Source organism: Pseudomonas putida (assembly GCF_005080685.1).
GTDB classification, from domain to species: Bacteria; Pseudomonadota; Gammaproteobacteria; order Pseudomonadales; family Pseudomonadaceae; genus Aquipseudomonas; species Aquipseudomonas putida_V.
In genome coordinates this window covers 2,125,778-2,183,448 of the sequence record NZ_CP039371.1, presented here as the reverse complement: position 1 = coordinate 2,183,448, position 57,671 = coordinate 2,125,778, and the positions used below count along the sequence as shown (strand labels likewise).

The following is a 57,671-nucleotide window of genomic DNA, read 5'->3' as shown; positions in this document are numbered from 1 at the left end:
CGTAGGCGCCGATGGCGCCGGCAGCCAAGCCTGGAGCCGCCAGGACGAACTGCTACCCGGGCTCACCGTGGGCGCGCCGCCCGACATTCTCAACCGCTCCGGACAGGACTGGGGCATCTGCGGATTCTCCCCCGAGGGGCTCAAGCGCAATGGTTACAGGGCCTTCATCGAGATGCTGCGGGCCAACCTGGCCCATGCTGGCGGCCTGCGCATCGACCACGTGATGGGCCTGCGCCGGCTGTGGGTGATCCCCCGCGGGGCCAAGCCCAACGAGGGCGCCTACCTTTATTACCCCTTCGACGACCTGCTGCGCCTGCTGGCGCTGGAGTCGACCCGGCACCAGGCGGTGATTCTCGGCGAGGACCTCGGCACGGTGCCCGCCGGGCTGCGCGAGGCGTTGGCCGACCAGCGCGTGCTGGGCATGCGCGTGCTGCCGTTCGAGCAATCGTCGCCCGGGCAGTTCACGCCCATTCTCGACTGGCCAGACAACGCCCTGGCCACTACCGGCACCCACGACCTCGCCCCCCTGGGCGGTTGGCTGGAAAGCCGCGATATCGACTGGAACCATCGCCTGCAACTGATCGATGCGGCCACCGAGCTGCACTGGCGCCACGAACGACACAAAGAACGCAGCGGGCTGCAACGCACCCTGGAAGCGAACTATGGCCCCCTCAAGGACAACGACGCCGTGATCGACGCCGCCATTCGTTATGTCGGCCACACCCGCGCCCCGCTGGTGCTGGTTCCCCTCGAAGACCTGCTGGGCTGCGACGAGCAGCCCAACCTGCCGGGCACCACTGCCGGCCACCCGAACTGGCGCCGGCGCTTCGCCGCGCCAGTGCGCGAACTGCTCGACGATGAAGACGCCGCGCGGCGCCTGGAGTTGTTGGCCCAAGCCCGCGAACAAGCCTGGGAGCGTGACCGATGAAAGCCCTCACCGCGACTCAGCGCCTGCAATTTCACAGCGACTTCACCCTCGACGATGCCGTGCCGCTGGTGCCCTACTTCGCCCAGCTCGGCATCAGCCACCTATACGCCTCGCCGATACTCAAGGCGCGCGCCGGTTCGCGCCACGGCTACGACGTCGTCGACCCGACCCAGGTTAACCCCGAGCTTGGCGGCGAAGCGGCGCTCGAGCGTCTGGTGGCTGCCCTGCGCCAGCACGGCATGGGGCTGATCGTCGATACCGTGTCCAACCACATGGCCGTAGGCGGCGCCGACAACCCCTGGTGGCAGAGCTTGCTGACCTGGGGGCGACGCAGCCCCTACGCCGAATTCTTCGACATCCAGTGGCACTCCAGCGACCCACTGCTGGCCGGCCAGCTGCTGCTGCCTTTCCTGGGCAACGACTACGGCCTGGCACTCAAGCAGGGCGAGTTGCCGCTGACCTTCGATGCCCAACTTGGCGTGCTGCAGGTCGAGCACTACGAGCACCGTTTCCCGATCTGCCCACTGGACTACGGCTGGATCCTGGCGCAAAGCCCCGAACCGCAGCTGCAAACGCTGGCCGTGCGCTTCACCGCGCTGCGCGACGCTGCCGACCCTCTGGCCGAAGCCCTGCCGCTGCACGCCGAACTCTCGCGCCTGGTACACGATGGCGCCGACTTGAAATCGGCCCTGTCGGCGTTCGATAGCCGCACCGAGGCTGGCTTCAAGCGCCTGCACTTGCTGCTCGAACGACAAACCTACCGCCTGGCCAGCTGGCGCACTGCAGCCGACGATATCAACTGGCGGCGCTTCTTCGACATCAACGAGCTGGGCGGTCTGCGCGTGGAGCGCGCCACCGTGTTCGAGGCTACCCATGCCAAGCTGTTCGAGTTGATCGAGCGTGGCCTGGTCGACGGCCTGCGCATCGACCATATCGACGGCCTGGCCGACCCACGCGCCTATTGCCGCAAGTTGCGCCGGCGCGTCAGCAGCCTGCTGGCCAAGCGGCCGTTGCAGGCAGCCGTGGAGCGATTCCCGATTTTCGTCGAGAAGATCCTCGGCCCTGGCGAGCATCTGCACCGGGACTGGCTCACTGACGGCACCACCGGCTACGAGTTCATGAACCAGGTGTCGCTGCTGCAGCACGACCCCGCAGGCGAAGCGCCCCTGACCGAGGCCTGGGCCACTATCAGCGAGCGGCCGGAGTTCCCCGAGGAAATCCGCCTGGCCCGCCACCTGGTGCTCAATGCAAGCCTCGCCGGCGACTGCGAATCGGTGGCCCAAGCCCTGCTGCAAGTGGCGCGGGACGACCTGATGACGCGCGACCTGACCCTCGGCGCAATCCGCCGTGCATTGCAGGCCGTGGTCGCCCATTACCCGGTCTACCGCACCTACTTCACGGCCTGTGGCCGCCCTGGCGAAGACGAAGCGTTTTTCCAGCAGGCGCTGACCGACGCCCGTCAGGACCTTTCCGAAGCCGACTGGCCGCTGCTCGAGCATCTTGAACGCTGGCTCGGTGGCCAACCCTGGCGCAGCCTGCCGCCCGGCCGCCCGCGCAAGCACCTGCGCCATGCCTGCGTGCGCTTCCAGCAGCTCACTGCGCCAAGCGCCGCCAAGGCCGTGGAAGACACGGCGTTCTACCGCTCGGCGCGCCTGCTGTCGCGCAACGATGTCGGCTTCGACGCCGAGCGTTTCAGCGCAGGCTCCGAGTACTTCCACAACGAAGCGCAACGGCGCCTGCGCGACTTTCCCGATAACCTGCTGGCCACCGCCACTCACGATCATAAGCGTGGTGAAGACACCCGCGCCCGCCTGGCGGTGCTGAGCGAGCGTGGCGCCTGGCTGGCCAGCCGCTTCGAGCACTGGCGCGAGCTGGCAGCGCCACTGCGCGTGCCGCTCGAAGACGGCCCGGCGCCCAGCCCCGGCGATGAACTGCTGCTGTACCAGACCCTGCTCGGCAGTTGGCCGCTGGGGCTGGACGCACACGATGACGCGGGCCTGCGCCAATACGCCGAACGCGTGCGCCAATGGCAACAGAAGGCCCTGCGCGAGGCCAAGTTGCGCAGCGCCTGGAGCGCCCCCAACGAGGCCTACGAGGCAGCCTGCGCGGCGATGGTCGACGGCCTGTTGCTGGACCCGGAGAATCAGCAACTGCGCCAGTCGTTGGCCGACGCAGCCCAGCTGATCGCTTGTCCCGGGGCGCTCAACGGCTTGGTCCAGGCGCTTTTGCGCATGACCGTTCCAGGCGTGCCGGACCTCTACCAGGGCAACGAGTACTGGGACTTCAGCCTGGTCGACCCGGACAACCGGCGCCCCGTGGACTACGCTTTGAGGCGTCGAACCCTGGACGATGGCTCCTCGCTGGCCGACCTGTTGCGACATTGGCAGGACGGGCGCGTCAAGCAGGCGCTGGTTGCCCGGGTGCTGGATTGCCGCCAGGCGCATGCCGAGCTGTTCCAGCGGGGTGCCTACCTGCCGTTGAACGTGCAGGGCCGGCACGCCGACAAAGTGCTGGCCTTCGCCCGCCTCGGCGAAGGCCAGCGCGCGATCATCGTCGCTCCGCGCCTGGCCAGCGGCCTGCTCGGGGCGCCGCATCACCGTTGATCCCGGCACAGAACTGGGACGACACCCGGCTGATACTGCCGTTTGCCTTGTCGCCTGCCACTTGGACTGGACTTTTCGGTGGCGCCGCTGTCAGCCCTTGTAGGGAGCTGATGTTGAGCGCCGTGCTGTCGGAGTTTCCGGTCAACCTGTTGATTGAGCATGCCTAACGTATTCAGGAGCGTCGTGATGAGTGTCGATGAAAAACGAATTCGCGAATTCGCCTACCAGATTTGGGAGTCGGAGGGTAAACCCCACGGGGAAGAGGATCGCCATTGGGATATGGCGCGCAAGCTGGCCGAAGCCGAGGCGCTAGCGCCCAAGGCCGCACCACGAAAGCGTGCACCGGCCAAGGCTAAGGCCGCCGAGGTCAAGCCTGGGGAGGCCAAGGCCGCAGCCAAGCCCAAGGCGGCCGCGCCGGCCAAGGCGGCGGCACCAAAGCCGGCTACGGTCAAGCCGGCTACGGTGAAAAAGCCAAAGGCAGCGAAAAAGCCCGCAGCCAGCTGAACCTGTTCCGGCGCTTCGCGGGCAAGCCCGCTCCCACACGGATCGTGAAGTCCCTGGGAACGGCGGCGCACCTGTAGGAGCGGGCTTGCCCGCGAAGAGGCCGCGACATATCCCCCGCTACACCCTTCCCCAGGCTAACCGAGGTACGCCATGAGTCCCCGCACCCCAAAGAAAACCCGCTCCGTCGCCCCTTCACGCATTCGTGAAGGCTCACCTTTCCCCCTGGGTGCCACCTGGGACGGCCTGGGCGTGAACTTCGCGCTGTTTTCCGCCAACGCCACCAAGGTCGAGCTGTGCCTGTTCGACTCCACTGGCGAGAAGGAACTGGAACGCATCGAATTGCCCGAATACACCGATGAGATCTATCACGGTTACCTCCCCGACGCTCATCCCGGCCAGGTCTACGGCTATCGCGTGTATGGCCCCTACGAACCGGAGAACGGCCATCGCTTCAACCCCAACAAACTGCTGATCGACCCCTATGCCAAGCAGCTGGTTGGCGACCTCAAGTGGTCGGAGGCGCTGTTCGGCTACACCATCGGCCACCCCGACGGCGACCTCAGCTTCGACGAGCGCGACAGTGCCCCGTTCGTGCCCAAGTGCAAAGTCATCGACCCGGCCTTCACCTGGGGCCGCGACCAACGGGTGCAAATACCGTGGGAGCGCACCATCATCTACGAAGCCCATACCAAGGGCATCAGCATGCGCCACCCGGCCGTGCCGGAATCACTGCGCGGCACCTTTGGTGGCCTGGCCAACGACGAGCTGCTCAAGCACATCAAGGACCTGGGCGTGACCAGCATCGAGCTGCTACCCATTCACGCCTTCGTCAATGACCAACACCTGCTGCAAAAGGGCCTGAACAATTACTGGGGCTACAACAGCATCGCGTTTTTCGCACCGCACCCGACCTACCTGGCCAGCGGCAAGATCGCCGAATTCAAGGAAATGGTCGCGCACCTGCACGATGCCGGCCTGGAGGTGATTCTCGACGTGGTCTACAACCACACCGCCGAGGGCAACGAACAGGGCCCTACCCTGTCCATGCGCGGCATCGACAACGCCTCGTACTACCGCCTGATGCCCGACGACAAGCGCTACTACATCAACGATTCCGGCACCGGCAATACCCTGGACCTCAGCCACCCTTGCGTGCTGCAACTGGTGACCGACTCGCTGCGCTACTGGGCCGGCGAAATGCACGTGGATGGCTTCCGCTTCGACCTGGCGACGATTCTCGGGCGCTACCACGATGGCTACAGCGAACGCCATGGCTTCCTCGTCGCCTGCCGCCAGGATCCCCTGCTGAGCCAGGTCAAGCTGATCGCCGAACCCTGGGACTGTGGCCCTGGCGGCTACCAGGTAGGTAACTTCGCGCCCGGCTGGGCGGAATGGAACGATCGTTTCCGCGATAACGTGCGCGCCTTCTGGAAAGGCGACGAAGGCCAGCTGGCCGAGTTCGCCGCACGCATGACCGCCTCCGGCGACATGTTCAACAACCGCGGCCGGCGCCCGTACTCGTCGGTCAACTTCATCACCGCCCACGATGGCTTCACCCTGCGCGACCTGGTGTCGTACAACCACAAGCACAACGAGGACAACGACGAGAACAACCAGGACGGCACCGACAACAACCTGTCATGGAACTGCGGCGCCGAAGGCCCCACCGAGGATGCCGAGATCAATGCGCTGCGCATGCGCCAGATGCGCAACTTCTTCGCCACCCTGCTGTTCGCCCAAGGCACGCCGATGATCGTTGCCGGCGATGAGTTCAGCCGCACCCAGCACGGCAACAACAACGCCTACTGCCAGGACAGCGAAATCGGCTGGATCAACTGGGAGCTGGACGAGGAAGGCGCCGACCTGCTGGCCTTCGTCAAGCGCCTGACTCGCCTGCGCCTGGCCTACCCGGTGCTGCGCCGCTCGCGTTTTCTGGTCGGCGACTACAACGAGGCGATCGGGGTCAAGGATGTGACCTGGCTCGCGCCCGATGCCAGCGAGATGAGCGTGGAGCAATGGGAAGATCCGCATGGTCGCTGCCTGGGCATGCTCATGGATGGCCGCGCCCAGGTCAGCGGCATCGCCAGGCCCGGCGCCGAGGCGACCATGCTGCTGATCGTCAATGCGCACCATGACACCGTGCCGTTCTTGCTGCCTGCGGTACCCGAGGGCGATTACTGGAGTTGCCTGGTGGATACCGACCGACCCGAACTGCGCAAGCCGCAGCATCTGGCTTTCGATACCACGTTCGAGGTGACCGGGCGCTCGTTGTTGCTGCTGGTGCTGCAACGCGATGAGGAGTGAGTGAACCTGGGTCGGCGCGGCAGGTCCGAGGTAATAGCCGGTGGTGTCTGCATCGGCCCTGTCGCCCCGAGGAGCCATCGTGAATTCCGAAGCTGGCCACCCAGGTTTGCTCAATGTCGATCATGCCCCGGCCGTGCACCGACTGCGGGTGTTGACGGTCAACACGCACAAGGGCTTCACCGCCTTCAATCGTCGTTTCATCCTGCCAGAGCTGCGCGAGGCGGTGCGCAGCACCCAGGCCGACGTGGTGTTCCTGCAGGAAGTGCTGGGTAGCCACGACCGCCATGCCGCCCGCTACCCCGGCTGGCCACAGACCTCACAGTACGAGTTTCTCGCCGACAGCATGTGGAGCGACTTCGCCTACGGCCGCAACGCGGTCTACCCCGATGGCCACCACGGCAACGCGCTGTTGTCGAAATACCCGATCCTTGAGTACCGCAACCTCGATGTGTCGATCACCGGGCCCGAGCGCCGTGGCTTGTTGCATTGCGTATTGGACGTACCGGGCGGGCGCCAGGTACACGCGGTGTGCGTGCATCTTTCACTGCTCGAAAGCCACCGGCAGAAGCAGCTGCAACTGCTGCGCACATTGCTCGACGGCCTGCCTGGCGACGCGCCGGTGATCGTCGCTGGCGACTTCAACGACTGGCAGCAACGCGGCAACCGGGCCTTGAGCCTGCATCCGGGCCTGCATGAAGCCTTCGAGCGCCACCATGGCCTGCTCGCGCGCACCTACCCGGCGCGCATGCCACTGCTGCGCCTGGACCGCATCTACCTGCGCAACGCGCACAGCCACGCACCGCGGATCCTCGGACACAAGCCCTGGACGCATCTGTCCGATCACCTGCCGCTGACCGTCGAAGTGCACCTCTAGCAATGATTCGGCATAGCCGACAGCAGGCAAATAGCGAAGCTCGCTATACCGGTTTCAATAGCCCGTAAAAACAACAGGTTGACTGAAATCACAGTGCTTGCACATGGCCTTCACGCTTTCTTGACGCAAGCGCCGACCTCTCCTTAGCTGAACAATACCGTATTGGTAAATACTCGTGCCGGGCCTCTAGCTCGCGCCTTAGCGCGCGTTGCAAAAAGCTGGCGCGCTGGTTTGGGTCGCCCCCTGTTTTTGTCGTACAGCTCGAGACATCAGGCCAGGTCATTGGGCTGTACAACATAAAAACAGGAGATCCGCCATGAAAAGCACCTCGACTCCCTTGCGTTTCGATCGCATTTTCTACGCGGTTTCCACGTCGCTGCTTCTGGCAACCCCGGTGGAAACCTTCGCGTTCGAATTGCAGGGAGACCCCGCCTCGCCCAACTTCCTAACGCAGACGGCGGTGCCGCAATTGTCGCTGGACCCGATCACCGCCAGCGGCCTGAGCCTTGGTACCTTGCAGGCATTCTCCGAACAGATGAGCGCACGTCACGGGCAGGCACCGATGGACCTGTTCGCCAGCCAGTGGACGCAGTTCTTCCCTGGTGCTGCGCGCCAAAGCGCGCAACCGCCCGAGCAACTCGAAGCCCCTAGCCAGCAACTGATGATCGGTCCAGATCTGTTCGTGCGCGAAAGCGCCGGCGGCAATGTGCACCGGGCGGGGATCTTCGTCGGCCACAACAACCTGCAGAGCAGTTTCAACGGCATGCGGCCGCTGCTCGGCGACAAGCAACGCAATGCGGTCAACCTCAGCGGCGAAAGCCTGGGCGTGTACTGGAGCATGACCCATGAGCGGGGCTGGCACGTGGATGCCGTGGCCATGGGCTCGCGCATCGACATCAACGGCCGTGGCGAGAGTGGTCAGCGGCTGGACGACAGTGGCCATGCGATGACCTTCTCGCTGGAGGGCGGTTACCCGATCGGCCTGGGTGGCGGCTGGGTGATCGAACCGCAGGCGCAGTTGATCAACCAGCAGTTCTTCCCAGGTAGCCGGGTCCAGGAGGAAACGCTGCAGGCGTTCGACAGCCAACCGAGCTGGAGCGGCCGGGTCGGTGCCAAGTTGTCCGGGCGCTACGAGGTACGCGGGATGCCCATCGAACCCTACGTGCGGACCAACGTCTGGTATGACTTCAGCGAGAGCGGCGAGGTGAAGCTGGACCAGGTCGACAAGATTTCCAGTTCGCGTTATTCGACCACGGTGGAATTGGGGTTGGGGCTGGTGGCGCGGGTGACGCCAAGCGTGGCGCTGTTCGTCAGTGCCGATTACAGCAGTGACGTGGATGACAATGATTTGAATGGGTTGATTGGCAGCCTTGGGGTGCGGATGCGGTGGTAGGCAGGCCAGGCCTGTTCGCGGGACAAGCCCGCTCCCACAGGTACACCACATGACTCAGGTCATAGGGTGCGCCTGTAGGAGCGGGCTCGCCCCGCGAACAGGCAGTAACAGACGAACGATCAGGCCGGCTTCATCACCAGCACCCCAAGCGGTGGCAGGTTCAGGCCCAGCGACATCGGCTGCCCGTGGCTACTGATCTGCTCGCTTTGCACCGCGCCGAGGTTCCCCACGTTGGAGCCGGCATACAGCTCGGCATCGCTGTTGAGCAGTTCCTGCCAACGCTCGCCGAACGGCACGCCAATCCTATACCCCTCGCGCGGCACCGGGGTGAAGTTGGCGACCACCAACAACGGCTCGCCGCTGCTGCTCCAGCGCAGCCAGGCGAACACGCTGTTCTGCGCGTCGTCGCCGATCAGCCATTGGAAGCCCTGCGGCTGGCAGTCCTGCTCGTGCAGCGCCGGCAGCTCGCGGTACAGGCGGTTGAGGTCGCCTACCAGGCGTTGCACGCCCTGGTGCTCGGGGTACTGCAACAGATACCAGTCCAGCTGCTGGTCGTGGTTCCACTCGCGCCACTGGCCGAACTCGCAGCCCATGAACAGCAGCTTCTTGCCCGGGTGGGTCCACATGAAGGCCAGGTAGGCGCGCAGGTTGGCGAACTTCTGCCAGCGGTCACCCGGCATCTTGTCGATCAGCGAATGCTTGCCATGCACCACTTCGTCATGGGAAATGGGCAGGATGAAGTGCTCGGAATAGGCATAGATCAGCCCGAAGCTCATCTCGTTGTGGTGATAGGTGCGGTGCACCGGATCGTTCTGGATGTAATGCAGAGTGTCGTGCATCCAGCCCATGTTCCACTTGTAGCCGAAACCCAGGCCGCCCTGCTGGATCGGCTGGCTGACGCCCGGCCAGGCGGTGGATTCCTCGGCGATGATCAAGGCGCCCGGCGCCTCGTGTTCCACCACCCCGTTGAGGTGACGGAGGAAGTCGATGGCCTCGAGGTTCTCCCGTCCACCATGGCGGTTGGGCACCCACTCGCCGGCCTTGCGCGAATAGTCGCGGTAGAGCATCGAAGCCACTGCATCGACGCGCAAACCGTCGATATGGAAGTGCTTCAGCCAGTGCAGCGCCGAGGCCAGCATGAAACCTCGCACCTCGTTACGCCCCAGGTTGTAGATCAGCGTGTTCCAGTCCTGGTGGAAACCTTCCAGCGGGTTGTCGTACTCGTACAACGCCGTACCGTCGAAGCGCGCCAGGCCGTGCTCGTCGGTGGGGAAATGCGCCGGTACCCAGTCGAGGATCACGCCAATGCCACCCTGGTGGCAGGCGTCGATGAAGGCGGCGAAATCTTCCGGGGTGCCATAGCGCGAGGTGGGCGCGAACAGCGACAGCGGCTGGTAGCCCCACGAACCGCCGAACGGATGCTCCATGATCGGCAGCAGTTCGATATGGGTGAAGCCCAGGTCCTGGACGTAGGGCACCAGGCGCTCGGCCAGTTCACGCCAGTTGTAGTAGCGCGCCACCTCGCCAAGGTCGTCGGTCTCGCAGCGCCATGAGCCGGCGTGCAGTTCGTAGATCGACAGCGGTGCGCTGTAGGCATGACGCTGGGCGCGCTGGGCCATCCAGTCGTGGTCCTGCCAGGTGTGGCTCAGCGCTGCGGCCACTTTCGATGCGGTGCTGGGCGGCGGTTCGGTGGCACGGGCCAGTGGGTCGGCCTTGAGCGGCAGCACGCCGTCCTTGCCCAACACTTCGAACTTGTAGGATTCGCCGCTACCCAGGCGCGGCACGAACAACTCCCAGACCCCGGCACTGTGACGCAGGCGCATGGGGTGGCGGCGGCCGTCCCAGTTGTTGAAGTCGCCCACCACCGACACGCGACGGGCATTCGGTGCCCATACCGAGAAGCACACCCCGGCAACGCCATCGATCTCCATCAATTGCGCGCCAAAGCGTCCGGACAGGTCACGGTGATTGCCCTCGGCGAACAGGTACAGGTCCATGTCACCCAGTTGCGGGCCAAAACCATAGGGGTCTTCGGTCACCTGCTCGCCACCGGCCCAGCCGATCTGCAGCAGGTAGGGCTGCGCCTGGTCGAGATGCGCAGTGAACAGCCCAGGCAGGCTGCCCTGCTGCATTTCGGCGAGCACGCGCCCGTCGTCGCGCGCCAACACTCGAACACTCAGGGCGTTGGGCAGGAAGGCCCGCACCCACGCCCCACCAGCCCTATCCTCATGCGGGCCCAGTACAGCGAATGGATCGGCGTGCTCGGCGCGGGCCAGGCTATCGATGTCCTGCTGCCGAAGGCCGCCGTTGTCACGCATGGTTGCGTTCATTTATGACTCTCCCCAGGTACTGATCAGTCCATGCAGGCCATGCAAAGGCACAGCCAACCAGCTTGGACGGTTTTCGGCTTCGTAAGTGATTTCGTAGGCTGCCTTTTCCAGGCAGAACAGCTCCAGTGCCGCGCGCTCCCCTTCGGCCTGCTGCCAGGCATGCGGCAGGGCTGCGGTTGCCAGCCCGTAGGCCTCGACGAAGGCATGCCGCGCTTGATGCAAATACTGCCGCGCCACCCGTTGCCGGGCTTGGCGCGCGGGGTCGGACAGGTCGACCGTAGAGGCGCTGCGCAGCACCATGGCAGCAGCATAGTCGAAGGATCGCAGTACACCGCTGACGTCCTTGTAAGGGCTGTGCCTGGCCCGACGTTCCTCCAGCGGACGCGAAGGTTCGCCCTCGAAATCGATCAGGTAGGCATCGCCCTGAACCACCAGCACCTGGCCCAAATGCAGGTCGCCATGCACACGCATCAGCAGCCCGCCCTGGGCCTGCTCGGCGAGGTTCTGGACGTGCGCGGCGAGGCCTTCGCGCTGTTGCTGCAGATCATCGACCAGGGCCTGGCTGTCGCGGTCGAGGCTTTCACGGTGTTGCGCGAGCAGGTCCAAGGCGTGGCTCAGTTCGGCGCCGATCTGCCGGCTCCAGCGGGCGCTGTCGTCGGCATCGCTGGCGCGGGCGCGAAGGCCGGGTCTTCGGTCGGCGCTCCCAGCAACAGGTGCATTTCGCCCAGGCGCTGGCCGAGCAATGCGGCGAAGCCGGCAAGCTCGGCCAGGGCGTTGGTATGCGCTTCGGGTTCGGCGCTGGTGGGCTCCATTTCGTCGCGAATCGCCCGCTCTAGGGTGTTCTGGGTCCAGGCCCAGGCATCGCCCTGGTTGTTCAGGTAGCCCTGGGCAATCATCAGCAGGTGCGGCGTGCCCTGGGCGTCCTCGCGGCTGACCCAGGCCAGCAGCGGCGAGATGTTGGCGAAACCGGCAGCGGTCAGGTACGCGCTCATCTCCAGCTCCGGGTGAACGCCGGGGTTGACCCGGCGAATCAGCTTGAGCACCACTCGATCGCCGATCACCACAGAGCTGTTGGACTGCTCTGCACTCAGGTAGCGCACGTCGCTCTGTTCGTCGAGTTCGAGCGCAGCCAGGGCGTCGTTGCTGTGGAAACGCAGCTCACCCAGGCCCTCGCCACAGGAGCGTCGATCCCCGGCTTGGCAGGCCTGCAATACCGCGCGAATGAAGGGTTCGAGGACAAAGGCGTCGGTGATCAGACCGACCTGACGGCCTCGGCGCACTCGGGCCAAGGCCAACTGCTGGGGCAAGGCGCTATTGATCTGCTCCTCGGCGAGCAGGCCGAAAGGCAGCAGATACTGGCTGGCCACGCCATCGCTCAGGACCTGCAGTTCGCCGAGCAGTACCGGCGTGGAGGCGGTGTCGAAGCGCACGCCGTAGCTCAGGCGCACCTGATCGATGGGCCCTTCCTTGCCGGCGAACCAGCGCCGCTTGGGCAGGTACTGGGGCAGGATGGTCTCCTGCAGGGTGTCACGCGATGGGGACTCGAGCAGTTCTTCCATGCGCTTGCGCAAAACCAAGGTAGTCAATTCGGGCAGGCCCTCCGTGGGCCGGGTGTGCCAACTGGGCATGCGGTCGTGGGCCGCCAGCAGGAACCAGTAGAAGCCATAGGGCGGCAGGGTCAGCAAGAACGGCAACTGGCCGATCGGCGGGAAGGCGCTGCCGCCGAGCATCTCCACCGGCACCTGGTCGGCGTATTGGGAGAGGTCCAGCTCGGCAGCCTGGGCGGCGCGCGAGACGTTGGCGACACAGAGGATCACCTCGGTGTTGCCGTCGGCCCCGGTGTATTCGCGGATGTAGGCCAGGATGCGTCGGTTGCTCGGCGTCAGCAGGCGCAGGCTGCCTCGGCCAAAGGCCTTCTGCTGCTTGCGCACCGCCAGCAGCCGCCGGTTCCAGTTGAGCAGCGAATGCGGGTCGTGGGACTGGGCTTCGACGTTGACGGTCTGGTAGCCGTACAACGGGTCCATGATCGGCGGCAGTACCAGCCGCTGTGGCTCGGCGCGGGAGAAACCGCCGTTGCGGTCGGGCGACCATTGCATGGGCGTGCGCACGCCATCGCGGTCGCCCAGGTAGATGTTGTCGCCCATGCCCAGTTCGTCGCCGTAATACAGGGTTGGCGTGCCCGGCATCGACAACAGCAGGCTGGTCAGCAGCTCGATGCGTCGACGATCGCGTTGCAGCAGCGGCGCCAGGCGCCGGCGGATGCCAAGGTTGATACGCGCGCGGCGGTCCTCGGCGTAGTAGTTCCACAGGTAATCGCGTTCCCGGTCGGTGACCATTTCCAAGGTCAGCTCATCGTGGTTGCGCAAGAAGATCGCCCACTGGCAGTTGGCGGGAATTTCCGGTGTCTGGCGCAGGATGTCGGTGATCGGAAAGCGGTCCTCCATGGCCAGGGCCATGTACATGCGAGGCATCAGCGGAAAATGAAAGGCCATGTGGCACTCATCGCCCTCGCCTTCGCCGAAGTACGGCCGGGTATCCTCGGGCCATTGGTTGGCCTCGGCCAGGAGCATGCGATCGGGGTAGTTGGCGTCGATTTCGGCGCGGATCGCCTTGAGGACCTGGTGGGTTTCGGGGAGGTTCTCGTTGTTGGTGCCGTCGCGCTCGATCAGGTACGGAATGGCATCCAGGCGCAGGCCGTCGACACCCAAGTCGAGCCAGAAGCGCATCACGCCGATCACCGCCTTGAGCACCTGCGGATTGTCGAAGTTGAGGTCCGGCTGGTGCGAATAGAAGCGGTGCCAGAAGTACTGCCCGGCCACCGGATCCCAGGTCCAGTTGGATTTCTCGGTGTCGAGGAAGATGATCCGCGTGCCAGCGTAGTGCTGGTCGCTGTCAGACCACACATAGAAGCTCCGCGCCTTGCTACCGGGTTTGGCGAGCCGGGCGCGCTGAAACCAGGGGTGCTGGTCGGAGGTGTGGTTGATGACCAGCTCGGTGATCACCCGCAGGCCACGCTTGTGCGCCTCGGCGATGAAGCGACGGGCGTCGGCCATGCTGCCGTAGTCCGGATGCACGGCCTTGTACTCGGCAATGTCGTAGCCATCGTCGCGCCGCGGCGAAGGGTAGAACGGCAACAGCCAGAGGGTGTTGACGCCTAGGTCGGCGATATAGTCGAGCTTGCCGATCAGGCCGGCGAAATCGCCGATGCCATCGTTGTTGCCATCGAAGAACGATTTGACGTGCAGCTGATAGATGACCGCATCCTTGTACCACAGCGGGTCATCGATGAAGGCTGCCGGGCGTGAACGCTTGGCCATGGGCGACTCCTTTCAGTTGCGGTTTACCTGGGTTGACGTACAAACATCAAAACCCTGTGGAAGCGGCCAATGCCGCACCTTTACCGGGCCTTTTGAATACGCCAGATACCGAACGGCAGATGCCCTGGGTCGATGCGCATCCATTGGGTCTTGCCGTACCACGACCAGCGATGCCCGTTCATCAGGTCCTCGCCATGGGTTTCGGCATCGTCGCCAAGCCCCAGTTCCCACAAGGGCAACTCGAAATGCGCTTCCTGGACGTTGTGCGGATCAAGGCTCACCGCCACCAGGATGTAGTTGTCGCGCTCGGGCGTGCGCTTGGCGAAGTACAGGATGTTGTCGTTCCAGCAATTGAAGAAGGCCACGCCAAGGTGCGTTTGCAACGCCGGATTCTGCCGACGGATGCGGTTGAGCTGGGCGATCTCGGCGATGATGTTGCCCGGCTGGGTGAAGTCCCGTGGACGGATTTCGTATTTCTCCGAATCCAGGTACTCCTCCTTGCCCGGCAGGGCCGCGCTTTCGCACAGTTCGAAGCCCGAATACATGCCCCACAGGCCCGACCCCATGGTCGCCAGGGCAGCACGGATGAGAAATCCGGCGCGGCCTGACTCGTGCAGGAAATAGGGGTTGATGTCCGGTGTGTTGACGAAGAAATTCGGCCGGTAGCACTGGCTCCACGGCGGCTGGTTGAGCTGCTCGAAGTACTCTTGCAACTCCTGCTTGTGGTTGCGCCAGGTGAAGTAGGTGTAGCTCTGCGCATAGCCGACCTTGCCCAGACGCGCCATCATCGCGGGCTTGGTGAAGGCCTCGGCGAGGAAGATCACCTCGGGATGCTGGCTGCGCACATTGGCGATCAGCCATTGCCAGAAGGGCAAAGGCTTGGTGTGCGGATTGTCGACGCGGAAGGTCTTGACCCCCTCCTTCACCCAGCCGACCACCACGTCGCGCAGTGCCAGCCACAACGAAGGCACGGCCTCGGGTGCATAGAAGTCGACGTTGACGATGTCCTGGTACTTTTTCGGCGGGTTCTCGGCGTAGCGGATGGTGCCGTCCGGGCGCCAGCTGAACCAGCCGGGGTGTTCCTTGAGCCAGGGGTGGTCTTGCGAGCACTGGATGGCGAAGTCCAGGGCGATCTCCAGGCCATGCTCGGCGGCGGCGGCGACCAGCCGGCGAAAATCCTCGCGGCTGCCCAATTGCGGGTGGATGGCCTCGTGGCCGCCTTCGTGGCTGCCTATCGCGTAAGGGCTGCCGGGATCGCCGGGCTCGGCGCGCAACGCGTTGTTGCGGCCCTTGCGGTGCTGGCTGCCGATGGGGTGGATCGGCGGGAAGTACAGCACGTCGAAGCCCATGTCGCGGATCATCGGCAGACGTGCATGCACATCGTTGAACGTGCCGTGGCGCTCGGCGCTGTCGGTGATCGAGCGCGGAAACAGCTCGTACCAGCTGGCGAATTGCGCCGCCGGGCGGTCGACGTCGAGGGGAAACTCCTGGCTGCGGGTGAGGTAGCTGCGGTGTTCGGCCTCGGCCATCAGACGCGCGGTATCTGGACTGAGCAACAGTGATACCTGGTCGTCGGCGGGCAGGCTCACCAGGCGTTGCTGCAAGCCTGCCAGTTCGTCGCGCAGTACACCTGAGGCGAGTGCGCTGCCCTTGCCCAGCATCAGGCGCCCCTCCTCCAACTCCAACTTGACCTCGACACCGGCGTGGTACTTCTTCTCCAGGTCGTGACAATAGGTGGCGAACGGGTCGATCCAGGCCTCGATGCAGAACAGGTGCGGGCCCAGTTCAAGCGGAGTGAATTCGGCCAGCCACAGGTCGTTGCCCGGCGACTGCATGGGCACGCAATGCCACTGCCGGCTGTGCGCCTGGCGCCAGTGCAGCATCACCGCCAGACGGTCGTGGCCATCGCTGTAGACCTTGCCGCTGACCGCCACCGGCTGGCCGCTGATGGCCTTGGCAGCGAAGCTGCCGGCATCGAGTACCGGCTGGGTGTCTTCGATCACGATGCGCGGCGCCAGCAGCGCCTGGGCCAGGCTGATGGCCTGGTCCGGATGGTCGTTCGCCATGGGCACGCTTTCGAAGGGCTCGTTTCGTGACATCGGACCATGCTCCCTTAAGCTGGTGGCGGTAAGGGTTCAGAGCCGTGCGCAGGCGTTGGGGTTCAAAAAAATTGAGCGATGCAGATGGCCGTCGGTCAAAGCCTGCAGCGCCTCTTCAAACAACCCACGCGAGGTCAGGCCATGAACATTCCCATTCCACCGGAGACACCCGACCCCAACATCGACGACCCGAGCCTGCCGCCGCCCGTGCCGGAGCAAGACCCGGACGAGCTGCCAATCAAGCCAACCGTGCCGCCGACGGTTGGCGACCCGCCGAGCGATGAACCACCGGTGAAGGCTTAAGGGTAGACGATGCAAGCCACATGACAGTACTGACCCTGGCACCGGCTTGCCGACGCCAGGGTGGGTAAATCCGCCTCAGTCAGCTGTGAGTTCCGCAACGCTGATCTCGCGCATGCGGAATTTCTGCACCTTGCCGGTCACCGTCATCGGGAACTCGTCGACGAAGCGGAAGTGCCGGGGCACCTTGAAGTGGGCGATGCGCGCCTTGCACCAGCCTTGCAACTCTTCGACCGTGGCGCTGTGTCCGGGATGCAACTTGATCCACGCGACCACTTCTTCGCCGTAGCGCTGGCATGGAATGCCAATCACCTGGGCATCGGCCACCGCCGGGTGGGTATAGAAGAACTCCTCCAGCTCGCGCGGATAGATGTTCTCGCCGCCGCGAATGATCATGTCCTTGTTGCGCCCGACGATGCGTACGAAGCCTTGTTCATCCATCACCGCCAGATCGCCCGAATGCATCCAGCCGTGGGCATCGATGGCTTCGGCGCTGGCCTGGGGGTTGTCCCAATAGCCGAGCATCACGCTGTAGCCGCGGGTGCACAGCTCGCCGATTTCGCCGCGCCCGACCACTTGCCCTTGGCTATCAACCAGCTGGGTCTCCAGCTGCGGATGAGTGCGGCCAACAGTGGTCACGCGCAGCTCCAGTTCGTCGTCCGGGCCAGTCTGCAGCGAGACCGGGCTGGTCTCGGTCATGCCATAGGCAATCTGCACCTCGGCCATGTGCATCTGCTCGATGACCCGGCGCATGACCTCGATCGGGCAGGTGGCGCCGGCCATGATGCCGCTGCGCAGGGTGGACAGGTCCAGGGCGCTGCGCGAAGGGTGGTCGAGCATGGCGATGAACATGGTCGGCACGCCATAGAGGATGCTCGCGCGCTCCTCGGCCACGGCGCGCAAGGTGAGTTCGGCGTCGAAGGCGTCATTGGGGTAGATCATGGTGCTGCCGTGGGTGATGCAACCGAGATTGGCCATGACCATGCCGAAGCAATGGTACAGCGGCACCGGGATCACCATGCGGTCGGCGCTGGTCAGACCCAGGCTTTCGCCGACCATGAAACCATTGTTGAGGATGTTGTAGTGGCTCAGTGTCGCGCCCTTGGGCGCGCCAGTGGTGCCGGAGGTGTACTGGATGTTGACCGGCTGCTGGCAGTGCAGCGCCTGCTGGCGGGCCTGATAGGCCTCGGCGGTGGTGCCCCCTGCCCGCCCGGCGAGCGCCTGCCACGCCAGGAAGCCAGGCGGCGGGCAGGCAGCCAGGCTGATGACCCCGCGCAGCTCGGGTAGGCGTTCGCTGACCAGCACGCCCAGTGCTGCACCTGCCAGTTCCGGCACCAGTTCCTGGACCATGGCGTGGTAATCGGAGGTCTTGAAGGCATCGGCGCAGACCAGCCAGCGGCAGCCGGATTGGCGCAGCGCGTATTCGAGCTCGGCCACCCGGTAGGCCGGGTTGATGTTGACCAGCACCGCGCCGACCTTGGCAGTAGCCAGCTGCAGGATGCACCACTGGGCACAGTTGGGCGACCAGATACCGACCCGGTCACCGCGCTCGACGCCCAGCGTCATCAAGGCGCGCGCGTGCAAGTCGACCTGCTCTGCCAGCTGCCGCCAGCTGTAGCGCAGTCCTTGGTGACGCGACACCAGCGCCTCGCCGTCAGCGTGACGGGCGACGGTGGCATCGAATGCCTGGCCGATGGTCAGGGTCAGCAGCGGCTTGTCCTGGGGGCCGCGGGTATAGCTTGGTTGACTCATGGGTGTCCCTTCTTGTGTTTGTTCTGGGCACGGGTTGAAGCGAGTGATGGATACTCTGGCGCAGATTAACGTTTACGTAAAGGTCATAAGGCGATTGACAGCACTCACACCCAGGTTTACGTTAACGTAAAGGTGACGAACCGGACCGAATCCGCGCTCAACACCTAACCTTGTGGGAGCGGGCTTGCCCGCGAAAGCGATCGTCCAGGCAACGACGGTGGTCCTGATGACGCATTCGCGGGCAAGCCCGCTCCCACAAGGTTCGGCGTCGAAGCTGTGAGCTACGGTCAACCCACATATCAAGAACAACAAGGTGCCCCGCATGCATTACCCATCCCTGAACTTCGCCCTGGGCGAAACCATCGACATGCTCCGCGACCAGGTGCGCACGTTCGTTGCCGCCGAACTGGCGCCACGCGCCGCGCAGATCGACCACGACAACCTGTTCCCCGCTGACATGTGGCGCAAGTTCGGCGACATGGGCCTGCTTGGCATCACCGTGGCGGAAGAATATGGCGGCGCCGGCCTCGGCTACCTCGCGCACGTGGTATCGATGGAAGAGATCAGCCGCGGCTCGGCCTCGGTTGCCCTTTCCTATGGCGCCCACTCCAACCTGTGCGTCAACCAGATCAACCGCAACGGCACCCACGAACAGAAGCAGAAATACCTGCCCAAGCTGATCAGCGGCGAGCACATCGGCGCCCTGGCGATGAGCGAGCCCAATGCCGGCTCCGACGTCGTGTCGATGAAACTGCGTGCCGAGAAACGCGGCGACCGCTACGTGCTCAACGGCAGCAAGACCTGGATCACCAACGGCCCCGACGCCAACACCTACGTGATCTACGCCAAGACCGACCTGGACAAGGGCCCTCACGGCATCACCGCGTTCATCGTCGAGCGCGACTGGAAAGGCTTCTCGCGCAGCAACAAGTTCGACAAGCTCGGCATGCGTGGCTCCAACACCTGCGAGCTGTTCTTCGACGGTGTCGAGGTACCGGAAGAAAACATCCTTGGCCAGCTCAACGGCGGCGTGCGCGTGCTGATGAGTGGCCTGGACTACGAGCGTGTGGTGCTCTCCGGTGGCCCCACCGGCATCATGCAGAGCTGCATGGACCTGGTGGTGCCGTACATCCACGACCGTAAGCAGTTCGGTCAGAGCATCGGCGAGTTCCAGCTGATCCAGGGCAAGATCGCCGACATGTACACCCAGCTCAACGCCAGCCGCGCCTACCTGTATGCCGTGGCCCAGGCCTGCGACCGTGGCGAGACCACGCGCAAGGACGCCGCCGGGGTGATCCTTTACACCGCCGAGCGCGCTACCCAGATGGCCCTGGAGGCGATCCAGATCCTCGGCGGCAACGGCTACATCAACGAATTCCCCGCAGGCCGCTTGCTGCGCGATGCCAAGCTTTACGAAATCGGCGCCGGTACCAGCGAAATCCGCCGGATGTTGATCGGTCGCGAACTGTTCAACGAAACCCGCTGAGCAGGAGGAACCACGCACATGGCTACCTTGCACACCCAGATCAACCCACGGTCGGCGGAGTTCGCCGGCAACAGCGCGGCCATGCTCGAACAGGTGCAGGCCTTGCGCGAGCTGCTGGCCCAGGTCAGCCAGGGCGGTGGGCCCAAGGCCCAGGAGCGGCACACCTCGCGGGGCAAGCTGCTGCCGCGTGAGCGGATCGACCGCCTGCTCGACCCCGGCTCGGCATTTCTTGAAATTGGCCAACTGGCCGCCCATGAGGTGTACGGCGAGGATGTGCCGGCAGCCGGAGTGATCGCGGGCATCGGCCGCGTGGAGGGCGTCGAGTGCATGATCGTGGCCAACGACGCCACGGTCAAAGGCGGCTCCTACTACCCGCTGACGGTCAAGAAACACCTGCGTGCGCAAACCATCGCCCTGCAGAACCGCCTGCCGTGCATCTACCTGGTCGATTCCGGCGGCGCCAACCTGCCACGCCAGGACGAGGTATTCCCCGATCGCGAGCATTTCGGGCGGATCTTCTTCAACCAGGCCAACATGAGCGCCCTGGGCATCCCACAGATCGCCGTGGTCATGGGGTCGTGCACTGCGGGCGGCGCCTACGTGCCGGCCATGGCCGACGAAGCGATCATGGTGCGCCAGCAAGCCACCATCTTCCTCGCCGGGCCGCCGCTGGTGAAGGCCGCCACCGGTGAGGTGGTGAGCGCCGAAGACCTCGGCGGCGCCGACGTGCACTGCCGCACCAGTGGCGTGGCCGACCATTATGCCGACAACGACGAACACGCCCTGGCCCTGGCCCGGCGTAGCGTCGCCAACCTCAACTGGCACAAGCTCGGCCAACTGCAATGCCGGCCGGTGGTGGCTCCGCTGTACGCCGCCGAGGAGCTGTACGGTGTGGTGCCGGCCGATGCCAAGCAGCCATTCGATGTGCGCGAGGTGATAGCCCGCCTGGTCGATGGCTCGGTGTTCGACGAGTTCAAGGCCCTGTTCGGTACCACCCTGGTGTGCGGCTTCGCCCACTTGCATGGTTATCCGGTGGCGATCCTGGCCAACAACGGCATCCTCTTCGCCGAAGCTGCGCAAAAAGGCGCGCACTTCATCGAGCTTGCCTGCCAACGCGGTATCCCACTGCTGTTCCTGCAGAACATCACCGGCTTCATGGTCGGCAAGAAGTACGAGGAAGGTGGTATCGCCAAGCACGGCGCCAAGCTGGTCACCGCGGTGGCCTGCGCCCAGGTGCCGAAGTTCACGGTGATCATCGGCGGCAGCTTCGGCGCCGGCAACTACGGCATGTGCGGACGCGCCTACGACCCGCGCATGCTGTGGATGTGGCCCAACGCGCGCATCGGCGTGATGGGCGCCGAGCAGGCTGCCGGAGTGCTCGCCCAGGTCAAGCGCGAGCAGAGCGAACGCAGCGGCCAGGCGTTCAGTGCCGCCGACGAAGCCAAGCTCAAGCAGCCGATCCTCGACCAGTACGAGCGCCAGGGCCACCCCTACTACTCCAGTGCGCGACTGTGGGACGACGGCGTCATCGACCCGGCGCAGACCCGCGACGTGCTCGGCCTGGCCCTGTCTGCCGCGCTGAACGCCCCAATCGAACAGAGCCGCTTCGGCATCTTCCGGATGTGACCCATGAGCGATTTCAGCACCCTCGAAGTGATTCGCGACCCCCGCGGCTTCGCCACCCTGTGGCTGAACCGCGAGGACAAGAACAACGCATTCAATGCACAGATGATCCGCGAGCTGATCATCGCCCTCGATCAGCTTGGCGAAGACGCCAGCTTGCGCTTCTTGCTGCTGCGCGGCCGTGGCCGACACTTCAGCGCCGGCGCCGACCTGGCCTGGATGCAGCAGTCGGCGCAGCTGGACTTCAACCGCAACCTGGAAGACGCCCATGAACTCGGCGAGCTGATGTATGCCCTGCATCGGCTCAAGGCCCCGACTTTGGCGGTGGTGCAAGGCGCGGCCTTCGGTGGCGCGCTGGGCCTGATCAGTTGCTGCGACATGGCCATCGGTGCCGAGGACGCGCAGCTGTGCCTGTCGGAAGTACGCATTGGCCTGGCTCCGGCGGTGATCAGCCCGTTCGTGGTCAAGGCCATCGGCGAGCGTGCAGCGCGGCGCTACAGCCTCACCGCCGAGCGTTTCAGCGGCCTGCGTGCCCGCGAACTGGGCTTGCTGGCCGAGGTGTACCCGGCCAGCGAGCTCGACGCCCAGGTCGAAGCCTGGGTCGCCAACCTGCTGCAGAACAGCCCGCAGGCCCTGCGTGCATCCAAGGACCTGCTGCGCGAAGTCGATGACGGCGAGTTGAGCCCGGCGCTGCGCCGCTACTGCGAGAACACCATCGCCCACATCCGAGTCAGCGCCGAAGGCCAGGAAGGCCTGCGCGCTTTCCTGGAAAAACGCCGCCCCGCCTGGCAAAACGACGACAAGAAGGAACCGCGCCCATGAGCCGCCCTCCATTGACCACCCTGTTGGTCGCCAACCGCGGCGAGATCGCCTGCCGAGTAATGCGCACCGCCAAGGCCATGGGCCTGACCACTGTGGCCGTGCACAGCGCTACCGACCGTGACGCGCGGCACAGCCACGAAGCCGACATCCGCGTCGACCTGGGCGGCACCAAGGCCGCCGACAGTTACCTGCTGGTCGACAAGCTGCTCGCCGCGGCCAAGGCCAGCGGTGCCCAGGCCATCCATCCGGGCTACGGCTTTCTTTCGGAAAACGCAGGCTTCGCTCGCGCCATCGAAGCTGCCGGGCTGATCTTCCTCGGCCCCCCGGCCAGCGCCATCGACGCCATGGGCAGCAAGTCGGCGGCCAAGGCGCTGATGGAGTCGGCCGGCGTGCCCCTGGTGCCGGGCTATCACGGCGAGGCCCAGGACTTCGACACCTTCCGCGCCGCCGCCGAACGCATCGGCTACCCGGTGCTGCTCAAGGCCAGCGCCGGGGGTGGCGGCAAGGGCATGAAGGTGGTCGAGCACGAGCATGAACTGGCCGACGCCCTGGCTTCTGCCCAGCGCGAGGCACAGGCGTCGTTCGGCGATGCTCGCATGCTCGTGGAAAAATACGTGCTCAAGCCGCGCCACGTGGAGATCCAGGTGTTCGCCGACCAGCACGGCAACTGCCTGTACCTGAACGAGCGCGACTGCTCGATCCAACGCCGCCACCAGAAGGTGGTCGAGGAAGCGCCGGCACCGGGCCTGTCGCCCGAGCTGCGCCAGGCCATGGGCGAATCGGCGGTGCGCGCGGCCCAGGCAATCGGCTACGTCGGCGCCGGTACCGTCGAGTTCCTGCTCGACGCCCGTGGCGAGTTCTTCTTCATGGAGATGAACACCCGCCTGCAGGTTGAGCACCCGGTCACCGAGGCGATCACCGGCCTCGATCTGGTGGCCTGGCAGATCCGCGTCGCCTGCGGCGAGCCACTGCCAATCACCCAGGCGCAGGTACCGCTGATCGGCCATGCCATCGAAGTGCGCCTGTACGCCGAAGACCCGGCCAACGAGTTCCTGCCGGCCACCGGTCGCCTGGCGCTGTACCGCGAGTCGGCACCTGGCGAAGGCCGCCGGGTGGACAGCGGGGTCAACGAGGGCGATGTGGTGTCGCCGTTCTACGACCCGATGCTGGGCAAGCTGATCGCCTGGGGCGTCGACCGCGAGCAGGCGCGTCTGCGCTTGCTGGCCATGCTCGACGAATTCGCCATCGGTGGGCTCAAGACCAACATCGGTTTCCTGCGGCGTATCCTCGCCCACCCGGCCTTCGCCGAGGCCGAACTGGATACCGGTTTCATCGCCCGCCATCAACAGGTGCTGCTGCCGGCACCACAAGCGTTGCCAGCGCCTTTCTGGGAAGCGGCGGCCGAGGCCTGGCTGCAAGGCCAAGCCACGCAGCGCCGCGCTGACGATGCTGCCTCGCCTTGGGCCGAGCGTAGCGGCCTGCGCCTGGGCCTACCGGCGCGCAGCAGCCTGCACCTGAGCAGTGGTGGCCAGGACCAGGCCGTGGCCCTGGAGCGCAGCGCGGCGTCGACCTGGCACCTGGACGGCGAACAGCTCAACCACGACCAGGATGGCGTGCGCCGCCGCTATCTGGCGGTACGCCGTGACGACACGCTGTACCTGCGTTGGGACGGCGAGATGCACGCCGTCGAGCCGTTCGACCCGATCAGCGCCGCTGAAGCCAGCCATGGCCATCAGGGCGGACTGGGTGCGCCGATGAACGGCAGCATCGTGCGAGTGCTGGTCGAACCGGGGCAGGTCGTTGAGGCTGGCACGCCCCTGGTGGTGCTGGAGGCGATGAAGATGGAGCACAGCATCCGGGCGCCGCATGGCGGTACGGTACAGGCGCTGTTCTGCCAGGAGGGGGATATGGTCAGCGAAGGGACGGTGTTGGTGGAGTTGGTTGAGTAGGGGGCGTCTCAGGTTTTGCGGCGCTGCCGATATCGAGCGGCGCCCGGGCGGCGCATCGCGAAGTGTGCGCTGGAGAGTTGTGGTGCCGCGCAAATCGAGCGCCGCCCGCGCGGCGCATCGCGACGCAAGGCCGCTCCCACATCTGTTTCGGGCCAATTATGTCTGTCAGGCCATGGTTGTTCGCCTTTGGCGGCACCATGGAATATCGTGGTGCGTCCTGCGCCAACACAAATATCGCGCCGGGCCCACCAGGCTGACAACCATGGCCTACCAGACATAATTGGCTCGAAACAGATGTGGGAGCGGCCTTGCGTCGCGATGCGCCGCGCGGGCGGCGCTCGATCTCCCAGGCGCTGGAGATGTAACGCCAGGCACTACATGGCCCCATCAATCGAAAATTCCATGCACCCGAACCACCACGCCCAGAAATTCACACCCCTCTTCACAAACCAGTGCCGGATAGCGACTATTCAGCGGCTTCAAATACCACTGCCCACCCTCCTCGGCCAACTCGCGGAAAATCGCCGACTTGCCTGGCTGACGAGCGATCACCAACCTGCCTGGCTCGGCCACAAGTCCTGTATCTACCAGAATGCGCATACCCTCGGGCACGCTTCTGCCGCTGGCGGCGTTCATCGAGTCATTTTCGACTTCCAGCCAGAATGCGTTGCCTGAAGGCATGTAATCGGTCTGCTCCGATACCTCGGCTTTCTCTGGTAAATCGCCCTGCAAATCCTGCCAGGCCAACACCGGAAAACGGAAGCTGGCATAGCGCAGCGCCTCTCCCGACACCGGGCGCTGCGCCGCATAGGCAGTGGGCTCTTCACGCACCAGCGTGCGCTCGACCACCATCACCTGGGCCTCTAGATACACCAAGCCAAGTTTTTCCAGCTTCTCGTTGATGGTGGCCAGCGTCGGGCGACGCGTGCCACGCAGCCAATGGCCCACGCCGCCCTGCGTCATCGACAGACGTTCAGCGAGTTTGAGCTGGCTGAGGTTGTGCTCGCGCTTGTAGCGCTTGAGAAATGCGTTCCAGTTTTCCATGAGCGCACAATACGGACTGTACTGGAGGGTTCAATACACACCTTGAATTATCTATGACAAGATAAAAAATACAGACTGACCTATATTCAGGTTTCATTGTGATTGAAGGGATATCAACAGGTACTGCGATGAAACCACCGAAAAAGCCCGTTACAGAAAGCGAGTGTGAAGCGGCCCGTCGTGCGCTGGATTACTACCTCAACCCCAGCCAGCCGTTATCGACCATCCAGCATAAAATCTGGACCCTGCACGAGGATGTGAGCCGCGAGGAAATCATGCACAACGCTGTCGCCTTGCTTCGTTGCGCAGCTGCCTCGGCCCGCGCGACCGCCTCGCAGCAGGACGGCATGCCGCGTGAGCTGACCCTTGCGCTGGTGCACATGATCGAGATGGCCAAAGCCTTGTTGGAGCACGGCGAGAAGCCTGCCCAGCCAGGGATTCAGGAACAGACGTAGAGAAAGATGAAGGTAGCGGCGGGAGGCCCGTGGGCCGAGTCGAGGACGTGCGGCGAAATATTTCAGCGGATAACTGAAAATTCATTTGACTTGCAAATGATAACGATTATTATTGCACTCAGCTGATCGCGAGATCCGCTGGATAACCTGGAGCTTAGGTCGCTCTAGATTATCTCCTCATCAGGCTAATCACGGTTTTTGACCCGGCTTTTTGCCGGGTCTTTTTTTTGGCTCTTCAGGCTAATGAAGATCGTTGATGGCCGGCATGATAGCAAAAGTATGTTAGAGCGTGAACGCTCATTACAAATCTTTGCGGAATCAGCACTTGAGAATCAATCTCGTTTCGCCTACTCTGATTCCGCATCAAGGAAGATGCCCCCATCCCTACCCTTTTGAGCAAGGAGCTGTCCATGAGCCGTCTGCTGCTGCCCCTTGAGCACCCTACGCCATCCGCCGAGCAAGTGGCCGACAGCGCCCTACTGCATGGCCTCAAGCGCCTGCCCCGGCGTGTGCAGCAAGTGTTCCTGCTCAATCGCCTGGATCAACTCGATTTCGCCAGCATCGCCATCCGCCTCGACCTGCCGTTGCGCAGTATCGAACGAAACATGAGCCAAGCACTGCAAGCCGCCCGCCCCCAGGGCGACACCCTCGCCAGCGTGGCCGCCCAATGGTACGTGCGCCTGCAAAGCCCCGACGCCACCTCATGCGAACGCATCGACTTTCGCCGCTGGCTGGATGCCGACCCTGCACACCTCCAGGCATTCCACGACACCGAATTGCGCTGGCGGCAACTGCTGGCCCCAGCGCGGGAACTGGGCCAGGACGGTTGGTATCGGCATGGGCGTGCGGCGTTGTCGTTGGGTGGATGTTCGGTGGCGGTGGGGCTTGGAGTGGCGGCACTGCTCGCGTTCGGCTTCTGGGCTTGAGTTCCGGTGGCTAGCGTAGCGAGGCGACCGGATAGCCAATCGCACAGATCGCCACCGCGCCTGTATGGTGATAGCCCGCACACTCAGTGCAGCCCAGCACCCTTCCGAGAAAAACCTATCGTACAGACGAGGCCATCTTCCCGGTATTGCAATCCAACTTGTGCATCAGGAAAAGTCGACGCGCCATAACGGTAGTAGTCCGTCCCGGCGTAGCCCTGGTCGCGAAGTGCGTCGGATGGCGGTGACGACTCGTAGGGTTCCCCTAGAAGCGCCCTCACATCGCGCTTGGTCATCTTCAACGAAAACGGGCTCGGCAGCGCGCCGCTATAGGCCGCGTCCCCGTTTATCGTCTCCATTAGACAGAAAAGCACCGTTTCCAGCGCCTTGGTCCTGACCCAGATCCACATCTCAACCCCGGGCTCTGGGCGTAACATCAAAAACGCGTTCTTGTCGCCCCCCTCCTCCAGCTTGAGGAGTTCGTTGCACAACAGTACGTTCTCCTCTAATTCGACACATGGCTGACCCAGTGACTTGATTAAGTCATTCACCTCGGTAATGTTCATCGGAATGTCCTGCCGTTTTTGGGTTTCAGTCAAAGGTGTCTTGATGCGTTTTCACTGAAACACGGTTTGGCCGGCGGAAACATGGGGATGCGCAAGCAATGGGCTCAGGGAACTGAAAGTAGCTTGAAATCGGATGCCTCCTACAAGCGAAGGACTTATCTCCTACAGCTTTTACGAGGTGGCATGACCAGGAGTAGCCTGGCTACCGGTCAGTTCGTCAAGCCCATTCCAACTTTCGGGCCGTCAGCTTCGAGCAACGTCCGCGGCAGGGTGAAACCCTTGAAGGGTTGCTGAGTGATCGGGTTGAACGCCTTCTCCGAACTCAGCTTGTAGCGGGCAACGCCAAGCGCCGTTTTGAAGGTCAGATCGACACTCGTTGCGTTGCGTCCATTGAGCATGCCTCGGCTGAGCAATCGGAACATCGACCATGGTCCACGATATTCCAGGCTGCTGCTGTGACCATCGTCTCGTAGCAGCGTAAGGTTGCTGCGAGCTTGCCGTGGATTAGGCCAGATCACGCCTGCCACCATCCTTGGCCCCTGTGGATACGCAATCATTTGCCCCTCAAGATCAAGCAAGCTAGCACGCTGGTTCGCCCCCAGCCCCAGAGGCTCAATGCTGAATTGCACACCGAGATTGCCGCGGTTATCGAAAAAGGTCTCACGGATGCGTGCTGCTGCCTCCAACTGCTCCATTACATCCGTGCGAATCAGGTAACCCCCGCGATTTTCTGCATAGAGCGCGCTCAGGTTTTCCTTGAGAAACACGTCCAGATACCGCTCTTGGAACGCCTGCAACCGACCTTTGGGCCCAAAGAACGCTTCAAAGTCGTCCAATGCCGCATCAGGGGCTCCGCTCACGAATGGATAGCGGCCGGCCAGGCGTTGCTCGAAGAAACTGTAGACGTCCGCATGCCAGCGGCGCTCGAGTTCGTACAAGGCTTCGACGACAAGCACCTGGGCGGTCTGCTCGGCGATGGCCGCAACTTGCTGGCGAAGCGGATCAGGCAGGCCAGCAGCCACACGCTGTAACACGGCGATCGGATCGGCACCCTTCATCGAGAAACGCCCCAGCACCACATCCAGCGCAGCGTTGCCGCGCTCTGGGCTGTCCTGCACTGCCCTGGCGTAATCATGCACAGCCTTGATGGCAGCAAGCGTCTCTTCGTAATAGCTGCGCCGATCCCCTGTCGTTTCAAGCATTTCGTTCAACTCAGTAAAGGCTCGCCCGATTTCCAGACCGTGAGAATGCCTTCCGAGTGCTGAAGGTGAATCGGCGACGGCGTCCAAGCCGTCCTGCTCTTCGCCTGGAGCAGGCAAGTTGTCGAACACAGTGTTGTCACGAACGGTCTCCAGCAACCGCCGCAGGGGGGCGGCAGGCCCAGTCAGCTGCGCCAGTACCGACACACCATGGTCCAGATCGTGAAAGCCCGTAACGGTCAGTTGATTCAACGACTGTCGCCAACTGTCGATGTAGTCGGCGCTGTACAGGTTGCGTATCTGCTCGGTCAGGACGGCGCGATCGGCGGGCGAATAATCCAGCGTTTGGCGCTCACCCAAAGCCCACTGGTCGATCATGGCCATGTCCATCAGTCGCTGGCTCTGTGGCTCAAAGACTGCAGTGAAGCCCTTTGCCGTCAGCAGCGCAGGTAGGCGCGGATTTTCGCTCGGCTGATAAATGACATCGAAAGCAGGCCCGACCTGTTGACGCAAGTCCAGGCCTGTTCGTAGATCTTTCTGCGCTTCGTGCTTGAGGTTGGCGTAAAGGCGTTGCTGCAATGGCACTTTGCGTAATGCTTGCTGAGCATCGTCAACGCGCAGGCGCTCCCCCCCAAGGTCGGCGTCCGCATAGGCCAGGGCATACTGCAAATGACGCATCAGGGCTTGCTGAACCTGCCCTTCGCCAGGGAGTGCCGATTGCCATTGCCGAGCCATCCACTGCTCTACCCATTCCGGCTTTCGGTTGTGCCGGTCCTCAATCATGCGATACACCCGAAGCGCGGCCATCTGTTGTTCGCTGCCCTCGGGTGCCGCGTTAATGGCATCAACCAAGCCGCTGGCCAAGGCCGGTAGAAAGCGTCGCGACAACAGGGCCAGATAGGCTTCGTCCACCAATGGGCCGATGGATCGCCCTTGGTACAGCCCTGCATCGGAAAGAACTGGCCATGCCGATCGATAGTCACCGAACAGCGAAACAGCATCGCCAACCTGCTGCAAAGGCCCCAACAGGTTGCGCCCGGTGGGGTCGACCCGCTGTTCCACCACGGCAGTCTTGAATGCCTGGCTCTTCACCAGCACCGCATTTGCCTTGTCTCGGTTGATCAGGAAGAAATGCTGAAAAGCCGAGCCAGCCACCACAAATGCCAGCAGGCCACAGCCACAACCTAGCCAGAACCCACGACGCTTGCTGTAAGAGATTTTGATGTTGTCACTTGCCAAACCCGCCTCGGGGAGAATCACATCCCGAAAAAGCTGTTTCACGAAGTAGGACTGAGGTCTTTCGTTCCGCTTCCCCTCCCTGAACGGCCGAGGCACCGCATACGGCTGTGCGGACTCGCGCAGGAATGCGTTTTCCACGATCCCATGCTGCGCAACCGAAGACCAATACAGGCCACACAAACGGAGAACCAATGAACCCCATCGTCCTGGTAGGCCACCGCCACCTCTGCCCCCTCCACGGAGAGGGCGTCGTCATCTCCGGCGCCAGCTCGGCCTCCGTCAACGGCAAGGCCATCGCCCGCGTCGGCGACCAGACCTGCTGCGGCGCCATCATCGAGACTGGCGCCCACCACATGCTGATCGAAGGCAGCCCCGCCGCACGCCAGGGCGATACCACCAGCCACGGCGGCACGCTGGTGGAGGGCGATGCCAGTTGGCTTGTCGAGTGACCATCGACATGCAGTAGCAACCCAGCAAACCGAACAGGCGGTGTAAAGTACCCCCACAACAAAGCCCCCCAAGGAGCCCCCGCCTATGACCGCGACGCCGTCCCCCCTGCAGATCGACTGCGACTTCGATGCCGGCAACATCCAGGTCGTGGACGCCAGCAACCCGTCCCTGGTCCACCTGGCCATCCGCCCGGACACCCACAGCGGCCACTTCCAGTGGTTCCACTTCAAGGCCAGCGGTCTCACCCCCGGCTCGACCCACCGCTTCAGCCTGGGCAACGCCTCCGAGTCGTCCTACAAGAACGCCTGGACCGGCTACCACGCCGTGGCCTCCTACGATCAGCAGACCTGGTTCCGCGTGCCTAGCCAGTTCGATGGCAAGGCATTGTCGTTCGAACTCGAAGCCGCGCAGGACCACGCCTGGTTTGCCTACTTCGAACCCTACCCCCGCGCCCGCCACAACCAGTTGATCGAACGCGCCCAGCAGATTCCCGGCGTCGAGTTGCTGGCCCACGGGCGCAGCGTGCAGGGGCGGGATATTCCATTGCTGCGCGCAGGCGATGGCGGCCAGGGCAAGCGCAAGCTGTGGTTGATCGCCCAGCAGCACCCTGGCGAGCATATGGCCGAGTGGTTCATGGAGGGCGTGATCGACCGCCTGCAGGCCAACGATGCGGTGGTCCAGCAGTTGCTGGCCAAGGCTGACCTGTACCTGATCCCCAACATGAACCCAGATGGCGCCTTCCTCGGCCACCTGCGCACCAACTTCAAGGGCAAGGACCTCAACCGGGCCTGGCAGGACGCGAGCGTCGAGCTAAGCCCGGAAGTGTTCTTCGCCCAGGCACAGATGAAACAGTACGGGGTGGATGCCTTCATCGACGTGCATGGGGATGAGGAGATCCCCCATGTGTTCACCGCCGCCTGCGAAGGCAACCCGGGGTATACGCCGCGCCTGGCGACACTCGAGGAGCAGTTCCGCAGTACGCTGAGCAGCATCACCCCCGACTTCCAGACCGTGCACGGCTACACCCGTGACGAACCAGGGCAGGCCAACCTTACCTTGGCGTGCAATGCCGTGGGGCAGGCCTATGACTGCCTGTCGCTGACCTTGGAGATGCCGTTCAAGGACCATGACGATGCGCCGAATGCGCTTACCGGGTGGTCGGGGGCGCGGTCCAAGGCGCTGGCGGGGCGGTGTTGGAGACGTTGTTGAAGATGGTTGGGGATTTGCGCTGATCTGGAAGGGCCTCTTCGCGGGCAAGCCCGCTCCTACAGGGGTTGCTGGTGTCTCCCTGAGTGCCCTTCAGAACTGCACATCCAGGATAACGCTGTCGGTATAGGTGGCCGCTGGCGGCGTGGCCTGGTCGGTGTAGACCTTGGCGTTATAGTTGAACACCTGGCTGCCGGTGCCCGTGCCGACGCCAGGGTTGACATCGGCGTCGCTGCTCGAGCGCCGCGCGCTGCTCACCGAGCCCCAGCGCACGGTCCCGGCGCTCTTGAAGATGTCGTAGGCCAGGTAGTTGTTGGCGCTGGACTTCATCCTCCGCCGCCCACCCGAAACGTTTTGTCCGTCGTCGAGCCCCACCGTGTAGCTGCTGCCCTTGGTACACGACAGGTTGATGCTCTGGTTCACCGTGCCGAACCCCGCCACCACCGGTGCGCTGGCGAAGTTGATGTTGGGCGTGGTGATCTGGCAGTCGTTGCTGACCGTGAGGGTCACGCTGAGGGTCTGGCTGCCCGAGCCGATGTCGCGTCCCAGGCAGAGGTTGCCGATGCCGATGCCCGAGCAGTAGTTCCAGCTCCAGGCCACGGTCAACGTCTCGCGGTATACGCCAGCCGCCACATTGCTGCCGACCAGTGTGCGCAGGTAGATCGGCACCGCCTTGGGCGTGGTGCCGTTGAGCAGACCGAGCGCGTCGAGGATGCCGTTGCGGGCGAAGTCGAAGGCCACGCCGCGGGTGATTGGGTAGCTGGTGCTGTTGTCGGCATACAAGGTGTAGTTGATGACGTCGCCGGTGGGTCCGACCAGGCCACCGGAAGCCGGTGTGATGGTGGCGTAGAAATGGTCACCGGAAGAAAGCAGGGTCAGCAGCGACCCTGTGCATTGCAGGCCGGAATTGAGGGTCGACGCCGTCTGCACCGTGGTGCGCACCAGTGTCGAGTTGATGGTGCCGAAAGCTGCCGGCGTGGTAGCCACCGACGAGCACAACGCCCAGGCCGAATTGGCCAGGGTCAACAGCCCCAGCAGCAGGCATCCACGCAGCCAGCCGTTCATTGACATGGCAGCGGGCCGACCAGAGGAATCGAGCCCTGCTCCTGCGGCAGGTCAAACTCGACCGAACAGCGCCCGCCGCCTTCCACTTCCACCTGCAGACGGTTGTGCGGCGACAGGTTCTCCAGGTACACAAGGCCATCCCAGCCCACCACCGCCTGGCTGCCACTTTCCTCGTGAGTGACCTTGCTACCCAGTTTGAGCGGTTGGCGGTTGCCATCGACCAGTTCGATGCTGGCCGCCAGCACCCGGCGCAACGGGAACTCCAGCAGGTAGCCACTGCCCCGGCGCACCGCCACGCGCTGCTCGACCTGCGGCGCCAGCACGTCCGGCGGCAGGTCCATCGGGTCGATCTCGTATTTGCCGCGGTAGTAGCCGCTGCTATACGGCACCAGCAAATGGCCGTTGCGGTCGGTACGCCCGACTGTCTGGTTCTCGTAGCTCACGGGTACATCGCCATAGCCGTTGGTGCTGATCACCACGAAGGCATCATCGATGCGGTTGGCGGCGAACACGCCCGCGTCCATCCAGACCAACGAGCCACTGGCATCGGCCCAGCGGGTCATCTCGCCGCTGTTGCCATACACACCGGCCTGCAACTGCACCGACTGCAGGCGCCAGGTGACATCGGCCTGGCGATAGGCATCGCGGTTACCACCCGTGGCGTAGCCGAGGTTGTAGCCCACGCCGCCGCCAACCGGCACCGCACGGCTGTAGTTCACCCGCTGCAGGTCCTCGCCCTCCTTGCTGCGCTCCATGCTCACGGCCAGGGTGCCGTTGTTGAAGTCGAACGGAATCACCAGCTGGGCCTGCACCGCCCAGGCACTGTCGCCGACCTCGCGGTTGGCCGACAGGTACAGGCTGGTGGCGCCCCACAGCGGCTTGCTCCAGCTGAGGTTGATCAGCCGCGTACGCGAGCCGTCGCCGGCGCGCACATCGAAGTACCCTGCGCCGACGCTGCCGTAGCGATCGAGGTTAACGCTCAAGGTGACCTGCTCGCTGCTCTCGCTAAGTTGCAGGTCGGGCGTATCGACCCGCGACAAATCGGCGTAGTCGCCATGGCGTTGCAAGCGCTGGTAGCTGAAACCGATGCGCTGGCTGTTGTACTGGTAGCCCAGAGCGGTCTGATGGCCTTTTTCACCATCAAACTGACTTTGTGAAAGCGCTGCGTTGAGCACGCCGAAATTGCCCAGGCGCATCGTGCCGCCAAGGCCACCGAGCAGCAGCGACTCGGCGGTTTCCACATGGCTTTCGAGGGTGAACGTGTCGGTCAGGCCATAGCGCAAGCTGCCAGACGCCACGCCAGGGCCATAGCCGAAATCGCGCACGCCATAGTCGCGGCGCAGGCTACCGGCCGCCACCGAGAAGTCCGACAGGCCCTTTTGCAACAGGCTGCTGGTGACGTAGAACGGCAGGGTAGTCGACACCTGCCGCCCCAGCGCATCGGTGGTCACCACCACCGCCTCGCCGGCACCGTTGATGAACGGCACGTTGGTCAGCGTGTAGGGGCCCGGTTGCAGCTCGGTAGTGCTGGACTTGTAGCCATTGATGAACAGATCGAGCGAGGTCGGCACCGCAGCCTCGCCGGCGAAGGCTGGCAATGGGTAGGTGACCAGGTCGGGACGTGCTGCGAAATCACGCGACAGCTGCAAACCACCGACCCGTACCGAGCTGGTCCAGGGCAAAGCGCCGGTGACGAAGTCGCCGGCCTCGTAGGTCAGCAGGCGCTGCTCGTCGGTGAATTGCCAGGTGGTGTCGTAGCGCAGGAAGCCTTCGCGGGTGTCGGCATCCGGTGCGCCATTGAACGATTGCCGCCATTGTCCGGTGGTGGAGAACGTGCCCCAACTGTCGAACACCCTCAGCTCGTTCCAGGCGGCAAGGTAAGTGCCGCCGTCATCGGTATCGTTGAGGTAGGCGTCGTAGTTGAACAAGGCGCCGAAACTGCTACGGGCATCGCTCGCCGGGTAAAGGTTGCGGTCGCCCAGTCGCTGGTCCGGCAGCCAGGCAGCCGGCACCTGCAGCAGCAGACGCTGGTTCTGGCTGTCGTAGTCGGTGTGCAAGCCAGCCACGCCGTCCAGGGCAACCTCACCCTGTGGGTCGCCAGGCAGGGTGACGCCCGCCGCACGCAGCACCTCGCTGCCCAGGTACAGGCGCCCCGCTCGCTGCTGCACCGGTACCAGTTCAGCCCTGGGCATCTGGTTCACCAGCAGATCCAGGTACAGGGTGGCATCGGCCACCGCTGCCGCTTCGGTAGGCGGTGGCGGCAGGTCGTCGGCCACGCCCAGGCTCGGCCCGCACAGCGCCAGCCCCAAGTACCAGCGGCGGACGGTCGATGACAGGCATTTCACACACGGCTTCCCACCATTGTCGGGTCCTCCCTGGGCCCTACTTCATTCGTTTGCGGCTATCGCCCTTGCGGGATCGCCTCGGCGCTGTCCTGGCCGTTGACCCGGCCCTTGAGCACGCTGGCAGCATTGGCCGCTGCCGGCGCAGGCCAGCGCATGCTGGCGCCAGGTAATACGTAACCGAGCAGGCCTTCGACCAACGGCTTGGCCTGGCCGCCCTGCTGCATGACCACATCGGTGAGGCGGGCGTGTACCGGGCCGGTGTTGCGCAGTTCCACGTAGGGTTTGCCCTGCACCATCACTGGCCGCCAGCTCAGTTGCGGCCTGCCGACGCCGTCGGCGTTGCGCTTGCCTTGCGGATCGGGCTTGCCCCACAGCCCGTCGCCATACACGAACAGCGGCACCGAGTAGCGCATCTGCAGGCGGATCGCCGCTGCGGTCCCTTCTCGGCCGCATCGGCCGGCAGAGCCGAAGGAATTTCGTCGATGATGATGCGGTAGGCCTGCTCCTGGCCGGCCGGCGAAGTGCCGGTGCGGGTCAGCCGGATCAACTGCTTCTGGCCTGGAGGAATGTTGGCTACAGGCGGGCTGCCGATGATCTCGCGCTGGGCCTGGAACTGCTCCTGGTAGTCGCCCTGGCGCCAGGCGAACACCCGCACTTGCAGGCTCGCCGTGGCCGTGCCGCGGTTTTCCAGCCATAGCGCTCCGGCTTTCTGGTCAGCCTCGAGCACAGGGTCGATCGGCCAGATCAGCACCGATGTCGCCGCCCCCGCCGGCAAGCTCGCCAGCAGCAGCAATCCGACCCATCCTCGCGCCCATCTAGCGCCTGCCTGCATGCCTCTCTCCTTGTTCTTGTTGACTCATCGATGCCGGGCAATCACCAGGTCACCGTCACTTGCACTGCATCGGTATAGGTCCCTGCGGGTAGCGTGCCGGGCAATTGGGTACGTCCATACACCGGCAGCTTGATCGCCGCCGCGTCGGTATAGCTCACCGCCACGCTTTGGCCGATGGCCAGGGCCTGGGTGTAGGCCGCGTCCCGGTAGAGCTGGTAGGCGAGCACTTGCGTGCCGCCGCTGCGCTTGAGGTTGCGAGTGCCACTGGCGCTGTTCTGCCCACCGTCCAGGCTCATGGTCAGGGCCACGCCTGGGGTGCATTGGAAGGTCACCGTGGTGCCCCCCAGCGAGGTGCTCAGGATGCCGGTGGACAAGGCCGACTGGGTGCCGTAGTTGAGCGTGCCATACGCAGTCACACCGCCCACCACCAGGCAACCGGCGACGATCTGCGCGTTCACCTGGAACGTGCTGGTGGTTGCAGCAGGCAACGGCGCCGCCAACAGCAGCGCGCCCCCTGCAAGGCAAGCCGACAGTCCACGGTGCATGGTTCAGAACGTCAGCTCGACAGCTACCGTGTCGGTATACACCCCGGCCGGCAGGCCTGCCTTGCCGCGTGCCTGCCCATACAGGTTGACGGTCTGCGCAACGCCCGTGCTGGTCGGCAAGGTGATGGTGCCGTCGATCGCCAGCAATTGGGTACGACCGGCATCGGTGTAGAAATCGTAGGGCACGAAGTTGCCAGCGCCATCTGCAAGTGCCCGCGTACCGCCAGTAGACTGCCCATCGTGGGCGCCAGCCCGCACGCGGATCGCCGGCACGGTGCCGGCCGAGCACAGAATGCTCATGGCTCCGCCAGCCGGGCCCAGGACCTGGGCGTTGGCCGTGCCGAACAGGGCATCCTGGGTACCGAAGTTCAGGGCACCGAAGTTGAGCCCCGAGGTGCCGGCACTTCCGTTGACCTGGCAGGCCGACGTCAGCGTCAGGGTCGAGTTGATGGTGCCGGTCACGGTGGCCGCGTGGGCCTGGGAGGCCAGCATCAGGCCGAGGCCTGCGAGTATGCAGCGGGTGGTGTTCGTTGGCATTGTCAGTCTCCTTGCATTGCTACCAGTCCAGGGTCACCCTCAAGGTGTCGCGGTAAAGCCCGGCGGGCAGCGAACGCGGTTGCGCCACCACTACGCCGTAGATGGGAATCGGGATCTGCCGACTGCTGTTGATGGTGAAGGCTCTGGCCTGGCCGATGCCGTAGCGGCTGTTGCCGCCCGGGTCGACCGCCAGTTGATAGGGGATCATTTCGCGGCCATTGCTCAGGCGGCGCACGCCGTCGCTGCCGTTCAAGCCAGCATTGATACGCACGTTGAACGCCCGCACCTCGGGCGTGCAGCTGATCTGCAGGCTGCCTTCGCCGCCGGCTTCGTCTACACGCGTGCGCAGCGGCTGGTCCCAGCTCGGGCCACGCTCGCCGAAGTCCATCAGCCCAGGATTGGACAACGTCGCCGGCTGCTGGCTGCCACTGTCGATCAGGCACGCCGCACTGATCACCAGGCGCGCCTGGATAAAGCCGGTAGTGGTGCCATGCGCGCCAGCGGCAGGCACCAGCAGCGGCCCCAAGGACAGCAGCAGGATCGTGGAACGGTTCATGGCGACGCATCCTTGTACATAGCGGCTTCCTACCAGGTGACCGTGACTTTGAGCAGGTCGGCATACAGCCCTGCGTGTGGTACCCACGCCAACTTGTCGATTCGGGCGTGCAACGGGAGTTCAACAAATCCGCTATCCGGCACCCGCGCCGCCTGCGCGACGCCTACGACCAGCGGTTCACGCCAGGCGGCGTCGCGATAGAGTCGGTAGGGAATGGGGCGGGCCTGGCCGTCGTTCAGGGCCAAATAGCGCACTTCGCCTACACCGCCATGCTGACCGCCGTCGACCAGCACCTGATAGGCGGTGCCAGGATTGCATTCCAGGCGCGGCGGACGTTGCGCGAGCAGTACGCCACTGAGCGGCGCGTCGGGGCCGTCCAGGCGTGCAGCACTACCCAGGTCGATCACGCCCAGGGCTTGCGCGCCCGCATCTCGTTGCTGGTTGACCAGCACGCAGCCGCGCTGCACCTGCACCCGCACTTCCACCAGGAAGTCCGCAGCCAAGGCAGCGCTGGTGCTCGACAACAGGCCCAACAGCACGACCAATAAGCGTTCCGCCACTGCACTATCCTTCTCACCATCCATTGCTTGACCGTAGCAAGCAGGCTTCGATGCGCCAGCGCTCTTTGGTGTTAACGCCAAAGGTCTAGCGCCAGTAAACAAAGGTCATGAGAAATTTCACGTTGCATCGAACCCATCAACATCCTGTGCCTCCAATGGCCATAGGCCGGCAGAGCAGCCGATATTCTGGTACGGTGCAAGACGGCCACCGACCTGCACCAGGTGTCAGCGCCGTGCCTGGAAGGAACAAACGGAGTGTTTTACCAATGACTGCAGACAACGCTTTCGCAGAGGCCGTGGAACGCTGTGCCCAGGAACCGATCCAGATTCCCGGCAGCATCCAGCCCCAGGGCTTTTTGCTGGTGCTGGACGAGCAGGACCTGCACGTGCTCCAGGCCAGCGAAAACGTCGAGCGCTGGCTGGGCATCGCCGCCAGCGAACTGATCGGCAGCCGCTTCGACGCATTGGTCAGCGAAGGCTTCGACCTGCGCACCAAGCTCGATCACCTGCCCGAGGACGAAGTCTTCCCGTTCCATATCGGTGACGTACGCCTGCACAAAGCCGCGCCCTGCGGTGAGCTGCTGCGCCTGCTCGCGCACCGTCACGACCAGGTGCTGATCGCCGAATTCGAACCGTCCCGCCCAGGCTCCGACCCGGCCAACCAGGGCGATTATTACCCGCTGGTACGCGGCTTCGTCAGCAGCTTGCACCATGCCGACACGCTCGAGGAGCTCCTGCAGCAATCTGTCGAGCAGATCAAGCGCATCACTGGCTTCGGCCGGGTCAAGGCGTACAATTTCGATGCCGAGGGCAATGGCGAGGTGCTCGCGGAAGTCGCCGATCCTGGCTATGCGCGCTACCTTGGCCTGCGCTTCCCCGCAGCCGACATCCCGCGCCAGGCGCGCGAGCTGTACCGGGTCAACCGTATCCGGGTAATCGAGGACGCCAACTACCAGGCCTCGCCGCTGGTGCCCGGCCACAACCCTCGCACCGGCAAGCCGCTGGACATGAGCTATGCCGCCTTGCGCAGCGTGTCGCCGGTGCACCTGCAATACATGCGCAACATGGGCACGCTGGCCTCCATGTCGCTGTCGATCATGGTCGATGGCGAGCTGTGGGGCTTGATATCTTGCCACCACGAAACACCCCGTCCGGTGGATTTTCGCACCCGAACCGCCTGCGAGCTGCTGGCCAGCGTGTTGTCGCTGCAGATCGAATCGCGCGAGTCGCACGCCTACACGCGCAAATTGCTCGATTTGCGCCGGCATATCGTCCAGATGATTTCCTCGATGGCCGACCACGACAGCGTCAGCGGGGGCCTGCTAGGCCTGCCAGATGTGTTGCTGGAGTTTGCCGGCGCCACTGGTGCGGCGGTGATTTCCTCCGAGCGCTGCGACCTAATCGGCCAGACGCCCTCCGCCGCCCAGGTCAACGCCCTGGTCCACTGGCTGGCCGAACGTGAAGACGACAGCATCTTCCACACCGACAACGTGCGCCGCGACATCGCCCGCCTGCCCGAGCTGTGCAACCATGTCGGCGGCGTGCTGGCCGTGCCCATTTCGCAGATCCACTCCCATTACCTGTTGTGGTTCCGCCCCGAGCAGGTGCGCACGGTGAACTGGGCCGGACGCCCCGACAAGCAGATAGGCCCGCAGGGCATGCTCAACCCGCGCAACAGCTTCGACCACTGGCAAGAACAGATCAGCGGCTACTGCACGCCGTGGGACCCATTGATCGTCGAAGGTGCGAGCGAGCTACGCAACGCGGTGCTTGGTATCGTATTGCGCAAGGCCGAGGAGCTGGCGCAAATGGCCGGGGAGCTGCGTCGTTCGAACAAGGAACTCGAAGCGTTTTCCTACAGCGTGTCGCATGACCTACGTGCGCCGCTGCGCCACATCGCCGGCTACACCGAACTGCTCGGTGAAATCGAGGGCCAGGGCCTTAGCGAACGCGGCCTGCGCTTCTTGCAGCACATCGAGGAAGCCGCGCAGTTCGCCGGCACGCTGGTGGACAACCTGCTCAACTTCTCTCAGATGGGCCGCTCGGCACTGCGCTTATCGGATGTCGACCTCAATGCGTTGGTGCGGTCCATCCTCAGCGATCTCGCACCTGACTACCAGGGCCGCGAGATCGTCTGGGAGATCGAGCCGCTGCCCAAGGTGATCGCCGACCCGGCGTTCATCAACCTGGCGTTGCAGAACCTCATCGGCAACGCCATCAAATACACCCGTGGAAGGGAGCCGGCGCGTATCCACATCAGTGCCGTGGAGCATCCGGAAGAAATCGAAGTGTGCATTCGCGATAATGGTGTCGGTTTCGACATGGCCTACGTCAACAAGCTGTTCGGGGTCTTCCAGCGCCTGCATCGCATGGAAGACTTCGAAGGCACCGGTATCGGCCTTGCCAGCGTACGCCGTATCATCGAGCGGCACGATGGTCGGGTCTGGGCCGAGGGCCAGCTCGACCAGGGCGCCAGCTTCCATTTCACCCTGCCCCGTTCAACACCGTCTACCTGAGGCATCCGTCCCATCATGCTCAAACCCATCCTGCTGGTCGAAGACAACCCCAGGGATCTCGAACTCACCCTCTTGGCCCTGGAACGCAGCCAGTTGGCCAACGAAGTCATCGTCCTGCGCGACGGTGCCGACGCACTGGATTACCTGCTGCGCCGCAACGCCTATGCCGACCGTGACGACGGCAACCCGGCAGTTCTGCTGCTTGACCTCAAGCTGCCCAAGGTCGATGGCCTCGAGGTGCTCAAGGAAGTGCGCGCCACGCCAGAGCTGCGCAGCATCCCCACGGTGATGCTGACCTCCTCGCGCGAGGAGCCCGACCTGCTGCGTGCCTATGAACTGGGCGTCAACGCCTACGTGGTCAAACCGGTGGAATTCAAGGAATTCGTCGCGGCGATTTCCGATCTCGGCATCTTCTGGGCGGTGCTCAACGAGCCACCACCCGGCTCGCTGCGCCTGAACCGTCGCGGCAGTAACTGAGGCCCTCGCGAAGATGCTGCCAAACCCGCTAAAACTGCTGATGGTCGAGGATAGCTCGCTGGATGCCGAGTTGACCCTCATGCGCCTGGAGCGCAGCGGCCTGCAGTTGCAGTCGCAGCTGGTGTTCGACCATATCGGCGTCGAGCACGCCCTGCGCGAGGCCAGCTTCGACCTGATCCTCTGCGACTGCGTGCTACCGGGTTCCTCCGGTACCGAGGTGCTGGCGATCGCCCAGCGCCTGGCGCCGGACGTACCGTTCATCTTCCTCTCGGGCATCTATGGCGAAGAGCACGCGGTGGAGATGATCCGCCTGGGCGCCACCGACTACCTGCTCAAGAAAAACCTGCCCCTGCTGCCCAAGGCCGTGCGCCGGGCGCTGACCGAGGTCCAGGAACGCCAGCGCCGGCGCCGCGCCGAGGAAGCCCTGGCCGACGTCGAGGCACGCGCACGCATCGCCATCGACGCCGCCGGCATGGGCACCTGGGACTTGCGCCCGGATGAAGGCCTGCTGCTCTGGGACGACCGCTGCAAGAGCCTGTTCGGCTTACCGGTGGACACCGAAATGAGCATGGAGGTGTTCTACGAAGGCATCTACCCCGAAGACCGACCGCGCGTGCGCTATGCGGTGGAGCAAGCCATGCGCCCGGACAGCGATGGCCGCTACTGGGTCGAGTTTCGCATCCAGCCCCAGGGCCGCGAGCCACATTGGCTGCTCAGCAGCGGCCAGAGCCAATTCGTCGACGGCCAGTGCGTGCGGTTCTCCGGCGTGCTCCAGGACATCCACGCGCAGCGCATGGCTACCCAGGCGCTCAAGCAACTCAACGAGATGCTGGGCGAACGGGTCGAGCGCCGCACCCGCGAGCGCGACCGCGCCTGGGAGCTGTCCCAGGACCTGCTGGCCGTGCTCAACAAGGACCTTACCCCGGTCGCCCTGAACCCGGCCTGGGAGGCCAGCCTGGGCTTTTCCCGCGAGCGCCTGAGCCAAACCTCCTTGCTGCAACTGCTGCCGGAAGCTGACCAGGAGGCGCTGCTCACCGAACTCGCCGCCCTCACCCACGGCCGCACCAGCGCCCGCTTCGTCGGCCGCATCCAACATGCCAGTGGCCAACTGCGCTGGCTGTCATGGGCCGTGGTGCCGGAAGACACCCTGCTCTACGTGGTCGCCCGCGACATCACCAGCGAGCGGGAAAACGCCCTGGGCCTGGCCGAAGCCAACAGCCGGTTGCGCGAGCAGATCACCGAACGCGAGCGCATCGAGGCGGCCCTGCAGCAGATGCAGCGCCTGGAAGCCGTCGGCCAGCTCACCGCCGGGGTAGCGCACGACTTCAACAACTTGCTCACGGTTATCCTCACCGGCGCCAGTTTTCTCGAACGCGACCTGGCCAAGGGCAACGTCGACAAAGCCCGAAGCCGCCTGACGCATATCCGCGAAGCCGGCGAACGCGGCGCCAAACTGACCTCGCAATTGCTGTCCTTCTCCCGGCGCCAACGCCTCGAGCCAGTGCCGCTGCACCTCAACCGCACGCTGGCGGGACTCGAGGAACTGCTGCGGCGCACCCTGGGCGGCAATATCTCGGTGCGCCTGGACCTGGACGAAAGCCTGTGGCAAGCGCTGACCGACCCGACCCAGACCGAGATGATCATCCTCAACCTGGCGATCAACGCCCGCGATGCCATGCCCGACGGGGGTCAGCTCACCCTCTCGACGCGCAACACCTGCATCGACAACAGCCCCCAGCGCCCGGAGGACCCGGAACCTGGCGACTACGTGATGCTGAGCATTCGCGACACCGGTTGCGGCATGAGTGAAGAGGTGCTGGCAAAGGTGTTCGAACCCTTCTTCACCACCAAGGACATCGGCAAGGGTTCCGGGCTGGGCCTGGCCCAGGTGTTCGGCTTTGCCAAGCAATCCGGTGGCGGCGTGCGCATCGACACCCAACCCGGGCGGGGCACCCAAGTGGCGGTGTACCTGCCGGCCGTCAAGCACCCGACGGCTTGCGACGCTCCAGCCCCGGTTGCCACGCAGTCGCTCGAAGACAGCGGCGCCGATCGCACCATCCTGTTGGTGGACGACGACCACCTGGTGCGCGACATGCTGGGCGATGTGCTGCGCCAGTTCGGCTACCAGGTACGCCAGGCCCATAGCGGCGAGCAGGCACTGGCATTGCTGGACGACAGCATCGACGTGCTGCTGACCGATTTCGCCATGCCGGAATTCAACGGTGCGCAATTGGCCCTGGCGGCACGCCAGCGCTACCCGCGCCTGCCAGTGGCCTTCCTGACCGGCTACGCCGAGCTGCAGGGTTTGGAGCTGCCGGAGAGCGTGGTGATCCAGAAGCCGGTGCAGGCACAGGAACTGGCGCGGGCGTTGAACGAGCTGTTGCGAGCGCCGTAGTCGTTAGCCGCCCCGCGCCTCCAGGAGGGGGCGGGGCGAGCAACCAATAAAACTGTCGGAAACGCAAAATCCCAGCGCATCGCTGCACTGAAGACGAGAATTTTGAAGAGAAAATGGCAGGGGCGGCTGGATTCGAACCAACGCATGGCAGGATCAAAACCTGCTGCCTTACCGCTTGGCGACGCCCCTGTATCGGATGCAGTGGATACTGCTCTGACAATCCCACATAGCTGACAGCGTGAGGTTGCTGTCGTGGAATGCGCGGCACTTTAACAACATTATTTCGATCTGTGAACCCCCTTCCTGAAAAAAGATTCAATAAAACAGCGAGTTAGTGGTCAGAGCCTGTATCGGGGTGACCACCCGTCGTTTTTCCCCCATGACGCCTCAACACAATCGTAATTGCCCATTCCAATCAGGTAAGCCTGTGCATGCAAGGAGGAAACCCATGCCTGTTTCACACGACCTTTATCAGGACCTGCACTACCCCCGCGAGATCGTTCAGCAACGCCGCCAGCATGACCAGACCCTGGATCGACTGCTGGATGAATACATGGACATCGACAACCAGGTGCTGGCAGCCGAGTCGATCTCAGCGGGCAATTTCGTCGATGAGGACCTGCGCCACCTCAAGGAGCGCCGCCTCACGGTCAAGTTCATGATCGAGCGCCAACTCGAGCGCAAGGCCTGACCTATCTACCCAGGCGATCATCGCCCGGCGTTTTTTGTATTGGTCAAATCGGCCATCCTCGGGCAAGCTGCGCCCTGCCCTGCTATCGCCCGAGGAGGCTACGTCTTGTCCGCCTGGATTTCCAACCCGCTGCGAAAGCGGGGCCAGCGCTCGCGCCCCAACTCATCCCATGACAGTGAACTGCTTGCCTGGTTCGAGGCCAAGGCCGCCAGCCGCGGCTATCAGCTCAGCGATGGCCAGCGCACGGTGATCGCCTGCATGGCCGAGCAACTGGCGCAACTGGCCGATGGGCAGCCACGCAGTTTGTATCTGCACGGTTCGGTGGGCCGCGGCAAGAGCTGGCTGCTCGACGGTTTTTTCCAGGCGGTGCCGGTTCAAGCCAAGCGCCGCCTGCACTTCCACGACTTCTTCGCCCGCCTGCACCAGGGCATGCATCGTCATCGCGCCATGGACGACGCACTGGGCACCACGCTGGACGAGCTGCTCGGCGACTGCCAGGTGCTGTGCTTCGACGAGTTCCATGTGCACGACATCGGCGATGCCATGCTGCTGACGCGCCTGTTCAATGCCTTGTTCGGCCGTGGCGTTTTCCTGCTGGTGACCTCCAACTATGCGCCTGAAGGGCTGTTGCCCAATCCGCTATACCACGAGCGTTTCCTGCCGGTGATCCGCCTGATCAATGGCCGCATGCAAGTACTCGAAGTCGGCGGCGACACCGATTTTCGCAGCCTGCCAGCCAATCGCGAGCACCAGCGCTTCACCCAGGGCCATTACGTGTGGCCGGGCGACGCCGCTCAGCGCCAGGCGCTGCAGGTGCCGGACCAACAGCCGCTGATGCTCGAAATCAACAAACGCGGCCTGCGGGCCCAGGCGTGCGAGGGACGACGGGTGATGTTCGCCTTCGAGGACCTGTGCGAGCAGCCCACGGCGGTGATCGACTACCTGGCGCTGGCCGGGCAGTTCGAGGAGTGGATCATCGATGGGTTGGACGATTTGTCGGAGTGCTCGTTGGCGGCGCAGCAGCGCTTCGTCAACCTGGTGGACGTGCTGTACGACCAGGACCGCCAACTGACCGTGATCGGCCGACGTCCGTTGGAGCAAAGCCTGGGTGGCGCGATTGCCGACCTGATGCGTACGCGCAGCCGGTTGGGACAACTGCACCAGATCGGGCCGGAAAGCTCCGGCGCCTGAACCGGCCTCTTCGCGAGCAAGCTCGCTCCTACAGGTAGGGCAGCGCTATCCCTGTAGGAGCGGGTTCACCCGCGAAGAGGCCAGCGGGGTCTACGAATCACCCCGCCCGAGGCAAATCCGCCAGCACCGCCTCGATTTCCCCCAGCACCGCGGGGTCATCCAGGGTCGATGGCGGCGTGTAGTCCTGCCCATCGGCGATCTTGCGCAACACCGCGCGCAGGATCTTCCCCGAGCGCGTCTTGGGCAGCCGCTTGACCACCCGCACCCGGTTGAAACACGCCAGGGCGCCGATCTCCTCGCGCACGCTGCCCACCAACTCCACCAGCAGCTGCGACTCGGTAATCCCCTCGCCGTCCTTGAGCACCACCAACGCCAGCGGCACCTGCCCCTTGATGTCATCGTGCACGCCAATCACGGCGCACTCGGCAACGCTCGGATGGCGTGCCACGAGGTCCTCCATCTCGCCGGTCGACAAGCGATGCCCGGACACGTTGATCACATCATCGGTGCGCCCCATGATGTAGACGAAACCGTCATCGTCCAGGTAGCCGCCATCACCGGTATGGTAGTAGCCAGGATAGGTCTGCAGATAGGCCTGCAAGTAACGCTCGTGATCGCCCCACAAGGTCTGGCTGCAGCCGGGCGGCAACGGCAAGGCGATCACGATCGAGCCCTGGTGATTGGGCCCGAGCAAGTGACCGTCGTCGTCCAGCACCTGTACGTGATACCCCGGGACGGCCCGGTTGCTCGACCCCGGCCGCGCCGCGCTGCCCTCCAGGCCCACGCAGGGCGCGGTCACCGGCCAGCCGGTCTCGGTCTGCCACCAGTGGTCGTGTACCGGCTTGCCACTCACCCGCTCCAGCCATTCATGAGTGCTGGAATCGAGTTTCTCGCCCGCCAGGAACAGTTGGCGCAACGAACTCAGGTCATGGCGCTGCAGCAACTCGCCCTCGGGGTCTTCCTTGCGGATCGCGCGCATCGCGGTCGGGGCGCAGAACAGGGCGTTCACCCGGTACTGCTCGATCACACGCCAATAGGCCGCCGCGTCCGGCGTGCGGATCGGCTTGCCTTCGTAGAACACCGTGGTGCAGCCGCTCATCAGCGGCCCATAGACGATCAACGAGTGGCCGACGACCCAGCCCACATCGGAGATCCCCCACCACACATCACCCGCCTGCATGCCATAGATATGCTCCATGGCATAGCGCAGCGCCACTGCATTACCGCCGTTCTCGCGCACGATGCCCTTGGGTTTGCCGGTGGTGCCGGAGGTGTACATGATGTACAGCGGGTCGCCCGCCTCCAGCGCCACTGGCTCCACCGGTTCGGCGCCGGCCAGCGCTTGCTGCCAGTCCAGGTCGCGCCCGGGCTGCAACGTCGCGGCAACCTGCGGCCGCTGCAGCACCAGTACATGGCGCGGCTGGTGGCGGGCCAGTTGCAGGGCGCGGTCGACCAGCGGCTTGTATTCGATCACCCGGTCGAACTCCAACCCGCAGGAGGCAGTGAGCAGCAAGGCCGGGCGGGCATCGTCGATGCGCAGGGCCAGTTCATTGGCGGCGAAACCGCCGAACACTACCGAATGCACGGCGCCGATCCGCGCACAGGCGAGCATGGCCATGGCTGCCTCGGGGACCATCGGCATGCAGATGATGACCCCGTCACCCTTGCCCACCCCGAGCCTGCGCAGCAGCCCGGCCAGGCGCGCCACTTCGTCGCGCAGTTGCCGGTAGGTGAACGTACGTTGCGCGCAGGTGACGGGCGAGTCGTAGATCAATGCCAGTTGCTCGCCTCGGCCTTGTTCGATCTGATGATCCAGGGCCAGGTAGCAGCTGTTGAGGCTGCCGTCGGCGAACCAGCGATGGGTGCCATCGGGGTTGGTTTGCAGTGCCTGCGTGGGCGCGCGATACCAGGCCAGATGAGCGGCCTGATCGGCCCAGAAGGCGGCGGGGTCGGCAATGGACTGGGCGTAGCTGTGCTGATAGGTCATGGTGACGAAAACCCGGTACTTGTTGTTATTGAAGGGCGAAACCTGAGTATGGACCCCAGCGCCAGCGCCGCCATGGGACTAAAGTCACAACCGATCTGCAGATTTGCATGGCCACCGAAATGCCCCATAAAGGTGCAAAGCCTCTAGAATAAGCGCCCTTCCCAGCCACAGAGCAGCCCATGGACATCGAACAGGCCCGTACTTTTCTGGAAATCGTGCGTAGCGGCAGCCTGGTGGCCGCCGCCGAGCGCCTTTTCGTGTCGCAGACGGCGATCACCGCGCGGGTGCAGCGCCTGGAACAGCAACTGGGCTGCCAACTGTTCGTGCGCAGCCGCAGCGGCGCCAGCTTGACCAGCGACGGTGAAGCTTTCGTCAGCTACGCCAACCAGCTGGTGCAGACCTGGGAAGCGGCTCGCCGCGACTTGCCCTTGCCCGAAGGTTGCCAGCAGGTACTGCATGTAGGGGGCGAAGTCAGCCTCGGCAATCCGATGCTGCTCGACTGGGTCAGCGCCCTGCACCATGCCCTGCCCAACCACGCTATCCGCAGCGAGGTCAGCGATGGCGACTCGCTGCTGCGCAAGGTGGAAATGGGTCTGCTCGACGCCGCACTGGTGTACCAGCCGACCTACGGGCCTGGCCTGCAGGTGGAGCAATTGATGGAGGAGAAGCTGATCCGCGTACGCCGGGTCGACCGCCCCGACCCGTATATCTATATCGACTGGGGCGAAGCCTTCCGCCGCCAGCACGATGCCGCGCTGCCCGACTGCGCGCGCCCGGCGCTGAGTTTCAATCTCGGCCCGCTGGCCTTGCAGTTCATTCTCGACCAGGGCGGTAGCGGCTACTTTCGCACCCGGGTGGTCCAGGCGTACCTGGACAGCGGCGTGTTCGAGCGGGTGCCAGAGGCGCCGGAGTTCACCTATCCGACGTTTCTCGTCTACCCGCGCAAGCGCGACAGCGAAGCCCTGCAGCAGGCATTCGCGGTGCTGCGCCGGTTGGTGTCGGACGGCGCCAGCGATTGGTCACAACGCTGGGACCCGCTGATCTGACACTCGCTCGGCGGCGCTGAGCAACTGGCGCTTGAGCCCGGCGATGAGGTCGGTCTGGGTAATGACCCCGACCAACTGAGTGCCCTCGAGCACCGGCAGGCAATGCAGGCCTTGCTCGCACAGCAATGGCAGCAGGCGCTCCAGCGGGTGTTGGCTGCTGACGCTGATGACGTGCGTGGTCATCACCTCGGCCATGCGCACCTTCTTGCGCCCGAACAAGCCCCGACGCTGGCGCATCGCCGGCCCGACCAGGTCGCTGAGGCTGACCATTCCGACCAGCTCGCCCTGCTGCAACACCGGCAGGGTTTTCAGGTGATGGCTGTCGAGCATTTTCCAGGCCTGTTCCAGGGTGGTGTCCGGCGCGGCGAACTGCACGTCGCGGGACATCACCGAGGCTGCCGTGACGCCGCCGAGACTACGCTGTAACGCATGCTGCTCGGTGGCCAGGATGATGCGCTCCAGTTCGTCGCGGGTGACATCGACGAATTCGCCGATTTCCGCGAGGGCGAAGTCCAGGTCGGCAGCATTGACGCCCACCCGCTCGCCGGGCAGCGGGTCATGGGTGTGGTGCAGGTCCTTGCGCGGCGCGGCCGCCTTGGGATAGCGCACGCCGGTGAGGCGGTTGTAGACCACTGCAACCGCGACCAGGATCAGGGCGTTGAGCAGCACCGGCTCGATCAGGTGATCGCCCAGCGCGGTGAGCCCAGGGTCTGCCAGTACCGCACTGACCGCGACGCCACCACCCGGCGGGTGCAGACAGCGCAGCAGGCACATCACCAGGACGGCGATGCCCAGGGCCGCAGCGGCGACCCATAGCCCAGGGCCGAACCCCTGGCGCATCGCCAAGCCCACCAGGCAGGACAGGCCATAGCTGCCGAGCACCGGCCACGGCTGGGCCAACGGCCCGGAATGCACGGCGAACACCAGCACTGCGGACGCCGCCAACGGACCCAGCAAGTGCAAGGCGATGCCGGGCCCATAGGCCATGCTGGTCAACCAGCCGGCCAGGAACAAACCCAGCAGCGCGCCAATACCGGCACGCAGCCATTGTTTGGGAGGGATGTTGAGTGGCGCCGGCAGCAGCCGCTGCAGACGACTTTCGGAACGCGAGGCAGACATTGGAATATTCGGACTACGTAGTTTTTCTGTTATTAAAAAGAAAGCCCAGCCGAGCCGGCCTGGGCCTCGTATTGCCGAGGCAATAGCGCAAGGGGCTCCGTCCGTGGAGAAGATGGAAACCGGGAACGTTTCGCGAAGGGATTGTGCCGGGTAGGCGAGATGGCGGCTAATTCAAAAAAATGCGTTTGAAGTGCAATTTTTTTGCAGTACGGCCCCTGCAGAGCAGCTCAACGGCCCTTGCGCGGCAGGTCGATGCTCACCCGCAAACCGCCCATGGGGCTTTCCAGCAACGCCAGGCGCCCGCCCCAGGCCTCGACGATGTCGCGCACGATACCCAGGCCCAGGCCATGCCCATCGACCTGTTCATCCAGCCGCGAACCCCGCTCCAGCACCTGCGTGCGCTGCCCTGCGGGAATACCGGGGCCATCGTCGTCGACCCACACCTGGTAGCCATCGGCGCTCGGCGCAATGCCCAGGCGCACCTCGCTGTCGGCCCATTTGCAGGCGTTGTCCAGCAGGTTGCCGAGCAGCTCGAGCAGGTCTTCGCGGTCCCAGGGCAACAACAGGCCCGGCGGCACGTCGCGCTCGAGCAGCAGGCCTTCGCCATGGATCATACCCAGCGTGGCGAGCAACCCCGGCAGCTCGGCATCGCAGTCGAATTGCGCGCCCGGCAAGGCATCGCCGGCCAGGCGCGCGCGATTCAACTCGCGGGCCAGACGCTGCTGGATCTGCTCCAACTGCTCGCGCATCTGTGCGCGTACCTCGGGCAGGCCCTTCAGGCGCTCGCTCGCGGCGAGGCTGAGGAGCACCGCCAAGGGTGTCTTCAGCGCGTGTCCCAGGTTGCCCAAGGCGTTGCGCGAACGGCGCAGGCTGTCCTCGGTATGGCTTAGCAGGTGGTTGATCTGATCGACCAGCGGCGCCAGTTCGATGGGCACCTGGGCATCGAGCTGCGAGCGCTGCCCCTGCTGCAACTGGGCGATCTGCTGGCGCGCACGCTCCAGCGGGCGCAACGAGCGGGTGACGGTGATGCGCTGCAGCACCAGGATCACCAGCAGCGCCACCAGGCCCATGCCCAGGCCGAATTGCTGCAGACGCCGGAAGCCCTCGCGTACTGGCGAATAGTCTTGCGCCACACTGATCGAGATGTCCTGCCCCAGGCGACGGTAATCGGCGCGCAGGGCCAGCAGTTGCTGCCCCTCGGGGCCCAGTTCGTGGCTATCGGAAAGCCCCGGCGCGGCCGGCTTGGGCATGTCCAGGTCCCACAACGAACGTGAACGCCAGGTGCCTTGGTCAAAATCGATGCGAAAGTAATAACCGGAGAACGGTCGTTGATAGGCCGCGGAAATGCGCCGCTCATCGAGCTGCAAGCCGTTGGGCCCGCGCACCAGCGCCACCAGCAGGTTTTCGGTTTCGTTGCGCAGGCCGTTTTCCAGGTAACGTTGCAGGCCGGCCTCGAACAGCCACAAGGTGAGCTGCGCTAGCACCACGCCCACCACCACCAGCACGGCGACCAGGCCCAGGCTCAGGCGTGCCTGGATCGATTTCACCCGGCGTCACCGGCGTAGATGTAGCCCTGCCCGCGGCGGGTCTCGATCACGCTGCGACCGAGCTTGCGACGCAGGTGGTTGACGTGCACCTCGAGCACATTGGAATCGCGCTCGGTTTCGCCGTCGTACAAGTGCTCGGCCAGGTGGCTCTTGGAGAGGATCTGCTGCGGGTGCAGCATGAAGTAGCGCAGCAGGCGGAACTCAGCGGCTGTCAGCTGGATATCGACCCCGTCGCGGAGCACGCACTGGCGGCTCTCGTCCAGTTGCAGGCCAGCGGCTTCCAAGGTGGGCTGATTGGCCAGGCCCCGGGCGCGGCGCAGCAGGGCCTGGATGCGCAGCTGCAATTCCTCGGGATGGAACGGCTTGCTCAGGTAGTCGTCGGCCCCGGCCTTCAACCCTTCGATACGCTCGGCCCAGGAGCCGCGCGCTGTAAGAATCAGCACCGGCGTGGCCATCCCGCCGGCACGCCACTGCGCCAGCACTTCCAACCCCGGCAACCCCGGCAGACCGAGGTCGAGGATGATCAGGTCGTAAGGCTCGCTCTGGCCCTGGAACACCGCATCGCGGCCATCGGCCAGCCAATCCACGGCATAGCCCTGGCGTTGCAGGCTGGTGGTCAGTTCGTCGGCCAGGGGCACGTTATCCTCGACAAGCAACAGGCGCATGTCAGTCGTCTTCCTCGTCTTTGAGCAGGGCGCCGGTACTGGCGTCGAGCTTGATTTCACGCACCACCCCCTGCGGGGTCAGCAGCTCGACCTCGTATTCGTAGCGGTCGTCGTCCTCTTCCAGCTCGGCCTCCAGCAAACGCGCCCCGGGGTGACGCCCCAGGGCGGTTTCGAGCAGCTGCTCCAGCGGCAGGATGATGCCTTGCTGACGCAGCTTCAGCGCCTCGTCCTGATCCAGGTCGCGGGCCATGGCCAGGGAACAGACGGCCAGCAGCGAAAGCGCCAGGTATCGCGCTGGCCGAGCCAAATGGATCATCAGTTGTCTCGTTCGTCCTTCAGCACTTCGCCGGTCTTGGCATCCAGGTCCACGTCCCACTCGACGTTTTGCGTATCACGCAGTTCGACCTTGTAGATGTAGCGGCCGTACTCGTTTTCCAGTTCCGAGTCGGTGACGGTCGCGCCTGGGTGCTTGGCTACGGCTGCGGCCTTGAGCTCATCCAGGGACTTGATGGTCTTGGCGTTGACCAGCTTCACCACTTCGTCAGGCTGTACGTCTTTGGCGAAAGCCGCATTGGCACCCAGGGTAAGAGCAGCGGCAGTGAACAGGGCAGTCAAAGTTTTCATCGGTGTTTCTCCTTGGGAGATGTTCAAGTTGTCTACGGGGTTAAGATTACCCAGCGGTCCTTAATTCAACCTGAAAAGCGCTGGCGGCATGATAGCGCAGCTTCGCGCCGTGGCGCGCATGGCAGGCAGACGCCGTCGGACAGCTGCATGAACGGCTGCAGCCTTGTAGCGGCCATGCTGGTAGACTGCGCGCATTCATCGATTCACACAGAGTTAGAACAGCGTGGAAATTTTTAAAGAGTTCACTTTCGAATCGGCGCACCGCCTGCCCCATGTCCCGGCCGGCCACAAGTGCGGTCGCCTGCACGGCCATTCGTTCAAGGTCGGCCTGCACCTGACCGGCCCGCTCGACCCGCACACCGGCTGGATCCGTGACTTCGCCGAGATCAAGGCGATCTTCAAGCCGATCTACGAGCAACTGGATCACAACTACCTGAACGACATCCCTGGCCTGGAAAACCCCACCAGTGAAGTGATCGCCAAGTGGATCTGGGATCAGGTCAAGCCGCTGCTGCCTGAACTGAGCAAAGTGCGGATTCATGAAACCTGCACCAGCGGCTGCGAATATTCCGGCGATTGATCCGCCTCTCCAGGCCCTCCCCGGGCCTGGGAATTTCGCTTTGCCGGCAGGGGTGTAGAAAAAACGCTCACTCCATGGCGGCGCGCAGGAACGCAGGGGCGATGTAACGCTCGTAGTGCGCCTCGGACAGCAGGAAGAACTCGCGATCGATGGCATCGCGCAGCTGTGGCAACTCCCACTCGCGAAATTCCGGCAGCAGGGCCATGCCATAGGCTTCCAGGTCACGGATCATCCGCGCACCGCGGGCGATCAACTGATAAGCCCAGCAATACTCCGACTGCTGCTCGACGAAACGGATCGAGCGTTGCTGCAATTGCTGGCGCAGCAAGTGCTTATCGAACACTTCCAGCTTGGCCATCATCACCTGCGCCAGCAATTGCTCCAGCCGCAGCCAGACCGCGCGCTTTTGCTGCTCGTCATAGCCGTTCCACTGGATCACCTCGTGGTGGAAACGCTTGCAGCCACGGCACACCGTGTCCCCATACACTGTGGAACAGAGGCCGACGCAAGGGGTCTTGATGGACTGGTTGGACATTGGAAAACAACGGCTTGGCGGTGGAACACAGCCCCATGTTAGCCCTTTGTCTAACCAGGGTCACCCGTTAAAGTCACAATCGCCGCCTTACCTTCGGCCGTTTTTTGCCGTAGAATCATCCCGCCTTTTCAAGGCAACAATGTCCGTTGGAAGCTGTTTTCAAAGCGTCACGAGCACAGTTCATCCGGTAGAACGGCGTTGGCCCGGGCCATGCACCCCTCGCATGCCCGCGCCAGCCCTCATCAGCTCCCGTTCTGCAGGCGTAAAACTTTGAAAGCAGCTTCTGTAAGGATTCTCTGCGACCCTGGCTGGACGGCCCAAGAAGCCGTAGACCCGCGCATGGGTGCATTGAATGCTGGATGAGCGTCCCGGACACCCTATTTGGGACCACTGATGAGGGTAATAACTGTGCTTGAAGCCTACCGCAAACACATCGAAGAGCGTGCCGCCCTGGGTATCGTGCCCCAGCCGCTGAACGCCGAACAAACTGCAGGCCTGGTCGAGCTGCTGAAGAACCCGCCAGCTGGCGAAGAAGCCTTCCTCGTAGACCTGATCACCAACCGCGTTCCGCCAGGAGTGGACGAAGCCGCCTACGTCAAGGCCGCTTTCCTCTCCGCCGTGGCCAAGGGCGAAGCCACCTCGCCACTGATCGATCGCAAGCACGCCACCGAACTGCTGGGCACCATGCAGGGCGGCTACAACATCGAGACGCTGGTCGCGCTGCTGGACGACGCCGAACTGGGCGCCGTCGCGGCCGAACAGCTCAAGCACACCCTGCTGATGTTCGACGCCTTCCACGACGTGGCCGAAAAAGCCAAGGCTGGCAATGCCCACGCCAAGGCCGTGCTGGAATCCTGGGCTGCCGGCGAGTGGTTCACCGCCCGCCCGGCCATCGCCGAGAAGTACACCCTGACCGTGTTCAAGGTGCCTGGCGAAACCAACACCGACGACCTGTCGCCTGCTCCGGACGCCTGGTCGCGCCCTGACATCCCGCTGCACGCCCTGGCCATGCTGAAAATGGCCCGTGACGGCATCGAGCCGCAGCAACCAGGTTCGGTCGGCCCGCTGGCCCAGATCGAAGCGGTCAAGGCCAAGGGCTTCCCAGTCGCCTACGTCGGTGACGTGGTCGGTACCGGTTCCTCGCGTAAATCCGCCACCAACTCGGTGCTGTGGTTCTTCGGCGACGACATCCCGTACGTGCCGAACAAGCGCGCCGGTGGTTTCTGCTTCGGCACCAAGATCGCCCCGATCTTCTACAACACCATGGAAGACGCCGGCGCCCTGCCGATCGAGTTCGACTGCACCAACCTGGCCATGGGCGACGTCATCGACGTCTACCCGTACAAAGGCGAAGTCCGCCGTCACGGCAGCGACGAACTGGTCACCAACTTCGAGCTGAAAACCGAAGTACTGCTCGATGAAGTCCGCGCTGGCGGCCGTATCCCGCTGATCGTCGGCCGTGGCCTGACCGAAAAAGCCCGTGCCGAGCTGGGCCTGGGTGCCTCCGACCTGTTCAAGAAGCCAGAGCAGCCTGCCGATTCCGGCAAGGGCTTCACCCTGGCGCAGAAGATGGTCGGCCGTGCCTGCGGTCTGCCGGAAGGCCAGGGCGTGCGCCCAGGTGCCTACTGCGAGCCGAAGATGACCACCGTCGGTTCCCAGGACACCACTGGCCCGATGACCCGCGACGAGCTGAAAGACCTGGCGTGCCTGGGCTTCTCCGCCGACCTGGTGATGCAGTCGTTCTGCCACACCGCGGCCTATCCGAAGCCGATCGACGTCACCACCCACCACACCCTGCCAGACTTCATCCGCACCCGTGGCGGCGTGTCGCTGCGCCCAGGCGACGGCATCATCCACAGCTGGCTGAACCGCATGCTGATGCCTGACACCGTCGGTACCGGTGGCGACTCGCACACCCGCTTCCCGATCGGCATCTCGTTCCCGGCCGGTTCCGGCCTGGTCGCCTTCGCCGCTGCCACCGGCGTCATGCCGCTGGACATGCCGGAGTCGATCCTGGTTCGCTTCAAGGGCAAGCTGCAACCTGGTATCACCCTGCGTGACCTGGTCCACGCCATCCCTTACTACGCCATCCAGAAAGGCCTGCTGACCGTCGAGAAGAAAGGCAAGAAGAACGCCTTCTCCGGCCGCATCCTGGAAATCGAAGGCCTCAACGACCTGACCGTCGAGCAAGCCTTCGAGCTGTCCGACGCCTCGGCCGAGCGCTCCGCTGCCGGTTGCACCATCAAGCTGCCAGAGAAGGCCATCGCCGAGTACCTGCAGTCCAACATCACCCTGCTGCGCTGGATGATCGGCGAAGGCTACGGCGATGCCCGCACCCTGGAGCGCCGCGCCCAGGCCATGGAAGCCTGGCTGGCCAAGCCTGAGCTGCTGTCGGCCGACGCTGACGCCGAGTACGCCGAGATCATCGAAATCGACCTCGCCGACGTCAAGGAGCCTGTGCTCTGCGCGCCGAACGACCCGGACGATGCCCGCCTGCTGTCCTCGGTACAGGGCGAGAAGATCGACGAAGTGTTCATCGGTTCGTGCATGACCAACATCGGTCACTTCCGCGCTGCCGGCAAGCTGCTGGACAAGGTCAAGGGTGGTATCCCGACCCGTCTGTGGCTGGCCCCGCCAACCAAGATGGATGCCCACCAGCTGACCGAAGAAGGCTACTACGGCATCTACGGCAAGGCCGGTGCGCGCATGGAAATGCCAGGCTGCTCGCTGTGCATGGGTAACCAAGCACGCGTGCAGACCGGTTCGACCGTGGTTTCCACCTCGACCCGTAACTTCCCGAACCGTCTGGGCGACGCGACCAACGTGTACCTGGCATCGGCCGAACTGGCCGCTGTCGCTTCGATCATCGGCAAGCTGCCGACCGTCGAAGAGTACATGCAGTACGCCAAGGACATCGACAGCATGGCTGCCGACGTCTACCGCTACCTGAGCTTCGACCAGATCGCCGAGTTCCGTGAAGCGGCGGCCAACGCCCAGATCCCGGTAGTTCAGGCGTAAGTTGAGTTGTAGGTGTGTAAAAGAAAGCCCCGGCAGCGATGCCGGGGCTTTTTTGTGTGTCTGTGCCGGCCCTTTCGCGGGTAAACCCGCTCCTACAGGTACATCACCGTCCCTGTAGGAGCGGGTTTACCCGCGAAAGGGCCGGCACAGACGACCTCAGATCACGAACAAATCCACAAACCTGTGCACCGCCGTACCTTCCAGCCGCTGCTGGTCCTTGCACAACCCAAGGATCTGCTCACACCGCTGCCGGGCAAACCGGGTCGCCAGGTTCTCCCTGAACTTCGCCTCCAGCAAGGGTATGCCCTCCCCCCGCCGTCTACGGTGCCCGATCGGGTACTCCACCAGTACCTGCTGGGTACTGCTGCCGTCCTTGAAGAATACCTGTACGGCATTGGCGATCGAGCGCTTGTCTGGCTCGAGGTACTCCCGGCTGAAACGCGGCGCCTCGACCACCTCCATCTTCTCGCGCAGGCGATCGATGCTTGGATGAGCCGCATGAAAGGCATCTTCATAGTGCTCGGCCACCAGCTGACCGAAGATCAGCGGCACCGCCACCATGTACTGCAGGCAGTGGTCGCGGTCGGCGGCGTTGGCCAGCGGACCGACCTTGGAGATGATGCGGATTGCCGACTCTTGGGTAGTGATGACGATGCGGTCGACCTCATGCAGCCGGTTGCGCACCTGCGGGTGCAGGATCACAGCCGCCTCGCAGGCGGTCTGGGCATGGAACTCGGCCGGGAAGCTGATCTTGAAGAGGATGTTTTCCATCACGTAGCTGCCCAGCGACTGCGGCAGGCTCAGCTCACGCTGACCGACGGGCTTGAGCGCCAGTTGTTTGTTGGTGTGGCTGAACGACACGTCATGAAAGCCCCACTGTGGCGCCGTCAGCACACTCGGCACGCCCATCTCGCCGCGCAGGGCAATATCGGCCAGGCGCACACCGCGACTGGAGGCATCGCCAGCGGCCCAGGACTTTCGCGAGCCGGCATTGGGGGCATGGCGATAGGTGCGCAGCGCCTGGCCGTCGACGAAGGCATGGGACAATGCCGACAGCATCTGTTCGCGATTGGCACCGAGCAACCGGGCGCATACCGCCGTAGACGCCACCTTGACCAACAGCACATGGTCCAGGCCAACTCGATTGAATGAATTTTCCAGCGCCAGCACACCCTGGATCTCGTGGGCCATGACCATGCAATCGAGCACTTCACGCATGAGCAGCGCCGCCTCGCCGCTGGCTACGCGCTTTTGTGACAGATGATCGGCCACGGCCAGGATGCCACCGAGGTTGTCCGAAGGGTGGCCCCACTCGGCGGCCAACCAGGTGTCGTTGTAATCCAGCCAGCGTACGCTGCAGCCAATGTCCCAGGCAGCCTTGACCGGGTCGAGCCGGTAGGCGGTACCGGGCACGCGGGCACCATTGGGCACCACGGTGCCTTCCACCAGTGGGCCGAGGTGCTTGGTGCATTCG

Annotated in this window: 40 protein-coding genes, 1 tRNA gene and 5 pseudogenes (2 of these 46 running past the window's edge); 23 read left to right on the top strand and 23 right to left on the bottom strand. The window is 64.1% G+C overall.

The window, feature by feature from the left end; translation table 11 throughout:
* The 6 genes and pseudogenes from malQ to E6B08_RS10050 all read left to right on the top strand — a co-directional run.
* Positions 1 to 928 carry the 3' end of a 4-alpha-glucanotransferase gene (gene malQ / locus E6B08_RS10075; RefSeq protein ID WP_136913865.1) on the top strand. 1,142 nt of this gene lie to the left of the window's left edge, so 928 of the gene's 2,070 nt are visible here — the last part of the coding sequence; the start codon falls outside the window, past its left edge; its stop codon occupies positions 926 to 928.
* Positions 925 to 3,698, top strand: a pseudogene (locus E6B08_RS10070) (malto-oligosyltrehalose synthase). The gene malQ and the pseudogene E6B08_RS10070 overlap by 4 nt, the downstream one beginning before the upstream one ends.
* Positions 3,699 to 3,714: 16 nt before the next feature.
* Positions 3,715 to 4,035, top strand: coding sequence for a DUF2934 domain-containing protein (locus E6B08_RS10065; protein ID WP_136917369.1), 321 nt, complete (start codon positions 3,715 to 3,717; stop codon positions 4,033 to 4,035).
* A 150-nt stretch (positions 4,036 to 4,185) separates the two neighbouring features.
* Complete coding sequence (glgX, locus tag E6B08_RS10060; RefSeq protein WP_136913864.1) at positions 4,186 to 6,339, top strand: glycogen debranching protein GlgX; 2,154 nt, start codon at positions 4,186 to 4,188, stop codon at positions 6,337 to 6,339.
* Positions 6,340 to 6,418: 79 nt separating this feature from the next.
* Entirely contained in the window at positions 6,419 to 7,213 is a 795-nt protein-coding gene (locus E6B08_RS10055; protein WP_136913863.1) for an endonuclease/exonuclease/phosphatase family protein, read from the top strand.
* Between the two features lie 316 nt (positions 7,214 to 7,529).
* The gene (locus E6B08_RS10050) at positions 7,530 to 8,606 is read left to right on the top strand and encodes an autotransporter outer membrane beta-barrel domain-containing protein (RefSeq protein ID WP_136913862.1); all 1,077 of its coding nucleotides are present in this window, start codon (positions 7,530 to 7,532) and stop codon (positions 8,604 to 8,606) included.
* Positions 8,607 to 8,725: 119 nt separating this feature from the next.
* Here the strand turns inward: E6B08_RS10050 and glgB are convergent, their stop codons facing one another.
* The 3 genes and pseudogenes from glgB to E6B08_RS10035 all read right to left on the bottom strand — a co-directional run bounded on the left by glgB (position 8,726) and on the right by E6B08_RS10035 (position 16,352).
* Complete coding sequence (gene glgB / locus E6B08_RS10045) at positions 8,726 to 10,936, bottom strand: 1,4-alpha-glucan branching protein GlgB (protein WP_136913861.1); 2,211 nt, start codon at positions 10,934 to 10,936, stop codon at positions 8,726 to 8,728.
* A pseudogene (gene treS / locus E6B08_RS10040) lies at positions 10,937 to 14,253 on the bottom strand (maltose alpha-D-glucosyltransferase).
* Positions 14,254 to 14,333: 80 nt separating this feature from the next.
* Positions 14,334 to 16,352 carry an alpha-1,4-glucan--maltose-1-phosphate maltosyltransferase gene (locus E6B08_RS10035; protein WP_136913860.1) on the bottom strand — a complete coding sequence of 673 codons (2,019 nt, stop codon included), beginning with the start codon at positions 16,350 to 16,352 and terminating at the stop codon, positions 14,334 to 14,336.
* A gap of 141 nt (positions 16,353 to 16,493) precedes the next feature.
* On the opposite strand from E6B08_RS10035, the gene E6B08_RS30805 reads away from it, so the two are divergent.
* Complete coding sequence (locus tag E6B08_RS30805; RefSeq protein ID WP_192938635.1) at positions 16,494 to 16,655, top strand: hypothetical protein; 162 nt, start codon at positions 16,494 to 16,496, stop codon at positions 16,653 to 16,655.
* A gap of 75 nt (positions 16,656 to 16,730) precedes the next feature.
* On the opposite strand, the gene E6B08_RS10030 is transcribed toward E6B08_RS30805, so the two are convergent.
* Positions 16,731 to 18,404: an AMP-binding protein gene (locus E6B08_RS10030; protein ID WP_136913859.1), complete on the bottom strand. Its 1,674-nt coding sequence runs from the start codon at positions 18,402 to 18,404 to the stop codon at positions 16,731 to 16,733.
* A 322-nt stretch (positions 18,405 to 18,726) separates the two neighbouring features.
* On the opposite strand from E6B08_RS10030, the gene E6B08_RS10025 reads away from it, so the two are divergent.
* The 4 genes from E6B08_RS10025 to E6B08_RS10010 are packed head-to-tail and all read left to right on the top strand — an operon-like array spanning position 18,727 to position 24,284.
* Positions 18,727 to 19,890 carry an isovaleryl-CoA dehydrogenase gene (locus tag E6B08_RS10025; protein ID WP_136913858.1) on the top strand — a complete coding sequence of 388 codons (1,164 nt, stop codon included), beginning with the start codon at positions 18,727 to 18,729 and terminating at the stop codon, positions 19,888 to 19,890.
* Positions 19,891 to 19,908: 18 nt separating this feature from the next.
* On the top strand, positions 19,909 to 21,516 hold the full coding sequence (locus E6B08_RS10020; protein ID WP_136913857.1) for a carboxyl transferase domain-containing protein: 1,608 nt from the start codon (positions 19,909 to 19,911) through the stop codon (positions 21,514 to 21,516).
* Between the two features lie 3 nt (positions 21,517 to 21,519).
* Positions 21,520 to 22,335, top strand: a complete 816-nt coding sequence (locus E6B08_RS10015) for a gamma-carboxygeranoyl-CoA hydratase (RefSeq protein WP_136913856.1) — start codon at positions 21,520 to 21,522, stop codon at positions 22,333 to 22,335.
* On the top strand, positions 22,332 to 24,284 hold the full coding sequence (locus E6B08_RS10010) for an acetyl/propionyl/methylcrotonyl-CoA carboxylase subunit alpha (protein WP_136913855.1): 1,953 nt from the start codon (positions 22,332 to 22,334) through the stop codon (positions 24,282 to 24,284). Before E6B08_RS10015 ends, E6B08_RS10010 begins: the two co-directional genes overlap by 4 nt.
* A 387-nt stretch (positions 24,285 to 24,671) precedes the next feature.
* On the opposite strand, the gene E6B08_RS10005 is transcribed toward E6B08_RS10010, so the two are convergent.
* Positions 24,672 to 25,328: a LexA family protein gene (locus tag E6B08_RS10005; protein ID WP_136913854.1), complete on the bottom strand. Its 657-nt coding sequence runs from the start codon at positions 25,326 to 25,328 to the stop codon at positions 24,672 to 24,674.
* Between the two features lie 128 nt (positions 25,329 to 25,456).
* Between E6B08_RS10005 and E6B08_RS10000 the strand changes: the two genes are divergently transcribed.
* Both E6B08_RS10000 and E6B08_RS09995 read left to right on the top strand, forming a co-directional pair.
* The gene (locus tag E6B08_RS10000) at positions 25,457 to 25,783 is read left to right on the top strand and encodes a DUF6124 family protein (RefSeq protein WP_136913853.1); all 327 of its coding nucleotides are present in this window, start codon (positions 25,457 to 25,459) and stop codon (positions 25,781 to 25,783) included.
* A gap of 410 nt (positions 25,784 to 26,193) precedes the next feature.
* Complete coding sequence (locus E6B08_RS09995) at positions 26,194 to 26,709, top strand: DUF4880 domain-containing protein (RefSeq protein WP_136913852.1); 516 nt, start codon at positions 26,194 to 26,196, stop codon at positions 26,707 to 26,709.
* An 83-nt stretch (positions 26,710 to 26,792) separates the two neighbouring features.
* Here the strand turns inward: E6B08_RS09995 and E6B08_RS09990 are convergent, their stop codons facing one another.
* Positions 26,793 to 27,272 (bottom strand): DUF6392 family protein, encoded by a 480-nt coding sequence (locus tag E6B08_RS09990; RefSeq protein ID WP_136913851.1) that lies wholly within the window; start codon positions 27,270 to 27,272, stop codon positions 26,793 to 26,795.
* A 209-nt stretch (positions 27,273 to 27,481) separates the two neighbouring features.
* Positions 27,482 to 29,884, bottom strand: a pseudogene (gene tssM, locus E6B08_RS09985) (type VI secretion system membrane subunit TssM); the annotation flags it as partial.
* A gap of 17 nt (positions 29,885 to 29,901) precedes the next feature.
* On the opposite strand from tssM, the gene E6B08_RS09980 reads away from it, so the two are divergent.
* Both E6B08_RS09980 and E6B08_RS09975 read left to right on the top strand, forming a co-directional pair.
* Positions 29,902 to 30,159: a PAAR domain-containing protein gene (locus E6B08_RS09980; protein ID WP_136913849.1), complete on the top strand. Its 258-nt coding sequence runs from the start codon at positions 29,902 to 29,904 to the stop codon at positions 30,157 to 30,159.
* An 85-nt stretch (positions 30,160 to 30,244) separates the two neighbouring features.
* Positions 30,245 to 31,392, top strand: a pseudogene (locus tag E6B08_RS09975) (M14-type cytosolic carboxypeptidase).
* 67 nt (positions 31,393 to 31,459) lie between these two features.
* Here the strand turns inward: E6B08_RS09975 and E6B08_RS09970 are convergent.
* From E6B08_RS09970 to E6B08_RS09940, 7 genes and pseudogenes are all read right to left on the bottom strand, one after another.
* On the bottom strand, positions 31,460 to 32,431 hold the full coding sequence (locus tag E6B08_RS09970) for a spore coat U domain-containing protein (RefSeq protein WP_136917368.1): 972 nt from the start codon (positions 32,429 to 32,431) through the stop codon (positions 31,460 to 31,462).
* Positions 32,428 to 34,767 (bottom strand): fimbria/pilus outer membrane usher protein, encoded by a 2,340-nt coding sequence (locus E6B08_RS09965; RefSeq protein ID WP_416194393.1) that lies wholly within the window; start codon positions 34,765 to 34,767, stop codon positions 32,428 to 32,430. The genes E6B08_RS09970 and E6B08_RS09965 overlap by 4 nt, the downstream gene beginning before the upstream one ends.
* Positions 34,768 to 34,832: 65 nt before the next feature.
* Positions 34,833 to 35,608, bottom strand: a pseudogene (locus E6B08_RS09960) (molecular chaperone).
* Positions 35,609 to 35,649: 41 nt separating this feature from the next.
* The gene (locus E6B08_RS09955) at positions 35,650 to 36,153 is read right to left on the bottom strand and encodes a spore coat U domain-containing protein (RefSeq protein ID WP_136913847.1); all 504 of its coding nucleotides are present in this window, start codon (positions 36,151 to 36,153) and stop codon (positions 35,650 to 35,652) included.
* Between the two features lie 3 nt (positions 36,154 to 36,156).
* The gene (locus E6B08_RS09950) at positions 36,157 to 36,690 is read right to left on the bottom strand and encodes a spore coat U domain-containing protein (RefSeq protein ID WP_136913846.1); all 534 of its coding nucleotides are present in this window, start codon (positions 36,688 to 36,690) and stop codon (positions 36,157 to 36,159) included.
* Between the two features lie 19 nt (positions 36,691 to 36,709).
* Positions 36,710 to 37,246, bottom strand: a complete 537-nt coding sequence (locus E6B08_RS09945) for a spore coat U domain-containing protein (RefSeq protein WP_136913845.1) — start codon at positions 37,244 to 37,246, stop codon at positions 36,710 to 36,712.
* A gap of 29 nt (positions 37,247 to 37,275) precedes the next feature.
* A complete protein-coding gene (locus tag E6B08_RS09940; RefSeq protein WP_136913844.1) occupies positions 37,276 to 37,806 on the bottom strand; it encodes a spore coat U domain-containing protein in 531 nt (176 codons plus the stop codon).
* 266 nt (positions 37,807 to 38,072) lie between these two features.
* On the opposite strand from E6B08_RS09940, the gene E6B08_RS09935 reads away from it, so the two are divergent.
* From E6B08_RS09935 to E6B08_RS09925, 3 genes are read left to right on the top strand one after another with little or no spacing between them, the layout of a single operon-like run.
* A complete protein-coding gene (locus E6B08_RS09935) occupies positions 38,073 to 40,322 on the top strand; it encodes an ATP-binding protein (protein WP_136913843.1) in 2,250 nt (749 codons plus the stop codon).
* A gap of 15 nt (positions 40,323 to 40,337) precedes the next feature.
* A complete protein-coding gene (locus E6B08_RS09930) occupies positions 40,338 to 40,799 on the top strand; it encodes a response regulator (protein ID WP_136913842.1) in 462 nt (153 codons plus the stop codon).
* Positions 40,800 to 40,812: 13 nt separating this feature from the next.
* Positions 40,813 to 43,194: a hybrid sensor histidine kinase/response regulator gene (locus E6B08_RS09925; RefSeq protein WP_136913841.1), complete on the top strand. Its 2,382-nt coding sequence runs from the start codon at positions 40,813 to 40,815 to the stop codon at positions 43,192 to 43,194.
* A gap of 114 nt (positions 43,195 to 43,308) precedes the next feature.
* On the opposite strand, the gene E6B08_RS09920 is transcribed toward E6B08_RS09925, so the two are convergent.
* A tRNA-Gln gene (locus E6B08_RS09920) sits at positions 43,309 to 43,383 on the bottom strand.
* 259 nt (positions 43,384 to 43,642) lie between these two features.
* Between E6B08_RS09920 and E6B08_RS09915 the strand changes: the two genes are divergently transcribed.
* A complete protein-coding gene (locus E6B08_RS09915; RefSeq protein WP_136913840.1) occupies positions 43,643 to 43,885 on the top strand; it encodes a hypothetical protein in 243 nt (80 codons plus the stop codon).
* 105 nt (positions 43,886 to 43,990) lie between these two features.
* Positions 43,991 to 45,076, top strand: coding sequence for a cell division protein ZapE (gene zapE, locus E6B08_RS09910; RefSeq protein WP_136913839.1), 1,086 nt, complete (start codon positions 43,991 to 43,993; stop codon positions 45,074 to 45,076).
* Positions 45,077 to 45,173: 97 nt separating this feature from the next.
* On the opposite strand, the gene E6B08_RS09905 is transcribed toward zapE, so the two are convergent.
* Positions 45,174 to 47,063 (bottom strand): propionyl-CoA synthetase, encoded by a 1,890-nt coding sequence (locus E6B08_RS09905; RefSeq protein WP_136913838.1) that lies wholly within the window; start codon positions 47,061 to 47,063, stop codon positions 45,174 to 45,176.
* 179 nt (positions 47,064 to 47,242) lie between these two features.
* On the opposite strand from E6B08_RS09905, the gene E6B08_RS09900 reads away from it, so the two are divergent.
* Positions 47,243 to 48,109: a LysR family transcriptional regulator gene (locus tag E6B08_RS09900; RefSeq protein ID WP_136913837.1), complete on the top strand. Its 867-nt coding sequence runs from the start codon at positions 47,243 to 47,245 to the stop codon at positions 48,107 to 48,109.
* On the opposite strand, the gene E6B08_RS09895 is transcribed toward E6B08_RS09900, so the two are convergent.
* From E6B08_RS09895 to E6B08_RS09875, 5 genes are all read right to left on the bottom strand, one after another.
* Complete coding sequence (locus E6B08_RS09895; RefSeq protein WP_136913836.1) at positions 48,083 to 49,228, bottom strand: HPP family protein; 1,146 nt, start codon at positions 49,226 to 49,228, stop codon at positions 48,083 to 48,085. The genes E6B08_RS09900 and E6B08_RS09895 overlap by 27 nt on opposite strands.
* Positions 49,229 to 49,455: 227 nt before the next feature.
* Positions 49,456 to 50,775, bottom strand: coding sequence for a sensor histidine kinase (locus E6B08_RS09890; RefSeq protein ID WP_136913835.1), 1,320 nt, complete (start codon positions 50,773 to 50,775; stop codon positions 49,456 to 49,458).
* Entirely contained in the window at positions 50,772 to 51,440 is a 669-nt protein-coding gene (locus E6B08_RS09885) for a response regulator transcription factor (RefSeq protein WP_136913834.1), read from the bottom strand. Before E6B08_RS09885 ends, E6B08_RS09890 begins: the two co-directional genes overlap by 4 nt.
* A 1-nt stretch (position 51,441) precedes the next feature.
* Positions 51,442 to 51,756, bottom strand: a complete 315-nt coding sequence (locus E6B08_RS09880) for a PepSY domain-containing protein (protein WP_136913833.1) — start codon at positions 51,754 to 51,756, stop codon at positions 51,442 to 51,444.
* Positions 51,756 to 52,064 (bottom strand): PepSY domain-containing protein, encoded by a 309-nt coding sequence (locus E6B08_RS09875; protein WP_136913832.1) that lies wholly within the window; start codon positions 52,062 to 52,064, stop codon positions 51,756 to 51,758. The genes E6B08_RS09880 and E6B08_RS09875 overlap by 1 nt, the downstream gene beginning before the upstream one ends.
* 223 nt (positions 52,065 to 52,287) lie before the next feature.
* On the opposite strand from E6B08_RS09875, the gene queD reads away from it, so the two are divergent.
* The gene (gene queD, locus E6B08_RS09870) at positions 52,288 to 52,644 is read left to right on the top strand and encodes a 6-carboxytetrahydropterin synthase QueD (protein WP_025338446.1); all 357 of its coding nucleotides are present in this window, start codon (positions 52,288 to 52,290) and stop codon (positions 52,642 to 52,644) included.
* Positions 52,645 to 52,711: 67 nt separating this feature from the next.
* Here the strand turns inward: queD and E6B08_RS09865 are convergent, their stop codons facing one another.
* Positions 52,712 to 53,179 carry a DUF1289 domain-containing protein gene (locus tag E6B08_RS09865; protein ID WP_136913831.1) on the bottom strand — a complete coding sequence of 156 codons (468 nt, stop codon included), beginning with the start codon at positions 53,177 to 53,179 and terminating at the stop codon, positions 52,712 to 52,714.
* Between the two features lie 408 nt (positions 53,180 to 53,587).
* On the opposite strand from E6B08_RS09865, the gene acnB reads away from it, so the two are divergent.
* Positions 53,588 to 56,197: a bifunctional aconitate hydratase 2/2-methylisocitrate dehydratase gene (acnB, locus tag E6B08_RS09860; protein WP_136917366.1), complete on the top strand. Its 2,610-nt coding sequence runs from the start codon at positions 53,588 to 53,590 to the stop codon at positions 56,195 to 56,197.
* Between the two features lie 156 nt (positions 56,198 to 56,353).
* On the opposite strand, the gene prpD is transcribed toward acnB, so the two are convergent.
* Positions 56,354 to 57,671, bottom strand: partial view of a 2-methylcitrate dehydratase gene (gene prpD / locus E6B08_RS09855; RefSeq protein ID WP_136913830.1) — the 3' portion only. Its footprint extends 167 nt past the window's final position; 1,318 of the gene's 1,485 nt are visible here — the last part of the coding sequence; the start codon falls outside the window, past its right edge; its stop codon occupies positions 56,354 to 56,356.

Bases quoted from the DNA above. Each gene is read 5' to 3' on its own strand.
- glgX (WP_136913864.1), top strand. From the start codon at position 4,186: ATGAGTCCCCGCACCCCAAAGAAAACCCGCTCCGTCGCCCCTTCACGC.
- E6B08_RS10050 (WP_136913862.1), top strand. From the start codon at position 7,530: ATGAAAAGCACCTCGACTCCCTTGCGTTTCGATCGCATTTTCTACGCG.
- glgB (WP_136913861.1), bottom strand. From the start codon at position 10,936: ATGAACGCAACCATGCGTGACAACGGCGGCCTTCGGCAGCAGGACATC.
- E6B08_RS10035 (WP_136913860.1), bottom strand. From the start codon at position 16,352: ATGTCACGAAACGAGCCCTTCGAAAGCGTGCCCATGGCGAACGACCAT.
- E6B08_RS30805 (WP_192938635.1), top strand. From the start codon at position 16,494: ATGAACATTCCCATTCCACCGGAGACACCCGACCCCAACATCGACGAC.
- E6B08_RS10030 (WP_136913859.1), bottom strand. From the start codon at position 18,404: ATGAGTCAACCAAGCTATACCCGCGGCCCCCAGGACAAGCCGCTGCTG.
- E6B08_RS10025 (WP_136913858.1), top strand. From the start codon at position 18,727: ATGCATTACCCATCCCTGAACTTCGCCCTGGGCGAAACCATCGACATG.
- E6B08_RS10020 (WP_136913857.1), top strand. From the start codon at position 19,909: ATGGCTACCTTGCACACCCAGATCAACCCACGGTCGGCGGAGTTCGCC.
- E6B08_RS10015 (WP_136913856.1), top strand. From the start codon at position 21,520: ATGAGCGATTTCAGCACCCTCGAAGTGATTCGCGACCCCCGCGGCTTC.
- E6B08_RS10010 (WP_136913855.1), top strand. From the start codon at position 22,332: ATGAGCCGCCCTCCATTGACCACCCTGTTGGTCGCCAACCGCGGCGAG.
- E6B08_RS10005 (WP_136913854.1), bottom strand. From the start codon at position 25,328: ATGGAAAACTGGAACGCATTTCTCAAGCGCTACAAGCGCGAGCACAAC.
- E6B08_RS10000 (WP_136913853.1), top strand. From the start codon at position 25,457: ATGAAACCACCGAAAAAGCCCGTTACAGAAAGCGAGTGTGAAGCGGCC.
- E6B08_RS09995 (WP_136913852.1), top strand. From the start codon at position 26,194: ATGAGCCGTCTGCTGCTGCCCCTTGAGCACCCTACGCCATCCGCCGAG.
- E6B08_RS09990 (WP_136913851.1), bottom strand. From the start codon at position 27,272: ATGAACATTACCGAGGTGAATGACTTAATCAAGTCACTGGGTCAGCCA.
- E6B08_RS09980 (WP_136913849.1), top strand. From the start codon at position 29,902: ATGAACCCCATCGTCCTGGTAGGCCACCGCCACCTCTGCCCCCTCCAC.
- E6B08_RS09970 (WP_136917368.1), bottom strand. From the start codon at position 32,431: ATGAACGGCTGGCTGCGTGGATGCCTGCTGCTGGGGCTGTTGACCCTG.
- E6B08_RS09955 (WP_136913847.1), bottom strand. From the start codon at position 36,153: ATGCACCGTGGACTGTCGGCTTGCCTTGCAGGGGGCGCGCTGCTGTTG.
- E6B08_RS09950 (WP_136913846.1), bottom strand. From the start codon at position 36,690: ATGCCAACGAACACCACCCGCTGCATACTCGCAGGCCTCGGCCTGATG.
- E6B08_RS09945 (WP_136913845.1), bottom strand. From the start codon at position 37,246: ATGAACCGTTCCACGATCCTGCTGCTGTCCTTGGGGCCGCTGCTGGTG.
- E6B08_RS09935 (WP_136913843.1), top strand. From the start codon at position 38,073: ATGACTGCAGACAACGCTTTCGCAGAGGCCGTGGAACGCTGTGCCCAG.
- E6B08_RS09930 (WP_136913842.1), top strand. From the start codon at position 40,338: ATGCTCAAACCCATCCTGCTGGTCGAAGACAACCCCAGGGATCTCGAA.
- E6B08_RS09925 (WP_136913841.1), top strand. From the start codon at position 40,813: ATGCTGCCAAACCCGCTAAAACTGCTGATGGTCGAGGATAGCTCGCTG.
- E6B08_RS09915 (WP_136913840.1), top strand. From the start codon at position 43,643: ATGCCTGTTTCACACGACCTTTATCAGGACCTGCACTACCCCCGCGAG.
- E6B08_RS09905 (WP_136913838.1), bottom strand. From the start codon at position 47,063: ATGACCTATCAGCACAGCTACGCCCAGTCCATTGCCGACCCCGCCGCC.
- E6B08_RS09900 (WP_136913837.1), top strand. From the start codon at position 47,243: ATGGACATCGAACAGGCCCGTACTTTTCTGGAAATCGTGCGTAGCGGC.
- E6B08_RS09895 (WP_136913836.1), bottom strand. From the start codon at position 49,228: ATGTCTGCCTCGCGTTCCGAAAGTCGTCTGCAGCGGCTGCTGCCGGCG.
- E6B08_RS09885 (WP_136913834.1), bottom strand. From the start codon at position 51,440: ATGCGCCTGTTGCTTGTCGAGGATAACGTGCCCCTGGCCGACGAACTG.
- E6B08_RS09880 (WP_136913833.1), bottom strand. From the start codon at position 51,756: ATGATCCATTTGGCTCGGCCAGCGCGATACCTGGCGCTTTCGCTGCTG.
- E6B08_RS09875 (WP_136913832.1), bottom strand. From the start codon at position 52,064: ATGAAAACTTTGACTGCCCTGTTCACTGCCGCTGCTCTTACCCTGGGT.
- E6B08_RS09865 (WP_136913831.1), bottom strand. From the start codon at position 53,179: ATGTCCAACCAGTCCATCAAGACCCCTTGCGTCGGCCTCTGTTCCACA.